Origin of the sequence: Pseudomonas sp. K2I15 (assembly GCF_002204795.1) — a bacterium.
In the GTDB taxonomy this organism is placed as follows: domain Bacteria; phylum Pseudomonadota; class Gammaproteobacteria; order Pseudomonadales; family Pseudomonadaceae; genus Aquipseudomonas.
The window spans coordinates 1-55,735 of sequence record NZ_NIXO01000019.1 but is presented as its reverse complement, the minus strand read 5'-3'; the positions used below and the strand labels follow the sequence as shown (position 1 = coordinate 55,735).

Here is a 55,735-nt window from a genome sequence, read left to right as displayed (position 1 = left end):
TGACCAGGGCCGTAAACACTCGGTATTCAAGAACTGAGGGAGAAAGTTCGGACCAACGGGTGCATGGATGCCCCTTCATCGCGCATCATGGGCACTTTCAAGCTCAAGGGAAACGTCCATGCGCGTTCTGTCATTGATGATGGGTCTTACGACGCTGGCCGCCAGTCTGGTGTTCAGCGCCCAGGCGCAGGCGGGTGAAGAAAGCCTGTTGGTCGACTCGATCAATCAATACCGCAGCCAGGTTCAGCGCTGCGGCAACCAGGGTTCCCAGGAATTGCCACCACTGGCCAGCGACACGCGCCTGGTGTTGCCGGTCAACAGTGTCGGCGATTTGCAGCAGGCGTTGGCGCGGGCCGCGTACCCAATGGTCAACGTCCAGGCCATCAGCCTGAGCGGGCCCAAGAACGCCGAAGCCGCCATGAAAGCCGTGCGCGAAAGTTTTTGCCGGGTGGTGCTCGACCCGCAGTTCATTGATATCGGCGTGAGCAACAACGGCCAGGACTGGCGCATTGTGCTGGCCCGCCCGCTGCTGACCAGCGGCCTGGGCGAGACCCAGACCGAAGGCAAGAAGGTGCTCGACATCATCAACGCCGCCCGCCAACAACCCCGCCAGTGCGGCGGCCAGGCGTTTGCCGCCACCACGCCGCTGAGCTGGAACGAAGAACTCGCCGCCGCCGCCGCCGGCCACGCCCGCAACATGGCCAACGGCAACTTCTTTGATCACTTGGACCACGATGGCCGCACCCCGGGCGACCGGGCTGAGCTGGCGGGCTACATCGGCCAGCAGATCGGCGAGAACATCGCCGCCGGCATGGACACTCCACGCAAAGTGGTCGACGGCTGGCTCGCCAGCCCCGGGCACTGCGCCAACCTGATGAACCCGCAGTTCCGTGAAATGGGCGCCGCCTATGCCATGGACCCGAAGAGTGATGCAGGCATCTACTGGACCGGGTTGTTTGGCGTGCAGCAATAACGGTCAACGTATCTTCGCTCCGACGCGGCACACCATGAGGCGCTGCGCCCCTGACGGTCGCGATCACCGTGGTTTGAAGGCGGTTTTGCCGGGTCATTATTGGGTGGCGACATTAAATTGCCATCTAGTGGATAATCCCGCTGAACTGGCTGGGTCCAGGGGTGTCTGTAGCTTGGCATCCCAACTTCAGCAAACCGTGGCAAAGAAGGCGTTCACCGAATGACAAACTGGCTGCAAGGCGGCGGCGAAATGGTCGAACGGGTCCGGCATCACGACTGGGCCAATACGCCGCTGGGGCCATTGGAACACTGGCCGGATGTGCTGAAGACCACGGCCGCCCTGTGCCTTGCCTCCAGATTCCCCCAGGCGATTGTCTGGGGGCCTTCGCTGATCACGCTGTACAACGACGGGTTTGTCCCGATTCTCGGCGACAAGCCAGACGCACTCGGGCGGCCTTTCAATGAGATCTGGCAGGAAGCCTGGCCCCAAATCAGCCCGATCGCCAACGCAGCCTTCGCCGGTGAAGCCACCTTTATCGAAAATTTCCCGTTGATTGTCGAACGCGGCTGCGCACCGGAGCAGGCGTACTTCACCTTCTGCTACAGCCCGATTCGCGACGTGCAGGGCAACGTGGTCGGCATGCTCGACACCGTGACCGAAACCACCGCCACCGTCGAACAGTCCCTGCGCCTGGCCGAGTTGAATGCGAGCCTGGAGCACCGCGTCAACGAAAGAACCACCCTGCTGACACAGACCGAAGCGGCGTTGCGCCAATCGCAAAAGCTCGAAGCCATCGGCCAACTGACCGGCGGCGTGGCTCATGACTTCAACAACCTGCTGACCATCATTCGTTCATCTGTGGACTTCCTGCGCCTGCCCACCCTGTCTGAAGAACGTCGCCAGCGCTACATGAGCGCCGTCACCGACACCGTGGAGCGTGCAGGCAAATTGACCAGCCAGTTGCTCGCATTCGCCCGCCGCCAGCCGTTGAACCCGGAAGTGTTCGATGCGGGCCAGCGGGTTAAAAACATCGGCGACATGCTGGAGACCGTCACGGGCGCGCGCATTCAGGTGCGGGTCGAGTTGCCCGGGCAACCGTGTTATGTGCGTGCCGACTCCAGCCAGTTTGAAACCGCCTTGATCAACATCGCCCTCAACGCCCGGGACGCGATGAACGGCCAGGGCACCCTGACCCTGAGCGTGGGCGCCGACCAGGCACTGCCGAGCATTCGTGGTGATGCAGGCTCGCGCCAGGCATTTATTGCGATCTCGCTGACTGACACCGGCAGCGGGATTCCCGGCGAGGCGTTCGAGCGCATCTTCGAGCCCTTCTTCACCACCAAGGAAGTCGGTAAGGGCACGGGCCTGGGGCTGTCCCAGGTGTTCGGCTTCGCCAAGCAGTCGGGCGGTAATGTCGATGTGGCCAGCAACGTCGGCCAAGGCACGGTGTTTACCCTCTACTTGCCCCAGGTTGTGCCTGAAGAGGGCTTCGAGTGCGGCGCCCAAGAGACTTGCGAGCTGATCGCGGACAGCGCCCAGCGCCATATTCTGGTGGTGGAAGACAATCTGGAAGTCGGCCGCTTTGCCAATCAGATCCTCCAGGACCTGGGCTACCAGACCACCTGGGCGACCAATGCCGAACAGGCGCTGGAACTGGCCGGCGCAGACGCAATGGGATTCGATGCGGTGTTTTCCGATGTGGTAATGCCCGGCATCACTGGCGTGGCGCTGGCCAGGGAATTGCGGCGGCGCAGGCCCGGCCTGCCGGTGGTGCTGACCTCGGGCTACAGCGAGGAACTGGCGGAAAGCGGCTACGAAGGCCTGGTTTTCCTGCCCAAGCCCTACTCTGCGGACCAGGTCTCAAAGGTGCTGGCCAGGGCGCTGCTCAAAGGCTGAGCCCTACTCCGCCACGGCCACCTGATTACGCCCCAGGGCTTTGGCGCGGTACAGGGCCTTGTCGGCGGTGTTCATCAAGCCGTGCAGGTCTTGATCCACCGCGCGGGCCCAGGCAACGCCGAGGCTCGCTGTGAGCCCATGGACCGGTTCGCTGGTCAGCCCGGCGATGGCCTTGACCAACTGCTCGGCGATGTCCCGCCCGGTCTCAAGCGAAGTATCGGGCAACAACACCGCAAACTCCTCGCCCCCTAGTCGCCCGTACACATCAGCCTGGCGAAACGACGCGCTGATCACCCCGCCGATCTGCCGCAGCACCTGGTCGCCGGCCTGGTGGCCGTAGGTGTCATTGATGTTTTTGAAGTGGTCCATGTCCATCATCAACGCGCACAACGGCTGCTGGTTATGGCGACACTGCTCGTAGAGCAACTGCGCATGTTCGAAGAACGCGCGGCGGTTCATCAGGCCGGTGAGTTCATCGGTTTGTGCGGCGCGGGTGGAGATATTGTGGGCACGTTCCATTTGCCGGGTCAGGCGAAAGGCCTTTTCCAGGGCGTCGGACAGCTTGCGCGTGGCGCTCACCACGAACGATGAAAACACCAGGACTGCCAGGCCTACGCCCACTTGCATCGGTGACGGCTGAAACAGCAACCACAGGGTGCATGGCATCAGAACCAGCGCCATGGACACCAGCGTCATATAGCGATAAGCCGAATAACACGAGACCGCGCTGACGGACATGCCCACGGTAAACAGCATGATGAGGGCCTGGGACAGCCGGTCGTCGGTGGGCATCAACGCCAGGGCGCCGGCGCCCCACACACCGGCGGACAACATCAGCGTCAGCCAGTAGCGACGCTCCCAGCGCGCGGGGGTACGGTCACTGTTGGGGCAGCGAAACCAGGCCATGAACATCGAGATACGCAGCAACGATGTGCCCGCCAATACCACCAGCCACACCAGCATCACCCGGTGATCGAAACGCTCCCAACACAGCCAGCACAGCATTGCTGCCGCCATATAACTGCCAAAAATGGCCGCAAACGACTGACGAAACAGTTGATGCAGTCGATCTGTTCGTACCTGCTCCTCGATGAAGCAATCCTGGTCCTGCCCACGCCCAAGGCCATTCATTTGGTCCGCCTGATCATACTGCCGCGACAAAGTGCCATTGTGGCATCCTGCCAGTACCCCTAACAACTGAATCAAGCGTGCTAGAGCGCCGAAAGCAGGATAAATATAGGCGAACACCTTCTCTCTCGCTCCAAGGATCAGAGCCTATCCATGAATACCCGCCCAATAAACACTTCACGATTGATCCTCAGGAACCCAACGGTCGACGATGTGGCCAGTGTATTCGCCATCTATGGCGACCCCGAGACCAACCGCTACAACCCGGCGGGGCCCTTGGCCGACCTGCACCAAGCCAAAACCGCCCTGGATCGCTGGCTCAAACACTGGGCAGAACATGGCTTTGGCCAATGGGCGATTGCAACCCGAGAGGCGCCAGAGTGCGTGATCGGCTTTGGTGGCATCACGTTGTACAACTACAACGAGGCTGAACGGATCAACCTGGGCTACCGCTTCGCGACCAGCGCCTGGGGCAAGGGCTTTGCGACAGAGCTTGCCAGGGCTGCGTTGCAATTTGGCTTTGTCGAGCTGGACCAGCCGCAGGTGTACGGCGTGGTCCGCCCGGCGCACCAGGCGTCAATCAACGTATTGGAGAAAATCGGCATGCAACGTGTCGACGAACTGGACGATGTGCCCGGTCAAGCGCCGAGCCTGGTGTATGTCGCCACCCGAGCCCCCTGACCTATGTATCGCAGTGTGTCCAAGCCACCCTGCGATACATAAGCTTTAACCCAACGGTTTTCTCGAAACAGGCCGGATACACAACTACGTTCAACTGTGAGCCAGGCACACAACCCGCCGCTGGAGGCTCACCATGCACACTCAATTGAACACCCCACACGGCTTCAAGCCCCGCCGCCTTATCGGCGCGTCGCTGCTGGCCTTTGCGCTGTTGCAGTTCGGTGCCCTCGGCGTTGCCGGTGCACAAACCGTTCAAGCGCCAGCGGTCGCCAGCGCGAGCACCCACAGCGCATTCGGTGCGCTGAAGCATGTGAAGGCCGGCTTGCTGGACGTGGCCTACGCCGAAGTCGGCCCGGCCGATGGCCCGGTGGTGGTCCTGCTGCACGGCTGGCCCTACGACATTGACAGCTATGCCGAGGTAGCGCCGCTGCTGGCCGCTCAAGGCTACCGGGTGCTGGTGCCTTACGCCCGCGGCTACGGCGACACACACTTCCTGTCGGCCAAGACCCTGCGCAACGGCCAACCGGCCGCACTCGCCGTCGACCTGATCGATTTCATGGACGCACTGAAGATCAAACACGCCGTGCTCGGCGGCTACGACTGGGGCGCACGCACCGCCGACATCGTCTCGGCGTTGTGGCCTGAGCGGGTTAAGGCACTGGTATCGGTCAGCGGCTATCTGATCGGCAACCAGGCTGCCGGTAAAAACCCACTGCCGCCCAAGGCCGAGTTGCAATGGTGGTACCAGTTCTACTTCGCCACCGAACGCGGCGCCGCCGGCTATGCAAAAAACACCCACGACTTTGCCAAATTGATCTGGCAAATCGCCTCGCCGAAATGGGCGTTTGACGACGCCACCTTCGACCGCAGCGCCAAGGGCCTGGACAACCCCGACCACGTCGCCGTGTCGGTCTTCAACTACCGCTGGCGCCTGGGCCTGATCCAGGGCGAGAAAAAATACGCTGCACTGGAACAGAAACTCGCCACTGCCCCGTCCATCAGCGTGCCCACCATCACGATGGAAGGCGACGCCAACGGCGCACCACACCCGGCGGCAGAAGACTACGCCAAGCGCTTTACCGGCAAGTATGAATACCGATTGATCACCGGCGGCGTTGGCCACAACCTGCCGCAGGAAGCTCCGCAAGCCTTTGCCAAGGCGGTGATTGATGCGGACCATTTGTAATGAAAAAGGCCGCCCGTAGGCGGCCTTCACTTGGAACGTTTCCAGGCGGCTTATTAAAAGATCGCGTAGGTGTAGTTCAAGATCAGGCGGGTTTGATCCTGATCAGCAGTGCCGGTGTTGTGGCCGTGGTAGCTACCGGTACGCAAGGTGGTACCGAAGCCTTTCAGCGGGCCTGCTTGCACGACGTAATCAAGACGGAAATCGGTTTCGCGCTCCGACTGATCGCTGCCACCGGCAACCTTGGACTTGATGTCGCTACCGTTGAGGTAGGCAATCGAGGCTTTCAGACCAGGCACCAGGGTTCTGAAGTCATACAGGTACTGGCCGAAATTGACTTGCTCGCCCGCACGGGAGAACTGGCCAACCACGGCGTCGGTGAACAGGTAGAAGTCGGAGCCGGCCGCGCCTTGCGCGGTTGGGTCGGCGATGCTGCCCTGGTTCACCCAGACGAAGCCGCCGTCGTCACTCACACCAATGTGGCCGAGCATCAACTGGCTGCCGCCCAACTGGTAGGTGAAGGCAGCACTGTAGGTTTTGTTGTCGACTTCACCGGCATGCTTGGCATAGCCGCCGTTGTTGTTGAACGCGTAGCCAGCCGAGCCGTTTTTACCGTCGCTGGTGCTGTCGAAATAGCGCAGGTCGGTTTTGAACGATTGGTCATTGCCCAACGGCAGTACGTGCACCAAGCCGAAATAGTTCTGTTTGTAGAAGTCTTCCAGGTCGGCGTAGTAGTACTGCAGCGTCAGGTTTTTAGCGATGACGTTGTCGGAAGAACCAAACGGCTGGTAGTCAACACCACCGAAACGGAAGCTGTCGCTGTCGCGAGTGGCACCGGCGACGCTCAAGCCAGTGGAGTTACTCGATGCACGACCTTCGGCCTTGTTCAACTCGCCGCCCGTGAAGGTGACGTTAGGAATGTCCTTGGAGGTCAGGATGCCGCCGTCAAAGGTTTGCGGGGCCACACGGCTGTCGTTGGACACCAGGATAGGCAGGATCGGGGCCAAGCCACCGCCCACGTGCAATTCGGTCTGGGAAATACGGAATTTAACGTTACCGGCTGCGCGACCGAAGCTGTCAGCAGGCTCGGTGCCATTGTTCTTGACCGGAAAGAAGCTGTTGCCGTTACCCGTCAGGCCATTACCCGCTGCGTGGCCATCGCCACCGTCCAGACGCAAGGCGCCAAAAGCCATCACGTCAAAACCCACGCCTAAGATGCCTTGGGTGTAACCGGATTTGTAGTCGAAGCGCAGCGCTGTAGCCGTTTCGCGCAGGTCGTTCGCGGTGCCGGAGTGAACGTCGGCATTGTAGTACATGGTGCGCGAACTGATCGAAGCGTGACTGTCTTCGAGGAAGCCACTATGACCGTTACCCGTGCCGAGTGAGCCAAGACCAAAGTCATCTGCACTGGCGTGTTGTGCGAGGACAGCCGCGGTGATAGCCAAAGCTAATGTAGAGAGTTTCATTTACTGCGCCCCTGTGAACATTATTTTTTTACTGTCCTTCGAGCGAATACCGTTGCAGCCCTGCAAACGCTGCGGATTGTGGCATGGGGCTTATGGCTGGGAATGTGAAATTTTTGTCATGTGACAATGAAAAAACCGTCATGAAAAGGCCGTACAAGACGGCCTTTTTTGACGGTTCAGGAACCTGAAGTTGTATGCAGGCTATTAGAGCGCTCTGCCCTGATTGGCCTGGAATCTGCCGCGAAAATGCGAAAACTGGTAGGCAACTGCCAGCCATACAAACCACGCAGGCATCGCACAGAGCGCCAAACGTGTGTCTGGGCGAAGTGCCAGTAGGCACAAAACAAACGCCATGAACGCCAGGGACACCCATGCCATTGGTACGCCACCCGGCATTTTGTACAGCGATTTTTCATGCAGGTCCGGTCGCTTTTTACGGTAGGCGATGTAGGACGCCAGGATGGTCGACCAGGTAAAGATCACCAGAATCGCCGAAACGGTCGAGACGATGGTAAAGGCCGTCATCACTTCCGGGACTATAAACAGCAGCAATAAGCCGAGCAGCATCAGGAAGGTGGTAAACGCCAGGCTGATAAACGGCACACTGCTTCTCGACAGACGCCGGAAAATTCCCGGTGCGTCGCCCAAGTCCGCCAGGCCAAACAACATGCGACTGGCCGAAAACACCCCGCTGTTGGCCGACGAAGCCGCCGACGTCAGCACCACGAAATTCACAATCCCTGCCGCCGCAGGAAAGCCCGCCACCAGGAACAGTTCAACAAACGGACTCTTGCTGGGCGACACCTGCTGCCACGACGTCACGGCGATGATGCACGCCAGGGCCAGCACGTAAAACAGAATGATCCGCAGCGGAATCGAGTTGATCGCCTTGGGCAGCGTCTTCTCTGGCGAACGGGTTTCAGCGGCCGCCGTGCCGATCAATTCAGTACCGGCGAACGAGAAGATCGCCATCTGAAACCCGGCAAAGAAGCCGAACAACCCGTTGGGGAAAGCTGCCTGCTTATCCAGCAAATGGCTCAGGGAAGCCGTGACGCCGGTGGGTGACACAAACGAGCTGGCAATCAACACCACGCTCACGCCGATCAACGTCACCACGGCGATGATCTTGATGATCGCAAACCAGAACTCCACCTCACCGAACAGCCGCACCGTCAGCACACTCAAGGCAAACAGGGTGAGCAACATCGCAATCGCCGGGATCCACGCGGGCACGTCCGGGAACCAATACTGGAAAAAGCCCCCCACCACCACCGCATCACCCACCACCGCCACGCTCCAGCTCAGCCAATACGACCAGCCGAGAAAAAACGCCGCACGCGGCCCCAGGTAAGCACCGGCAAAGTCGGCGAAGCTCTTGAAGTTCAGGTTGGATAACAGCAGCTCGCCCATGGCGCGCATCACGAAATACACGAACAGCCCGATGATCATGTAGATCAGGATGATCGAGGTACCCGACAGCGCAATGATCTTGCCCGAGCCCATAAACAGGCCGGTGCCAATCGCACCGCCCATGGCCATCAGTTGAATATGTCGGTTGCTGAGGGTGCGTTGCAAAGCGGGCTTTTCAATAAGCCCGGGCGCGGTTGTTTTCATCACAAAACCTCTTGTTATGTTTTTGAGTTTTGGCAGAAAAAAAGTCAGGCGTTTCTTGTTGTTGGTATGGCGTGGGAATCAGGCTTGTTTGTTCTCGAAACCATGCAGCACGTTGACGGCATTGATGCCGATTTCATCGACCATGTAGCCGCCTTCCATCACAAACAGGGTGGGCACGCCCACGCTGGCGATGATTTCGCCGATGCCCAGGAAGTCGCGGCTTTCCAGCAGGAAATGACTGATGGGATCGTCCTTGAAGGTGTCGACGCCGAGGGAAATCACCAGCACCTCTGGCGAGAACTTTCGCAGTTGATTACAGGCGTCGAGCAGCGCGTCTTTGTAGGTGCTCCAACCGGTGTTTTTCGCCAGCGGATAGTTCAGGTTGAAGCCCTCGCCCGCCCCTGCACCGCGCTCGGCACTGAAGCCCGAATAGTAGGGATACGACACTGCCGGCTCGCCATGCAGGGAGACGAACATCACGTCGCTACGGTCGTAGAAAATGTTCTGCGTGCCGTTGCCGTGGTGAAAGTCCACATCCAGCACCGCGACGCGCTTGGCCCCTTGGGTGATCGCTTGTTGCGCCGCGATGGCCGCATTATTCAGGTAACAATAACCGCCCATGTATTCCCGCGCGGCATGGTGCCCGGGTGGACGGCACAGGGCAAAGGCACTGGTGTGGCCTTCATCGATCAACGCCAGGCCGGTGAGCGCGATGTCGGCGCTGGTCTTCACCGCTTGCCAGGTGGTGCTGGTGATTGGCGAGCCGGCGTCCATCGCGAAAAACCCGAGCTTGCCGTCGATGAATTCCGGCACCTGGTCATTGGCCAAATCCCGCACCGGCCACACCAGCGGCAAGGCGTCATGGGCACGGCCGATAGCGGTCCATTCGGCCCAGGCGGTTTCCAGGAAGGACACATAGCGTTCGCTGTGGGCGTTGACGTAACAGGCCCGGTCAAACTTGCGCGGCACGATGATATCGCCAAGGCCCACATGCCTGACGCGGTCACGCACCGTGTCGGCCCGGCTGGGTTGTTCGAAGGACGGCTTGAGCACGCCGTCCTTGAGTTCGGTGCCATGGTGCAAACGATGAGAATCGCTAAAAACAGTCAGCATGAAAGACATCCACCCGTGAAAGACAGGTGATTATTTTGTTCTGGCCTCGGTGGGATTTCTTTGCTTTTACGTGCGCCGATGCTAGCGTAATCGGGCACTTTTACCCCAAAGAGCCGCCATGAAGAAAAATAAAACCAAACAGGTCGCACTTGACGACACCGATCTCGCCATCCTCGCGTTGTTGCAGGCAGACGCCAGTATTTCCAACGCCGAACTCAGCGAGCGCCTGTCCCTGAGCCTCACGCCGTGCTGGCGCCGGCGTAAGCGGTTGGAGGAAGAAGGCGTGATCAAGGACTACCAGGCCAACCTTGATCGCAAGATGCTGGGGCTGGAAATCATGGCGTTTGTGCATGTGCGGTTTGCGGTGCACTCCGACCATACGCCGGAGGATTTTGAGGCGGTGATCAAGGAACTGCCCCAGGTGCAGTCGTGCCACAAGATCACCGGGGATGCGGATTATTTGCTGCAGGTGCTGGCGGAGGATCTGGACGCGTACAGCGATTTTGTGGAGAGCGTGTTGCGGCGGCAGTTGGGGATTGCGTCGATTCAGTCGAGTTTGGCGTTGAGGGAGGTGAAGGCGACGAGTCGGGTGGCGATTCCGGGCAGGTTGAAGCCGTGAGCGACTCGGTAAGCTAGCAACGCAAAACTATTGTGGTGAGGGGGCTTGTCCCCCGTTGGGCTGCGTAGCAGTCCTGTTTTTTGGGGGCGCTTCGCACCCCAGCGGGAGCAAGCTCCCTCGCCACGGGGTTAGTGGTTTTCTGCCAGAGCAGTGGCGTCTGACGGATTGCTGGGGCCGCTGCGCAGCCCAACGGGGGACAAGCCCCCTCGCCACAGGTTGTTCGGCGATTTCAGAATGCGCAGGTCCAAGAACATCTGACGGCTAGCGCAGGGACTGCTGCAAAAACTCACTGATCAAGCTGAGTATCTGCTGCTGAATCTGCGGCTTGGGACGGGCACCCTTGGCATCAAGGCAGATGAAGCCTTCACCGGGGTCGCTCTGTTCAATACGCTCCACCGCGCCCGGCTTGCAGATGGGCAAAAAGCTGAAGTGCGTGGCGTCGCTGATTTCCACGTAGCGCGAAGTCTTCTGCGGCAGGCGTTTGGCTAAGTCGGCAGATTCCAGTGCTGCAGGCAATTCCGGGGACGGTGTACCCGCAGCAATCACCAGCGTGGGCCGGTGCAGCGCCGCCAGACTTTCATCGCTGAAGCCGCGGGCGAAGCCCAGGTCCAGGGAAACAATGGCGCCCACGCGCTTGTCGCTCAAGTCCTCGGCCAAGCGCTGCTTCGCTTGCTCGGTACGGCCAACCTCGAGTTGTTCGTAGGCCTTGCAAGGGGCAATTGCCGCATGCGCCTTGCAGTCGTCGGTAAAGCGCTGCGGGTCAAAGCGGGCGCCGCCGACTTCCAGTGCCGTCCAGCCACCGAGCGAGTGCCCCACTACGGCGATCTTGTGGCTGGCCACCGCGCCAAAGCGTTTGGGCTGGGCGATCATGGCATCAATCACCCGGTGGATATCGAGCGGACGGTTCCATAGCTCGGAGGCGGCAGGCTGGGTCCGGTCCTTGCTGGTGGTGCCGGGGTGGTTGGGTGAGGCGACGATATAACCCTGTTGGGCCAACGCACTGGCGAGCCAGGACTGATTGATCCAGTTGCCGAAGATACCGTGGGAGATCACCACCAGCGGATGCTCACCGGCAGCAGGCGCAGCGTCCTTCAAGGCTGGCGCGCCGACAAAAACCGGATTGTCTGCTATCAGTTCTGGCGTGCCGGCAGCGTTGGTCGGGTACCACACCGCCACCTGCAACGGCCTGCCGTGTTCCGCGTCGGGAATCACTATTTCCTGGAATCCAATCCGCACGTTGGCCTGGGCCAGGCCGCAAACAACCATCAACAACAGAGCAGCACACAGCGTTTTCATCCTTGAGTTCCCTAAGTGGCTAAGCGCCATATTCTTGCACAGCTGGCCACAGTATCGACAGCTCCGTACCCGTCACAGTAACCTGCCCCACACACGATGAACGCAACGTATCCAGGGAGGGCAACATGGGCATTTGGGATCGTCTGTTTGGCGGGCGCTTTACCATGCCGCCTCCCGAAGAAACCAACGCCAGCCACGCAGCAATCATGCGGGAGATGCGCTCTGACGAATCCCCGGAACAGAGGCACGCACTCAAATCGCTGACCCAAACGCTGCTGGCTCACGCGCCAGAGCATGAAAGTGCCAGGCTGGTCAGGCGAGTGCTGCGCAAGTTCGCCATGGAGCAACACGCCGCCACCGCGCTGTCAGAGGGTTTGCTTGACGACACCCGGGGACAGAAACTCGACTATCTGGCGCTGCTGGCCGTTGATTGGCGAGGGTATGACGGCTTTGAATACCTGGCGCCCTACCTGGCAAGCGCCAGCGGCGTGCAAGAACCTTACGTTTACGTGCATGACGGCACTTCAACAATGCCCGAGGTGCTGGGCCGTTTCGACCAATGGCTGGCTCGATTCGGTAAGCGTTACGTTCACCTGGACTCTGGAGATGACGATTTCCAGGGATTTATCATCGATGCTGAACAGGTCGAGGCAATCATCGAGCTGGCGCGTGTAGCCGGTATCAACGCCAGCCTCGATAGTTTCTGATTTAAGGTAAATACCCATGTCCATCGCCGATAACCTGCTGGCCTTCACCTTCGCCGCCACGCTGCTGACGCTCACCCCCGGGCTGGACACTGCTCTGGTGCTCAGAACCGCAACGGTCGAGGGCAAACAACAGGCGTTGCGCGCCACACTGGGCATCAACGCCGGCTGTCTCTTATGGGGCGCAGCGGTCGCCTTTGGGCTGGGCGCGCTGATCGCGGTTTCAGAGGTGGCCTTCAACGTTTTGAAGTACTGCGGCGCCGCTTACCTGGCATGGCTGGGCCTGAACATGTTGTTGCGCCCGCGCAGTTCACTTGCTCCCGTCAAAGCCAACGGAAAACCCGGCGCAAACTGGTTCTTGAAGGGCATGATGGGCAACGTCCTCAACCCCAAGATCGGGATTTTCTACGTGTCTTTTCTGCCGCAGTTCATTCCCCAGGGGCATTCCCTGGTGGGTTGGACATTCGGGCTGGTGAGTATCCATGTGGTGATCAGCCTGATCTGGTCACTGATACTGATCGGCGCCACGCAGCCACTGGCCGGTGTGCTGCGGCGTGAAAAGGTGATCAAGTGGATGGACCGCACCACCGGCATGATCTTCGTGCTGTTTGCCGCGCGGCTGGCCTTCAGCAAGCGCTGAGGTCAGCGCCGGTCCCGGTGCCGCACCAGCCCTTCGAGGGTAAACCGCGCCTGCATCAGCACCACATCCCGCACCAGTTCCATTTCCTTCTGGTTCACTTCGGTCCAGTTCAAGGCAGAGAGCAGCTTGGGTTTCTGCACCCGAAACGCCAGGCCCTGGGTGAACAGCGCCATCGAGTGGATCACCGTGCGTTCGTCGTCAACGGCAAGGCCGGAAACGCGCGCGATCAGCAGGCGGATCACGTTGGCGATGCGCGCCTTGAAGCGTTCCTCGAACGCCATGGTCGCGCTTTCAGGGCAGAGCCCGGCTTGATGACGGTCAAGAAACGCACGCCACGCCGTGGTTTGAGGGCTGTCCTGAATCGTCGAGACCACGGCGCCGAGAATGCCCAGCGAGACTTCGATCAGCGCCTGATCGCTCACGTCTGGATCGGCCAGCGCGCCTTCCGCCGCCTCAACAGGCTCGGACATTTTTCGCCATAGCAGCGTGATCAAGTGCTCGACGCACGCCAGGTATACGCCTTCCTTGCCATCGAAGTAGTACTGGATCGCCGGTGCATTGACCCCGGCAGCGTTGGCGATGTCGCGCGTGGACGCGCCGTCGTAGCCGCGCTCGCCAAATACCTCTACGGCAGCCTCGACAATACGTGCGCGGGTTTCTTCACCCCGCTGATAACCCCCTTCGGCGGCCGGTTTATGTCGTGCCATGTGCAACTCCATTTCTAGACGTCACCAAAATATACCAGTTGACAAATTTTCGCGAAAAAACGAATTTATTCCAACTGATATAAAACTGGAGTGACTTGATGTCCGCGGCACCTCCCTCTTCTCAGGTCATTCCTGAAACCACCGTCAACGGCCAACGCGGCAAAGCCCGGCGGATTCTGCTGACACTCGCCGGCGTTGCACTGTTGGCCGGGCTGGCGTGGGGCGCCTGGTGGTGGATCACCGGGCGCTTTATCGAGACCACCGATGACGCCTATCTGCAAGCCGACAGCATCAGCGTGGCGCCGAAAATCAGCGGCTACGTCGCCGAAGTTCTGGTGGCCGATAACCAGAACGTCAAGCGCGGCGACGTGCTGGTACGCCTGGACGCACGCAAATACCAGGCCGTGAGTGACGAAGCCTCGGCGACGATTGCGGCCCGCGAAGCCGATTTTGCCAAAGCCCAGGCCGACCTGGTGCAGCAGGACTCGACCATCGCCGAAGCGCGCGCCCAACTGCAAGGCGCGCAAGCCGACGCCCAACACGCACAAACCGAAGTCGCGCGTTATGCGCCACTGGCGCGTTCCGGTGCAGAGCCGGAAGAACGCCTGGCCCAGCTCAACAACCAACTGGCCCAAGCCCGCAGCACCGTAGCCGCCAAGCAGGCCGCACTGCGTTCCAGCCAAACCCGCTACGGCACCCTTGAAGCCCAGCTCAAGCAGGCACAGGCGCAACTCGGCGTGGCCAAGGCCAGCGATGCCCAGAGCCAGTTGGACGTAGACGACGCGGTGATTCGCAGCCCACTCGACGGCCGCGTGGCCGACCGAGGTGTGCGTGTCGGGCAATACGTGCAGCCGGGCACACGCCTGCTGACCGTGGTGCCGGTGAGCGCGATCTACCTGACCGCCAACTACAAGGAAACCCAGATCGGCGACATGCACGCCGGGCAAACCGTCACCGTGCACGTCGACGCGCTGCCGGGCCATGACCTCCAGGGCCATATCGACAGCCTGTCGCCCGGCACCGGCGCGCAGTTCGCGTTGCTGCCGCCGTCGAACGCCACCGGCAACTTCACCAAGATCGTGCAGCGGGTTCCCGTGCGGATTTCCCTGGACGTACCGGATGACGTTCGCCAGGCGCTGATGCCCGGTTTGTCCGCGACCGTGGAAGTCGACACCCGCACCCACAAGGCAGACGCCAACCATGGCTGAAGCGATATTGGCCGAGGTGCCCGCGGACAAACCGCGCAACGCCTCGCTGACGGACTGGATCGCGGTCGCCGCCGGCTCGCTGGGCGCGCTGCTGGCGACCCTGGATATCTCGATCACCAACTCGGCGCTCCCGCAAATCCAGGGTCAGATCGGCGCGACCGGTACTGAAGGCACATGGATTGCCACCGGTTACCTGATGTCGGAAATCGTCATGATTCCCCTCGCCGCCTGGCTGACCCGGGTGTTTGGCCTGCGCCGGTTCCTGATCGGCACCGCCTTGATGTTCACGTTTTTCTCGATGTTCTGCGGGCTGTCATCGAGCCTCGGCGCGATGATCGCCGGGCGCATCGGCCAGGGCTTTGCCGGCGGCGCGATGATCCCGACCGCCCAGACCATCGTGCGCACCCGGCTACCCGCCCATCAGTTGGCAATCGGCACCACGATGTTCGGCATGACGGTGATTCTCGGCCCGCTATTGGGCCCGGTGATAGGTGGCTGGCTCACGGAAAACATTAACTGGCGCTGGTGCTTCTTCATTAACCTGCCCGTCAGCATTACCTTGATCACCCTGTTGATCACCGGCCTGCCGAGCGAGCGCATGAACCTTCAACAGTTCATCAAGGCCGACTGGCTGGGCATCCTCGGCCTGGCCATGGGCTTGAGTTCGCTCACCGTGGTGCTGGAGGAAGGCCAGCGCGAACACTGGCTCGATTCGTTGCTGATCATCTGGCTGAGCATTGCGATGGTGGTCGGGTTCTTCCTGATTGCCGTCGGGCAGGTGCGGTCGAGTACGCCGATATTGCGCCTGCAACTGGTGCTCAACCGCAGCTTTGGCAGCGTGCTGCTGATCGCCACCGCCGTCGGCGCCGGGCTGTATGGCACGGCTTATCTGGTGCCACAGTTCCTTGGCATCTTGTCGGGCTACAACGCACAACAGTCGGGTTCGATCATGCTGCTGTCGGGCATTCCAGCGTTTCTGCTGATGCCGATCCTGCCGAGAATGTTGGGCCGCCTGGACCTCAGGATGATGGTCGGCGTAGGCCTGTTGATGTACTGGGCCAGCTGTTTTCTCGACACCCAACTCACGGCCCAGAGTGTCGGCCATGATTTTTATTGGTCGCAGATTCTGCGGGGCTTTGGGCAAATCCTGGTGATGATGCCCCTCAGCCAACTGTCCATGCGCTCGGTGGAAACCCGCGATGCCGGCGATGCGGCCGGGCTCTACAACATGTCGCGCAACCTCGGCGGCACGTTGGGGCTGGCGTTGCTGGGCGTGTTGATGGATCGGCGCAGCCACTTTCATGACGACATGCTGCGCGAAGGCATCCAGGCCAACAGTCAGTTGACCCAGGATCAAATGGCGAGCAACACCGCCAGCTACCTGGCGCAAACCGGTGACCCCTCTACGGCGTCGCTGCAGGCCCTCAGCCACTTGGCTAACGACATCGCCCAGCAAGCGGCAGTGATGGCCTACAACGACGCGTTCTACGTGCTGGGACTGGCCATGCTGGCGTGCCTTCCCCTGATCTTCATCCTGAAAAAGCGCGCGGCGCAGGCAGGCCAACGAACATGATTTATCGCTCACTTCCCCTGCTCTTCACCGTCGCCCTGCTGGCGGCGTGTACCGTGGGGCCGGACTACCAGGGCGCGCCGGATGCTGCGCCAAAAACATTGGCGGCCGGGCGCTTGCCCCACGCCGACACGGGTCTGCCACGCACGCCAGCTGTCGCTCAGTGGTGGCAAACCCTGGGCGACCCGCAGCTCAACCAACTGGTCGCCCAGGCGCTGCAAAACAGCCCGGACATGGCGACCGCCCTGGCGCGCCTCAAGCAGTCGCGCGCCAGCCTGAGTGGCGCCAACGCCGATGCCCTGCCAAAAATCACCGGCGATGCCGCGATGGTTAAATTGCGCTCCCCCGACACCTCGGCGTTGGGTGGCAGCAGTGGTGGCGGTCGCGGGCCGTTGAGCCTTTACCTCGCAGGCTTTGATGCCAGTTGGGAAGCCGACGTGTTTGGCGGCACCCGCCGTGCGATCGAGGCCGCACAGGCGCAAAACGATGCGTCACAAGCGCAGTTGGCCGATGCCCAGGTGCAACTGGCTGCCGAGGTGGTGCAGACCTATGCCGACCTGCGCGACCAGCAGGCGCGACTCGCGCTGGTGGATGCCAGTGTCGACATCGAGGAGCAGGCGCTGGACCTGACCCAGCAGCGGCGCAGCCGTGGCGTGGCCTCGCAGTTGCAACTCGAACAGGTGCTGACCCAGGCAGAAAACACCCGGGCCCAGCGTTTGCCCCTGCAAGCGTCAATCGTCGAAGCGGTGGATCAACTGAACTTACTGTGCGGCCTGGAGCCGGGCGAGCTGGATGCGAGCCTCACTACTCCGCGTGCCCTGCCCGCTATCCCGAGCCAGGTGCCGTTTGCCGACCCGGCGGCGATCTTGAAAGCGCGGCCGGATATCCGCGTCGCCGAGCGCCAACTGGCGTCGAGCAACGCGCAGATCGGCGAGAAAACCGCCGACTGGTTTCCCAAGTTGAGCCTTATGGGCGATTTGTCGTTCTCGGCGGCCGATCCCGGGCATCTGGCGCGCAAGGACAGCGGCACCTGGCTGCTGCTGCCACGGCTGACCTGGAATGCGCTGGATTTTGGCCGGGTGGCGGCCAGTGTCAAAGGTGCTCAAGCCGGGCGCGATGAGGCGCTCGCCCACTACAAAAGTGTGGTGTTGAGTGCGTTGCGTGACGCGGATGTGGCTTTGGCCCGGTATGGCAACCAGCGGCAGAACGTGGTGCTGCTGCGCAATGTGGAGTCGTCGGCGGTGCGTGCGGCGGACCTGACGCGCCAGCGTTATCGTGCGGGCACGGCGAGTACGCTGGACTGGCTGGATGCGGAGCGTACGCGGTACCAGGCACAGGAAAGCAGGATTTCGGGGGATGCGGCGTTGCTCAAGGACTTTGCGTCGCTGCACAAGGCGCTGGGGTTGGGTTGGACTTTGTAAGCTAAGAGATAGCGCAGACAACCATTAACCTGTGGCGAGGGGGCTTGTCCCCTCACCACAAAAGCCCCCTCACCACAGGAACAGCGGGGTTAGCGTGCAGTATTAGCCCGTGCCGCGTGCAGCTTCTTGTAGCTGTCAATCAACCGCAGATGCCGGTCCTGCCCTTCCAGCTTCATGCTCGTCGGCGTCAAGCCATAGAACCGCACGCTACCGCTCACCGAACCAATCGCCGCATCCATCCGCTCATTACCAAACATCCGGCGCAAATTCACGTCGTAATCCGCCAGCTCCAAATCTTCATCCAACTCCATCTCCAGCACCGCATTCACGGCCTGGTAGAACAACCCGCGCTCAACGGTGTTGTCGTTGTACTGCTGGAACATTTCCACCAGTTCCTTGGCTTCTTCAAACTGCTGCAAGGCCAGATAAATCAGCAGCTTCAATTCCAGAATCGTCAGCTGCCCCCACGCTGTATTGTCATCAAACTCGATGCCGATCAGCGTGGCGATATCGGTGTAATCGTCCAGCTCACTTTCCACCAGACGCTCAACCAGGCCCTTCAAGTCGGCCTCATCCAGGCGATGCAGGTTCAGGATGTCTTCGCGGAAAAACAGCGCCTTGTTGGTGTTGTCCCAGATCAGATCGTCGATCGGGTAGATCTCCGAATAGTCCGGCACCAGGATGCGGCAGGCCGTCGCGCCGATGTGCTCGTACACCGCCATGTAGGCTTCCTTGCCCATGCCTTCGAGGATGCCGAACAACGTCGCGGCTTCTTCAGCGTTGGAGTTTTCACCCTGGCCGGAGAAGTCCCATTCCACGAATTCGTAATCCGACTTGGAGCTGAAGAAGCGCCACGACACCACGCCGCTGGAGTCGATGAAGTGCTCGACAAAGTTGTTCGGCTCCGTCACCGCATGGCCTTCAAACGTCGGCTGCGGCAAGTCGTTCAGGCCTTCGAAGCTACGGCCTTGCAGCAGCTCCGTCAGGCTGCGTTCCAGCGCGACTTCCAGGCTTGGGTGTGCGCCGAACGAGGCAAATACACCGCCGGTGCGCGGGTTCATCAACGTGACACACATCACCGGGAATTCGCCGCCCAGGGACGCATCCTTCACCAGCACCGGGAAGCCCTGGGCTTCCAGGCCCTGGATACCGGCCAGGATGCCGGGGAATTTCGCCAGCACTTCCTGCGGCACATCCGGCAGCGCGAATTCACCCTCGATGATTTCGCGTTTTACCGCGCGTTCGAAGATCTCCGACAGGCACTGCACCTGCGCTTCAGCCAGGGTGTTGCCGGCACTCATGCCGTTGCTGAGGTACAGGTTCTCGATCAGGTTGGAGGGGAAATACACCACCTCGCCATCGGACTGGCGCACGAACGGCAGCGAAACAATGCCGCGTTCTTCGTTGCCGGAGTTGGTGTCGTACAGGTGCGAGCCACGCAGCTCGCCGTCACGGTTGTAGATATGCAGGCAATGCGCGTCGAGAATTTCCGGCGGCAGTTCGTCTTTACGGCCAGGCTTGAACCAGCGTTCGTCCGGGTAATGCACGAATGGCGCATTGGCGATGTCTTCGCCCCAGAACTGGTCGTTGTAGAAAAAATTGCAGTTCAACCGTTCGATAAACTCGCCCAGCGCCGACGCCAGTGCGCCCTCTTTGGTCGCACCTTTACCGTTGGTAAAGCACATCGGCGAGTGTGCATCGCGGATATGCAGCGACCATACGTTGGGCACGATATTGCGCCACGACGCGATCTCGATCTTCATGCCCAGGCCCGCCAGAATGGCCGACATGTTGGCGATGGTTTTCTCCAGCGGCAGGTCCTTGCCCGCGATGTAAGTGCCGGCATCCGACGCCGCGCTCGGCATCAGCAACGCCTGGGCATCGGCGTCGAGGTTTTCCACTTCTTCGATCACAAACTCCGGCCCGGCCTGCACCACTTTTTTCACGGTGCAACGGTCGATGGAACGCAAGATGCCTTGGCGGTCTTTATCGGAGATATCCGCCGGCAACTCGACCTGGATCTTGAAAATCTGGTTGTAGCGGTTTTCCGGGTCGACAATGTTGTTCTGCGACAGGCGAATATTGTCGGTGGGAATATTGCGGGTTTGGCAGTACAACTTCACAAAGTAAGCCGCACACAACGCCGACGAAGCCAGGAAGTAATCGAATGGACCGGGGGCCGAGCCGTCGCCCTTGTAGCGAATAGGCTGATCGGCCACCACGGTGAAGTCGTCGAACTTGGCTTCAAGTCGAAGGTTGTCGAGAAAATTGACCTTGATTTCCATGCGGGATTACCAGAATAGCGAGCAAAATATGGCCGCCATTATCCGGGTTTCGAGGCGTAAGTCTTGTGCTTTCGGGCCTGCCTGATCGCTGGCGCTTGATATCAGCCGCTACCGTGCCGAATCCGCCGCGAGTTCACTCAATCACCGCCACCGCCTCGGCAAACTGCGCATCGCTGACATGCCTGTTACCGCCAGCACTGCGAAAACTCAGCAGTGCCTGCTCGAAATACGCACCCCGGATCTTGCCCTCAGACCCTACAAACGCCAATGCGTCATTCTTGGCCGAAAGAAAGCTGCCGGGGCGCGTCGTCAGTTCCGACGTCAGCAAGGTGATGGTGGAGAACCTCAGGCATGACCAGCCCAGCGGATCGTCAGCAAAGGAGATTCCGTCTTTGGCTTGAACAGCGGTGATGAGTATGGCGAAGGTGAACGCGAAGATTTTCAACGGTCAGCCGTCCCGTTCACAGACAGCCCGTTTACTCCCTGAAAATCCATCACACGCTCTCCCGTCCTTGAAATGGGTGGTTACATCGGGGCGCAAGGCTACCCGCCTTGCCGGGCCTGCACAACTCAAAGGCAGTTATCTGCACACTACCCCGCACTCAACCCCCACAACACATCCAGCACGTGTTGGGTCGGCCGCTCGATGTCCCCGGCACGGTGCGCGATACCCAGTTGGCGCCACAGCAAGGGCTGTATTGGGCGCATCACGATCCGAGTGTCGGGCAATGGCGTGGACGCTTCATGGGGCAACAACGTCGCGCCATAACCGGCGGCCACCAGGCTTTTGATCGCGTCGTTGTAGTTCAGTTGAATGCGCGGTGTGGGCTGGTAGCCGTCATTGGCGAACCACTCAGAGGTCAGGCGGGACAGCCGGGTGGTGGTGTCATTCAAAATCAGGGGCTGGGCAGCCAGCCAAGCAGGCGTCACCACCTCCGGGCATTCCCGGCGCGCCGGCAAAAAAGCCATGACCGGGTCGCGCCGCCAGGGCTCGATGCTCAACCCTTTCACCGGCGCCTGCGGCAGCGCCACCAGGCCGATCTCCAAAGCACCATCGGCGAGCTTCTTCAAGGTGTCCTGGGAGGTAAGCACTGCGACCTGCACATCGATGGCGGGATGATGTTGGCTCAACGTCTCCAGGGCTTGCGGCAGCAACTGCGCGATGGCCCCGGTGGAAGCTCCCAGTCGCACACGCCCGGCCAGGCCCTGGACCTGACGTTCCACATCCTCCAGTGCCTGTTCCGCATCCGCCAGCAATCGGCGCGCGCGCTCTACCAGGGTTTCGCCAATCGCCGAAGGCTGCACGCGCCCACGGGTGCGTGACAGCAACTGCCCGCCCACTCGGGCTTCCAGGTCGGCAATGTGCAAGCTGACGGTGGGCGGCGCGAGATTCAGCATACGGGCCGCCTCGGCAAAGGAACCCAGGTCGGCAATCGCCACCAGGGTGCGCAAACGATCCAGGCTGATTTCACGCATGGGCGACTCCTTGTTCAGAAAACCTGAATTCCATCGTTTGGAAATTCAACTTTTCCTATCCTAGCCGCTCACCGAAGATGGGGACACCTGATTTCCTATTCGAGAACATCCCATGGCAAGTCCTCTTGTATTTATCGACGGCGACCAAGGCACCACCGGCTTGCAGATCCATCAACGCCTGCGCGGCCGCACCGACCTGCAACTGATCACCCTCAGCCCCGAACACCGCAAGGACCCGCTACAGCGCGCCGAGATGATCAACGCCTGCGACATCGCGATTCTGTGTTTGCCCGATGAGGCTGCGCGGGACGCCGTCGCCAGCATCAAGAATCCGGCCGTGCGGGTGATCGACGCCAGTTCGGCGCACCGCACCCATCCCGACTGGACCTATGGCTTCGCCGAAATGAACCCACAGCAGGCCCAACGTATCGCCACGGCGCAGCGGGTCAGCAATCCCGGCTGCTATCCCACCGGCGCGATCGGGCTGTTGCGCCCATTGCTTGAGGCCGGGCTGCTGCCCCGGGACTACCCGACGACCCTCCATGCCGTGTCGGGCTATTCCGGCAAGGGCCGCGCCGGGGTGCAAGAGCATGAGGGCGCGGACGCTTCGCAGGCGCCCGCCTTTTTGGTGTATGGCCTGGGCCTGGAACACAAGCATGTCCCGGAGATTCAGTTGCAAAGCGGGCTGACGCAGCGGCCAGTGTTTGTGCCGGCCTACGGTGCGTTTCGCCAGGGGATCGTACTGACCATCCCACTGCAACTGCGGCTGCTGGCACCGGGGGTGGATGGGTTGCGGCTACATGACTGTTTGACCCGGCACTACCGCGGCACCCATCACGTACAGGTGCTGTCGATGCAGGCCGCCAACGAGCTGACGTACCTTGATCCCCAAGCCCTGAACGACACGGATGACTTGCGCTTGATCGTGCGTGAGAACCACGAGACGGGCCAGGTCTTGCTGGCGGCGATATTCGACAACCTCGGCAAGGGCGCCGCCGGTGCCGCCGTGCAAAACCTGGACCTGATGCTCAAGCCGAGAGTCCATCACTGATCTGCGACAAGCTCGACGTAGCTGGACTCCCCGCCGCCCTGCGCGCCCGACAACCAGCCCCACACAAAGGCCAACGTCGTGCGCCCGGCGTCATCCACGCCTACCGTGCCCCGGGACCAGCCGGCAAGAATCTCGCCCTCGGTGGTCAGGCACTGATACAGCAACTCGATGGTATTGGGCCCCGTGGCGCGCCCGACTTGATTGCCCATGCGAATCCGCCCGCCCTGGTAAGTGCCCCAGATGGCGTTGGCGTCGACGTGGTAATGAAACACGGTGCCTGTCCCGGACAAGCCGTGGGTGTTGCCGGCAACGATAAACCGGCGATTGTTCAAGCGTTCGCTGATTTGGGAAAAGGGGGTTTGCATATAAAGCACTTCCTTGATCGACAGGGTCCGTTCCGGGGCGGTAAACCTACCTCATAACGCTTTAACCGGTCATTTAAAACCTGCACAATTGTTGGCTTTTCCGCGACAGGACGTCCTCATGCAACGCATCGTCATTCTCGGCAATGCCGGCAGCGGAAAATCCACCCTCGCCCGCGCAATTGGCGAACGCCTTGGCCTGCCCGTGGTGCACCTGGACAGCCTGTTCTGGTCCCCCGGCTGGGTCGAACCCGACGCCGAACAGTTCCGCACGCGGGTACGCGACGCAGTCGCCCCTGATGCCTGGGTGTGCGAAGGCAACTACGCCCGACGTACCTTCGACCTGCGCCTGCCCCGTGCCGACCTGATCATCTGGCTCGATACGCCACGGCTCACCTGCTTTACCCGGGTGCTAGTGCGCAGTGCACTGAACCGCCCTCGCCCGGACTTACCCGCAGGCTGCACCGAAAAACTCGACCGCGAATTCCTGACCTTTCTGAAGTACGTGTGGACGTTTGATCGCGGCTCCCGACCGCGTATCGAGGCGGTGCGCCTAGCGGTAGGGCCGCAGGTTCCAGTGGTGCACTTGCGGGATGGTCGGCAGATTGAGGAGTTTCTTGGCAGCTTGCCCATGAGGCCGGAATGCGAGGAACGGGCGCTGTGATTATTGGACGCTATGCGGCATTCGATAACGTTATCAAACGACAGAAATGTCGACTAATTCATCGCCAGGGGAAACTGAGCATGCACCGCTCAATAGCAAATGGACTGGTTTTTTTCAGTATTGCGATAGCATGTTCCAGCTGCGCATCCTATACGTCTCAGCCGACAATCAACGAACTCGTTGAACCCAAAGAAAAAGAAAATATCTCCAGCTTCAGCTACGAAATAAACTCCCCATGGAAAAACAGTCGTTTTGGCAAGGACGCATATGCAGCGACACTCAAAGCTATTCCAAATGCACAGGATAATAGCTCCGACCTTGCAGCTTCGACGCCCCCCACATTAAAAATACAACTCTCGGAGTTTTCATCTGGCGGCGCTTGCAGCCAAGATTACTTAACGGGTTTAAGCCTCGGCTTGATTCCTAGTTGGTGCACAAGGCCAAACCTTTTCAAGTTTAATTTCACACTAAATAAAGATCACCGCTTTTGCAGAAAAAAAACCTATTCAATAAGCTCTACATCGTACTCACATCTCACGATGATTCCCTTCGCCCTGTTCAATACTGACAATCAACCATTAGCACTCTACCAGGCCGCGCTAAAAGATTTTCTTCAAGGCGGTCAATGTACGACGCCCTGACAGCCGCCTCCGATGGCGGTTAGTAGACCGGGGAATTGCACAGGCGGATATCGGCCGACGCGTTTGAACGGGACCTCAACATGATTCATTTATATATAAACTCATAACCCAGAATATACGAGCCTATCTTGTTTGAATGAGCAGTCACCCAAACGGCGCTCATGCCCTTCTTTCTTCGATCGTAAAGCTCTGACTTAGTGGTGCACAGTTCAATCCAGCGCTCAGTGTTTAAATCCTTAAGCCGCACACCCGCCTCACAACGGCCAGACCTCCCATAAGAGCGCCCCGGAATATTCAGCTCATAAGCTGACTCATAATGAACAATTTCGCCAGGCAACAGGTAAGTACAGACATCGTAAATGTGTAAAGACAAAACAAGACCAAGGCAAAAGCCACCAAAAAAAGACTCTGCAACACGCTTCGAGCTTGTTCCGCCAGGACGATAATAGATCGCCCTTCCGGCAAAAACGAGTCCAACCAAACAGCCGACGACTGTATAGGTCGTCCACTCAGGAACCGACGGCATTAAAACGGTTCGCGTTCCAATACGAACGGCCCAGAGCATATAAAGAAGCCAGGCCCCAAAAACCAAACACGCCGCTACCAACATGGCTCTTTTCTTTGATTTGTTTTCAAATGAAGGATATTCCATTCCCTGCCTACTCTATTTTTTAGTTCCGGAGTGAATCAAAAGCAGCGCAGGCTCACAGCCAGAGAGTGGCCACGAGCCCCCTCGAAAGATTCACGACGCCCGCGAAGGTGTGCAATAGCACCGGGACCAGAATGCCGGCGCTGCGCACCCGGGCATACGCCAGGATGACTGAGAGCGTGCCGATCAGCAGGCACTCTGTCCAACCGCTAAACGGCATGTGGATGGCCATGTACAACGCGGTGGTGGCCAGTATCGCCACCCACCGCCAACGGCGATGGTCCAGGGGGAAGAGGCGAATCAGGAAGTGCCGGTACAGGAGCTCTTCAAAAATCGGAATAATCATGAGCCCCATTGAGAGAAGGAGCACCTTTTGAGGGGTGGGAAGACTGCCCCGGAAGGCCATTGTGTAGGCCTCATACCCGTATCCCAGCCCGATATCGAGACTGGTACAGACCAGGTAAACCCCCAGTATCCATGGCAAACACAGCTTGAACGTCCTGCTCAGGTCGCGGCCAATAACCGCGCGAACTCCGCCTGAGTGTCTGCGCTCGATCACCGCCAATATCAGCAGCACCACTGCAGAGAAACCGCCGTCAATTAGCTGCGTCAGCCTGGTCAAGTTTCCTGTGCCCATAATCAGCACCAGCACAAGTTGAATCGCGAGATACAAACCTACCGCCAGGCAGGCCATCAAGATACGACGGCGCCAAGAGTAAGTGTCCATGCAAGCCGCAGACGGCCCTGAAAGCGCTTCGTATTTCACGCCAAACTTCCTTTACCCGATTGGTATGCCGGGCATATTAACGAACGAGCGTCACGGGGATCGATCTATTTATCTGAGCGTCACAGGCGAGCCAGCTTCACCGTCGTCTGCAGTTGGCCAACGCACTCACCCGCCATGCTCCGCACAGGCAGATCAACCCAGGGCGTTAGAAGCTCATGGCCGTCAATCAAACCCAGCTGTAGCAATACGCTCACGGCAGTCGTGTAGAGAGGCCCCAGGCTTCTGTCTGCAATTTTAATAGCGACGCCCAAGCCGCGGCTACGAACCCCGATGGTATAGACACCATCCGCGCCAACCTTGGCAATGCAATCCCCCTTGGATGCCTGCGCAATGGCGTGATCACAGCGACCGGTGCCTGATACCATTTCCGGGTGCGCAGCCATCGCTGACGCAATCGATGACAATGCACTATCGTGATCGTTGTCGAGGCCGGAACCTCCAGTAGCAAGGCGCGCCCAGAGCATGGCAAGGCGTGACAATGGCATGCCATAGTTCGGAGCACTGCAACCGTCTATTCCAGACCACAGCTGGTTTAACGGCAGGTTCGCAAGTCGCGCAATTTCATTACGGATATCCAGCTGCAGAGGGTGATCCGAATCAAGATAATTTTGATTGTGGCCATGCAAAGAACAGAATCCCAGGAACCCGGCGTACTTGCCTGAGCAGTTGTTATGCCGCTGATCGAACTTGCTCCCGCGCTGTGGAAGATTGTGCTCACCGTATTGAATAGGTAGATGGCACCCACAACGCAGGTCAGCTTCTGATTGGCGGATTTTTTCAAGCAGCCGTGTGACAGCTGCCATATAAAAATCCTCGCCAGAGTGGCTCCCACAGGTAACGGCCAGCCGAGGCGTGGTTGTCGAAGCAAACCGTTCCGGTGTTAAGCGTTGATGGGTTGAGCAGTTCTGAAAAGATGGCGGCGGATGTCATGCAGACGTTGTCGCAAGTGTCCCAGTAGCTCGAAACCGGGAAGCTCCAGGCACAACTGTCGCCGTATTATCTGATGCTTTCTCAGAAGGAGGCCAAGCATGTTCGATCATCCTGTCCACCCGGAAATCGCTGAATGGTTCGTCACATTCGGTGTGGCCGAGGTGCCTTACAGTGTGTGTTCAATCGACCTGACCAATGAGCCGCCCAAGCACTGGTTCTATCAGCGGAATAAGCTGCGGCCTGAAAGCCTGAAACTCGATCTGTGCATCCCGTCCAACGGGAACTGGTGTGTCGACCTGTCGCGTCATGACAAGCTGTTCAACATCCAGTGGCGCCCAAACGATGACCTGCGCGTCGAGTCCAAGCAATTGCGTTACCGCAAGCTGATCAAGTGGCCTCGCCTGCACAGCCTCATGCACTTCCCACTCCTGGTCGAGCAGTTGGAGCAGTGTCTTGAAGTGGGTTTTCTGCGCCATGCCAATTTCGGGGCGCGCTTGCTGGAGCCGGAGGCGCTGGCGCGCAACATCAAAATCCGGGAATGGTTGGCACCCTGTGCCGACACCATGGGCTGGAACAGGCAGTTTCAGCAGGAGTAACGCGGCAGGCTGAGGCCCTTCTCTTTTTTTGAATCAAGTGCAGGACGACGCTGAAAGGGAGTCGTGTTCGTGTCGAGATGATCCGGTGGCGTAACTGTTGGTGACGGCTGGCCGCTTTCGGACAAGAGCGGTTATCTGATAGCGCTCCGAAGATCGTCGACAGTCTTTGAGGCTCAATTAATGTCGAAGGCGGAGTGTCAGTTATTGTCGCCAGCCGGCGCACATGAGAACGCGATTGCGCGCGACTGGCGCCGTTTAGACTCCATCTGTGCTCGACTGGAGCGTTGCGATTACAGATTTGCACGCAAGAAATCCGCCACCTGACTCTCGATCTGACGATGGATCGCCGGACGATCAACTCCCGGCGCGTCTTGACAAATAAGCGCTGCTTCGGCGGCAATCTGGGACGGGCAGGGATCGATGAATACAAAGTGAGTGCCCGGCACGACTTGCTGTTGCGGCGTCACCGGCAAACCAAACGCGACCGCCAGCGCGTTGCGCGGCGCGCTAAGTAAAGTGTCACTTTGTGGTCGATACAGCAGTACCGGGATACGTATGGCCGAAAAGCTTGGAGCATTAAACATTACCGCGAGCGGATCCATCAGCACCATTGCCTTCAGGCGCGGCTCGACTGGCGGACGCCAAGCGGCAAGATCTGCGGACACTGTGGGAGCCGGGCTTGCGAGGGTTGACGACACCGCTTCCATCTCAGTGGTCCGACGATGCCCGCATGAGCCGGCATCGTCATGGGTCGCGCAGAACTCGTTTGCGTAGGCGAAGTTGGGTTGAGCGCCGGCAAGAATCAGTGCTGTGTAACCACCCGCTGAGTACCCGATCATACCTATACGGTTCGCGTCCACGTGTGGCGCGAAGCGCGGATTCGACAGTACGGCATTGAGCGCTTCCTCCGCTTGCCTGGGACGATCCATCAGGATTTTCGCCTGCGAATTTGCCGCGGGAAAACCTGAAGCGTCACCCACATGCGTCGGCACGACCACTACGAACCCCTCTCGCGCCAACGCGATAGCCAATTCACGATGACTGAGCGGGCCGCCGCCTCGTCCGTGCGAGAGCAAGACGACTGGGAAGCTCTGATTGTCCACGAGTGGCGCGTCACGGCTGGCGTTGACGGTGAATGGACCGGCGCGCCAAGGCATCTCAGGAGCTTCAGTTGGATAGAACACCACGGTATCAAATGGCGATGTGGCATCCTGGACCGTGAGGCGCGACGCTCCGGCATGAAACGGTGGTAACCCAGCGAGCGCAGACAATGCGAAGCTAGCCAGGAGCAACGCTAGGATGGTGTGGCGCATAAGGTCACTGCTCCGGTCGCGGTACGGTCAGAGGAAAACGCAGCATATCAAACGGTGCAGCCCCGGTGGCTTCTTGATCACCTAGGCCGGTATTACCCTCACCAAACGGTCCCCGTGCTGAAGTAGAAACTCGTCGATGAGAGTTGCTCTTCGCCCCCGGACTAGCCTCGGTATCCGGCTTTCATCCCCTGTGAGCTAGAAGGACACGCGCCGTCCGCAAATGTCTGTTGTCGGAAACGTCGAATGTCACAAACGGGTCGAAGCCGGTCACTCACGAGGGGCTGCTTCTGGCCGAGACTGTGTAAAAACGCTTTCGAGCGCGACAGGTACTCAAACCGGACTGGAAACCGCGCATCTGCGCGAAATCCACATCTGCTGACGTGCCGATAAATTTCAGATTTAACGTAGACGTGCGCACTTCAATTTTGACGATTGCAGGACATGGGCGCGTCTCACACCTGGCACCCAACCTATATACGTTTTGGCGACGACACCGTCCGTACCCCGCGCCAAGGCGTCGACCTGCTGCGCGAGTTGCGGGCCACCGATATCGCCGTGGTCGACCTCGGCCCGGTGTGGGACGGCTATGAAGGCGATTATGGCGACACCTTCGTCTTCGGCGGGCACCCGCTGCATGAGGCCTGCGTGACAGCACTGCATCAGGTGTTCGATGAAACCGGCGGCGCCTGGCACCGCGGGCTGACCGGACGCCAGCTGTATGACTTCGCCGAGCAAAGTGCCCTCTCCAAAGGCTGGCGCCTTGAGCGCAACCTGGCAGGACACCGCATCGCCGACTTCCCGCATGCGCTGTTCGGGCAAGACAAGTTGGCGGAAGTGGAGATCGTACCGAGCGAGATGGTCTGGGTCCTGGAGATACAGTTGTGCCACCCCACACTGCCGATCGGGGGGGGTTCGAGGATATCCTGATGGGTGAGGCCAAGCGGGGATAGTCGCTCTTCGTCGAAGCGGGTCCCGCAGGCCTGAGTTGTTATAGGGCCCGCCCATATCCTATCCTCGTGAATTACTCAGCCCCAGTCGATACAGGAGTTCACATGGACCTCGCCACCCTCACCCTCTTCCTCCCGGCCTGCTTCGCCCTGAACATGGCGCCCGGCCCGAACAACCTGTTGTCCGTGAGCAACTCCACCCGCTACGGCTACCGCACCTCGTGCCTGGCGGGCGTCGGGCGCTTGCTGGCCTTTGCCGGGATGATCGCCCTCGCCTCCGCAGGTTTGGCGGTGGTGCTGCAAACTTCGGAGCTGCTGTTCTACGGGATCAAGATTTTGGGCGCGGCGTATCTGTTTTACCTGGCGTATCAACTGTGGCGGGCCAATCCGCAGGCGGAGGCTGAGTCGACAGCGGCCAAGGCAGGCTTGTGGGCGTTGGCGCGGCAGGAGTTCCTGGTGGCAGCCGGCAATCCCAAGGCAATCCTGATTTTCACCGCGTTCCTGCCGCAGTTCGTCGATCCGGGCCGGCCGATCACCCCGCAATTCGCCGTGCTGGGTGCGATGTTCCTGGCGCTGGAGTGGATCGCCATCAGCGCCTACGCCTACATGGGCTTGCATATGCGCCGCTGGTTTGCGCAGCCTCGCGGCAAGCGGATTTTCAACCGGTGCTGTGCAGGGTTATTGTCGGCGGCAGCGACGGTGTTGCTGATGGCGCGCAGGGCTTAAACAAGAGGATGGACGATGAGCTTCGCAGGCAATATAAGGGTCGCAGCCACCGCAGATGCCCCAGCCATCCAGGCCATTTATGCACCGATGGTGGAGCGCACCGCGATCTCTTTCGAACAGGAGGCTCCGAGCGTCGAGGAGATGGCCCAGCGGATCAATACCACGCTGGCCCTCTACCCTTACCTTGTGGCCGAGCGCGATGGACAGGTCGTGGGTTACGCCTATGCGAGCCCGCATCGCGCCCGGGAAGCCTATCGATGGTCGGTCGATGTCACGGTGTATATCGACCCTGCGGCGCACCGCAGCGGTATCGGCCGGGCGTTGTACGAGCGGCTATTACCCCTGCTTGTACGGCAGGGCTACCACGCCGCCTATGCCGGGATCGCCCAGCCAAACGTCGGAAGCGTGGGGTTGCATGAGGCCTTGGGCTTCACGCACATCGGCACGTACCCCGAGGTGGGGTTCAAGCATGGCCAGTGGCATGACGTAGGTTACTGGCGCAAGGCGCTGGATGGATCGACGCCGCCCAGGCCGATCATTCCATTCAGCGAGTTACAGGTTGATACAGGCCTTTAACGATTCGCGGGCGGTTGAGCGCCGATGTGCGGCATACCACGTGACTCAGCCGGTTAAGGTCACTGCGTCGCTTCAATCACCGCAATATCGATCCTGGTCATCCCCATCATCGCGTCAAACGCCCGCTTGGCCGCTGCCGGGTCGGGATTCGTGATCGCTGCCATCAGCACCCGTGGGGTGATCTGCCACGACACGCCCCATTTGTCCTGGCACCAGCCGCAGACGTTTTCGTGGCCGCCATGGCTGACAATCGCGTGCCACAAGCGGTCGGTTTCCGCCTGGTCGTCGGTGGCCACCTGGAACGAGAACGCCTGGTTGGGTTTCACCCCGGTGCCACCGTTCAGCCCCAGACACGGGATGCCCATGACCGTGAATTCCACAGTCAACACATCGCCCTGTTTACCCGCCGGATAATCCCCGGGGGCGTGATGCACAGCCGTCACTGCACTGTCCGGGAAGGTCTTGGCGTAAAAGTTTGCCGCGTCCAACGCGCTGCCGTCGTACCAAAGACAAATCGTGTTTTTGCTCATCATGAGTGTTCTCCAGCGTGGAGGTTTGGACTTGCAGTGTAGTACCGCTACCGACAAGAATGCCTTCGCGTCTCGGCGCGCCTCCCGCTTTACCCCCAACGGTGCAGATCATGAGTAACGGTGTAAAAATCGACCCACGCATCATCCCGGTTCCACAGTCCATCAGTCCCGAAGCCCAGGCGACATTACAGCGCCTGGTGAATGACGAGGGCGTGCCGTTGAACAGCCTGTACACCCTGCCTGCCGCCGACGACCACGATGGCTGGCGCCTTATGCAAGCTGCCGTCGCCCAAAACTACGCCGCGTCACAGGTGGGGCAAGCGGCGAGCCTGCGCGCCCTCGTCGAGACGATCACCGTGCAAAGCGCCACCGTGTACCGAGCAACGCCAGCCGACGGCGCCGAGTTCGCCTATATCGACCTGCACGGCGGTGCACTGGTGTTCGGCGGCGGCGAAAACGCCCTCCTCGCCGCCGGCAGGCACGCCGACCTGCACGGCATGACCTGCTACGGCGTGGACTACCGCATGCCACCCGACCACCCGTACCCGGCGGCACTCGATGACTGCATGGCCACCTACCGGCATGCGCTGTCGCACCACGCACCGGACAAGATCGTGATCGGCGGCCGCTCGGCCGGTGGCAATCTTGCCGCCGCCACCGTGCTGCGCGCCCGCGACGAAGGCTTGCCGCTGCCAGCCGCGCTGGTATTGCTGTCGCCTGAGGTTGACCTGACCGAGTCGGGCGACAGCTTCCACGTAAACCGCACCGTCGACGTGGTGCTGCCCAACCCGTTGATGAGCACCAACCTGCTGTACGCCGCTGGCGCCGATTTGTCTCACCCGTACCTGTCGCCCTTGTTTGGGGATTTCACGCAGGGATTCCCGCCGACATTCGTGCAAAGCGGCACGCGGGACCTGTTCCTGTCCAACGCCGTGCGCCTGCACCGCGCGCTGCGGCGGGCCGAGGTGCCGGTGGAACTGCATGTTTTTGAAGCGATGCCCCACGGCGGCTTCATGGGCGCGCCGGAAGATGCGGAATTGTCGGCGGAAGTGGTGCGTTTTGTGCGCCACTGGCTGAACCGCGACTGATCGCTGTGAGTTGACATACCCTGTAATAATCCATAAAGATAAGCGTCTTCTTCAGGGTGTGTCCTCAATGTCTGCAACGACCTTCAACTTTTCCGTCATTGGCTTGATTGCCAAGGCGCAAGGTTGCGTTGCGCACGCCCTCAAATCGAAGAAACAGTCGCTCATGTGACCGGGGCGCGCTGTCCCGTCAGATGAGCTGACAGGACATTGAGCGCGAAGGCCCCCTCCTCCTGCTTACCTCCCTCTGCCCTTCTGACGGTGACTCAATCGGTCAACCATCAGGAGAAAGCGCATGTCATCGTTTCAAGGTATCTGGGTTCCCGTCGTTACACCGTTTCATAACGGCGCCATCGACTTCATCGGCTTGCGCCGCCTGGTCTGCCATCTGCTGGAAAAAGGCGTGGCCGGGGTCATGGTCTGCACCACCACCGGTGAAGCCGCGTCGCTGAGCCGTCATGAGCAGTTGGCGGTGCTGGATGCCGTGCTGGAATTGGTGCCACCGCAGCAGGTGGTGATGGGCCTGGCGGGATACAACCAGATTGAGCTGTTGCAGTTCCAGGGCGAAATCCTGAAACGCCCGGTGGCCGGTTTGCTGGTGCCGCCGCCGAGCTACATCCGCCCTTCGCAGGCGGGCCTTGAAGGGTTTTTCTGCACTGTGGCGGATGCGTCCAGTGTGCCGATTATTCTGTATGACATTCCTTATCGCACCGGCATCGCCTTCGAACAGGCGACGCTGCTGAACATTGTTGCCCATGAGCGGATCGTCGCGATCAAGGACTGTGGCGGCAACCTGGCCAATACCCTGGCGCTGTTGGCCAGCGGGAATGTCGATGTGTTGTGTGGCAGGATGTGCAGATATTCAACGCGCTGTGCCTGGGGGCAACCGGGGCGATTGCCGCGTCGGCGCATGTGCGTACCGAGGAGTTTGTAAAACTGCATCGACAGGTTCGCGATAACCGGTTGGCGGAGGGGCGTGAGACGTTTTTCGGGTTACTGCCGTTGATTCACACGATGTTCGTGGAGCCCAACCCGGCGCCGGTGAAGGCAGCGTTGGCGATGGAGGGTTTGATCGGCCGTGAGTTGCGCGCGCCGATGCTAGAGGCGAGTGAGGCGGTGGTGAATCGGTTGCATCAAGTATTGGGCGCGCGGGAATAACCTGTGGCGAGGGAGCTTGCTCCCGTTGGGCTGCGCAGCAGCCCCAATTCAGACACCCCGTTTTCGGCAGGTAAAATGGGGCGCTCGGTTTTGGGGGCGCTTTGCACCCCAACGGGAGCAAGCTCGCTCGCCACAGGGATCGGGGCCAGCTAACGGGTCGGTGTGAGGGCTTATCCCCTTGCCACTGCCAACCGATGCAACGTGATCTTGCGCACCTCCTGCTTGCTGACCTCAATATGAGTCTTGAGCAGTTGCTGCGCCTGATCGCTTTGCCGCTGCATGATCGCCCTCAGAATCAACCCATGCTCCTCATACGTCGCCGCAATACGCAATTGCTGGGTGAAATCCAGCCGCCGGATAATGCGGATCTTCTCGGTAATCTCGTAATGCATCCGCGCCATTTCAGCGTTGCCCGTGGCCTGCACCAACCCACAGTGAAAGTCCTCATCCAGCGCCGAGACGACCTGGGCTTCATCCAGCCGGGCACTTTCGTCCACCAGCCAGATGGTCTCAAGCTGCTCAAGGCCTTGTTCCGCCATGCCGCACAAGCGGCTGACGGCAGCCAATTCCAGCACGATCCTCACGTCGTACAGCTCTTCAAAATAGTTGAAGTCGAACGGCCGAACCTGCCAGCCGCTCCTGAAGAAAACCTCCAGGTACCCTTCCCGCTCCAGCCGATACAGCGCCTGGCGCACCGGCGTGCGGCTGGCCTGCATGCGCTCGGCCACATCGCCCTCGCTGAAGCGATCACCCGGCAACAAGCGAAAGCCGAAGATGTCGTCCTTGAGCTGCTGGTAGACCCGTTCCGCCAGGCTGTCCGGCCGCTCGCCGGGCTTTCTCGTCGTTGAAAGCTGCATGCCTACTTCCTGCTCGCAATGTAGGCGCGCCAGCCGCCAAACCCGGTGATGTCGGTAGCGCCTGCCAGGGCCCAGGGTTCGCAGATAAAGCCCTTCACGCTGCGCCCGTCCGCCAGGGTCAGGTTGCCGATGCCCAGCGGAGACGGGATCTCGGCGACGAACTCGCCAAAGCGCGCGATGGGCATGTCCCACAGCTCAACGATGATCGAGCTGCCCGAGTCATCCTTGACCAGCCCGGGCTTGGGCGGAACCGTGCCCGGCAACGCATGCAGGCGATAGTTGCTCGCCGTCAGGGTTTGCTCCACCAGCACGGCATTGCGGCTGGTCAGCTGGAAATTCAACGGCATCCCGGTGAGGTGCGCGCCGACCACCGCCACACGCACGCTGCCTGGCGCCTGTCGTGCAGCCGCCGGTGGAGGCAGGTGGCGTTCGGTGGCACCCAATGGCAGATCAAGGCCGGCCTGCCAGCGTTTGCCCAGGTGCGCCAGGGCCGTGTCGTGCCAGGCGGGCGCTATAAGAGTGATGCCGCACGGCAGGCCATCGCTGCGCAAACCGGCTGGAACGGCCAACGCCGAGAGGTCCGCCAGGTTGGTGAAGTTGGTGTAGAAACCAAACTGCGAGTTGTAGAGCACCGGCTCCACGGCCATTTCCGCCAGGGTACGAATCGTCGGTGATGTCGGCACCAGCAAGGCGTCGAAACCGGCCAGGGTGTCGTTGATACGACGGCTCAGTTCGGCCCGCAGGTATTCGGCTTTATAGGCGTCGCAGGCGCTGTACTTGTGGCCGTTTTCGACAATACCGCGCACGACCGGGTTGATCGCTCCGGGGTTGTTGGCGAGCATGCCTTCCAGCGCGACCGTGCGCTCCGCAACCCAGGAGCCGAAATACAGTTGCTCGGCGAGTTGCTGAAACGGGCTGAAATCCACCGGAGTGATTTCGGCCCCGAGAGACTGAAACCTGAGCAGCGCCTGTTCAAACACGGCCTGGTTCTGCACGTCGCCAAAAAATTCCGGGGTGGCCGGAACCGCCAGCTTGATTGTGGCGCCGACTGCGACCGGTGCAGTGTTGGGATTGATACGTGAATACGCGTCGCTGGCGTCGTAGGCGGCGGCTACACCGGCCACCGCCTCAGCATCTTCGACAGTCAACGCGAACACCGAAATGCAGTCCACAGTACGGCACGCCGGCACCAATCCAGTGTTGGACAGCCGGCCCTTGGTCGGCTTCAACCCGACGATATTGTTGAAGCCCGCCGGCACCCGCCCGGAGCCGGCGGTGTCGGTGCCCAGGGAAAACGCCACCAGGCCACGGGCAACCACCGAGGCCGAACCCGAGCTGGAACCACCGCTGACATAGTCCGGGTTGAAGCTGTTGCCGACCGCGCCGTAGGGCGAGCGCGTGCCGACCAGACCAGTGGCGAACTGATCGAGGTTGGTCTTGCCCATCAGGATCGCCCCGGCCGCCCGCAGGCGGGCCACCACTGACGCATCCGCCTCAGCCGTATAGGCAAATTCAGGACACGCAGCCGTAGTCTCCCAGCCCGCCGCGTCGATATTGTCCTTGATAGCGAACGGCACGCCGTACAGCGGCAACTTGTCGATATCGCCATCGACCGCCGCAAGCCGCTCGGCCAGTTGCGCCAACTGGGCACTCAACTGCTGCGGTTGCACCGGGCTGATCCAGGCATTGTCCTGGGCGGGAAATGTGCCCGATAGGGTCAACAGGATGTCGGGCGTCAGCGCCTGGCTGCGGTAAGCGGCCTGCCATTCACCAAGGGTCCAGCCGAGTTGTTCGTTGTGCATTGAGGATTCCATCTTGTATCCAAGTTTGGATTTCTTGAAGCAAGCGCTGGGCCAATTACCCACAACCCAATGAATACGGGGCTTTGGCAAAAGCCCGGCTGATTGGCCACCTTCAGCGGTGCTCCGTCATGAAGCAGCAATGCGCCAAAAAAAGACACTCAGGCGGCCGCCCGGTTGCGACCTGCGCGATACCGGCCTATGTTCAAAACCATGCTTTAAAACTGCTGTCCATCCCATACGCCCTTCCCGTAGCCAGGTGACGACATGCCCACCGCTTCCCGCCCCGCCGTGCTCGAACTGATCGGCAACACCCCGCTGGTGCGGGTCAGCCGCTTCGATACCGGCCCGTGCACGCTGTTCCTCAAGCTTGAATCCCAGAACCCCGGCGGCTCGATCAAGGACCGCATCGGCCTGGCCATGATCGACGCCGCCGAACGCGACGGCCGCCTGCGCCCCGGCGGCACTATCATCGAAGCCACCGCCGGCAATACCGGCCTCGGCCTGGCCCTGGTGGGCCGCGCCAAAGGCTACCGGGTGGTGCTGGTGGTGCCGGACAAGATGTCCACCGAAAAGGTCTTGCACCTCAAAGCCATGGGCGCCGAGGTGCACATCACCCGCTCCGATGTCGGCAAGGGCCACCCCGAGTATTACCAGGACGTCGCCGCACGGCTGGCCAAGGACATTCCCGATTCGTTTTTCGCCGACCAGTTCAACAACCCGGCCAATCCCCTGGCCCACGAGACCAGCACCGCACCGGAAATCTGGGCGCAAACCCAGCATGACCTGGACGCCATTGTGGTGGGTGTCGGCTCGGCCGGCACCCTCACCGGCCTGACCCGCTTCTTCAAACGCGTGCAACCCGACCTCGCCATGGTGCTGGCCGACCCGGTGGGCTCGGTGATGGCTGAGTACAGCCGCAGCGGCAAAATGATCGAGCCAGGCTCGTGGGCGGTGGAAGGCATCGGCGAAGACTTCATCCCCTCGATCGCCGACCTTTCCAGCGTGCGCCACGCCTATTCCATCAGCGACGAAGAAAGCTTCGACCACGCCCGCCAACTGCTGCGGGCCGAAGGCATTCTCGGCGGCTCCTCCACCGGCACCTTGCTCGCCGCCGCCCTGCGTTACTGCCGCGAGCAGACCGAGCCCAAGCGTGTCGTCACCTTCGTTTGCGACACCGGCACGCGCTACCTGTCGAAGGTCTACAACGACCAATGGATGAACGACCAGGGCCTGCTCCAATACAAACACTACGGCGACCTGCGCGACCTGATCGCCCGGCGGTTCGAGGACGGCCGGGTGATCAGCGTTGGCCCCGACGACAGCCTGCTCACCGCCTTCCAGCGCATGCGCCTGGCGGACGTCTCGCAACTGCCAGTGCTGGTGGACGGCCAGCGACTGGTCGGGGTGCTCGACGAGTCGGATGTGTTGCTCGGCCTGCATCAGGATGCCGCGCACTTTTCCATGACCGTGGCCAGCGCCATGACCAACGCCCTGCAAACCCTTGCGCCCAGCGCCAGCCTTGCGCAATTGCAGGCCGAGCTGGATCGCGGGTTGGTGGCAATTATTGCCGACGCGTCGGGCTTTCATGGCCTGATCACCCGCGTCGACCTGCTCAATCACTTACGGAGATCCCTTGCATGACCCAGCACGATAAAAGCGCCTTCGCCACTCGCGTGATCCATGCCGGGCAATCCCCGGACCCGACCACCGGCGCGCTGATGCCACCGATCTACGCCAACTCCACCTACCTGCAAGAGAGCCCCGGCGTCCATAAAGGCTTCGACTACGGGCGCTCCCACAACCCGACGCGCTTTGCCCTGGAACGTTGCGTGGCGGACCTTGAAGGCGGCACCCAGGCCTTCGCGTTCGCCTCCGGGCTGGCGGCGATTTCCACCGTGCTGGAACTGCTCGACGCCGGTTCCCACGTGGTCTCCGGCAATGATTTGTACGGCGGTACTTTCCGCCTGTTCGACAAAGTGCGCCAACGCAGCGCCGGGCATCGCTTCAGCTTCGTCGACCTGACCGACCTGTCGGCCTTCGAAGCCGCGTTGCAGGACGACACGCGGATGGTCTGGGTCGAAACCCCGAGCAATCCGCTGTTGAGCCTGACCGACCTCAGCGCCATCTCTCGCATCTGCCGTGCCCGGGGCATCATTTGCGTGGCCGACAACACCTTCGCCAGCCCATGGATCCAGCGGCCTCTGGAGCTGGGTTTTGACGTGGTGGTGCACTCCACCACCAAGTACCTCAACGGCCATTCCGATGTGATCGGCGGCATCGCGGTGGTGGGCCAGAATCCTGAATTGGCCGAGCGCCTGGGCTTCCTGCAAAACTCCGTGGGAGCGATTGCCGGGCCGTTTGATGCGTTCCTGACCCTGCGCGGGGTGAAGACCCTGGCGCTGCGCATGGAGCGCCATTGCAGCAATGCGCTGGAGCTGGCGACGTGGTTGGAACAACAGCCGCAGGTGGCGCGGGTTTATTACCCGGGGTTGGCCTCGCATCCGCAGCATGAGCTGGCGCGGCGACAGATGCGCGGGTTTGGCGGGATGATTTCGGTGGACCTGAAAAGCGACCTGGCAGGCGCGACACGCTTCCTGGAAAACGTGAAGATCTTTGCGCTGGCTGAAAGCCTGGGAGGTGTGGAAAGTTTGATCGAGCACCCGGCGATCATGACCCATGCGAGCATTCCGGCGGCGACCCGGGCGCAGTTGGGGATTGGTGACGGGTTGGTGCGGTTGTCGGTAGGGGTTGAGGATGTAGAAGACCTGCGGGCGGATCTGGCGCAGGCCTTGGCGCGGATATAAACACAACCTGTTGACTCCCTGTAGGAGCGAGCTTGCTCGCGAAGGTCGTTAACGATGACGCTCGCATCCTGATTCAACGCGGCGCCCTCCGGCTCTTCGCGAGCAAGCTCGCTCCTACAGTGGGCTATCGAAGAAGCCGACGTCCTCGTAGTTGGTAAATGCGCGGTATCTGAGGCGAAAGAAACCCTGGTAGCAGGAGATCGCCAACATCTTCAAGAACAGCACCAGCACGCACAGGGCATAAGCCGTCATCACCGGCTCCCTGAAGGCTGGCGGAACCCGTTGACCACGATATACAGCAGCGGACCGATAGATACGAACACCACCGCTATCAACAAATATGGCAGCACCGACGCCAGGGAATTTCCTCTGGCCCGCGCATCCCGGTACATCCATACGCACGCCATCACCGCCATCAGATACAGGTCAATCACCACCTGGGCAGTGTCCGGCCTCGACATCAATTCAAGCCCGAACGCCATGAGCGATTGCTCGGCCATGAGCATCGTGATCACTGTGTACAAGGTAAAAGCCAACAACCCGGCCAGGGCAATCCAGGGTCTTTGCATGTTCTCCTCCTTGGAGACAAGGGTTCGGGAAGCCGCACATTAGTGATAACGTCCTCTGCCTCTCAATGACCTCACAGGTCATCGACACCACCGACCCGCACGGCCAGAGTCAGCCCATGAGCAGCCACCCTTTCCCCCGCGCCAACCCCGACACCACCGCCGGCGCGCAATTGCGCGTGCTGCGTCGGCAAGCCCAACTGAGCCAGCTGGAACTGGCGCTGATCATCGGGATTTCCCAGCGCCACTTGAGCTGTATCGAGACCGGCCGCGCCAAGCCCAGCCCGGGCACGTTGCACAACCTGCTGATGGCACTGGAGGCTCCGCTGGAGCAATGCAACAACGTGTTCCTGGCCGCAGGTTTTGCCCCGCGCTATGAGGCAACCCCGTTGTCTTCACCGTCGATGGAGGCCATTCGCGAGGCTATCAGCCATGTGCTGCACGCCAATAATCCTGCGCCGGCGATCGTGCTGGGCAGCCAGTGGGAAGTGCTCGCCGCCAATGCGAGCACGCAGGTGCTGTTTGATCTGGTGGGGATCAAGCCGGAGGCGGCTGATGGACTGAATTTGCTGGTCACCTTGCTGCAGCCTGGCGGCCTGGGTGATCACTTGCTCAACGCTGAAGAAATCCGAACCATCGCCTGGCAGCGAGCAACCCGCGAGGCGTTGGGCAACCCAGAACTCGCCAGGATTTTAGAACGCCTGCCGGCCCCGCACAGCACCGGAGCGTTGGCCAATGAACTGCCGCCGCTGGTGCTGACACGCGTCAATTCGCGGGAAGGTGAGCTGAACTTCATGTCGACTTTCACCACCTTCGGCATGCCGCAGGACATCACCGTGACGTCGTTGCGCATCGAGCATTTGATTCCGGCGGATACGCAGACGTGGCAGGTGATGACCGCGGCGTATGAACGGTCGAAATAGGCAATGCCTTGCCGGACTCGGCAACCCATGACCACTCCCTTGTCGCGGCGATGCCGCCAATGCCACGCTGCACAAAGCTTGCAGCACATGGCCCGGATTTTGCTCTGTTGCTGCTACCAACAAGGGAGCAGCACCATGATAGGAAGCACTACAAGTCTGTTTGCGCTGGGACAGAAGGCACTTACACAGTCCATGGAAAACGGCACTCTGCGGGCGGGGAGGATTGAGGTCATCAACGCCACGCCCGAGATCAAGGCCAAGCTGGAAGCCAGCTATCAGGAGCAAGTACGCTCCACAGCGCAAACCGTTGCCACCGCCAGGGCCAATCCTTCCTGGGCGACCTTCGACGATAAAAGCAACTCCGTCGAACTGCCCGATGTGCAGTCACTCAGCAAAAGCGACGCCACGCATGTGGCCAACGGTCTTCAGTATCTGCTCGACATCGGGCGCCTGGACGGCAAGACCATCACCGCCAAAAATGGCGACCAGTCGACGGATAACATCGCGGTCTACAAGGACTGGCTGCAGGCGCAAATCGGCGTTGATGTACAGGCCTGAGACGGCTTACACCATCGGCACGGCAATCAGCAAAATCGCCGTGCCATGGGTGGCCGTCGCCGCCACCACGCCATAGCGCATCCGCACCCACCCGCAGGCCAACCCTTCGATCAGGGTAAACGCCAACACTGGCCAGCCCAGTTGAGTCACGCTCAGGGCCAAAAATGAATGGCACGCGGCGAACGCCAGCGCGCTGATCAACGCAGCGCGCAGTGGCGTGACGTGTTGTTCGAGATAACCCTGCAGGAAGCCGCGAAACAACACCTCTTCCAGCGCATTGGCGCAGTAGGCAAGCACCAGCATGCCCACCAGCCAGGTCCAGTAAGCCGGGATCGCCGCCGGCTCGATACCTTGGTAAAGCCGCAATGGCAGGCCGATCAAACACCCCGCTACAAGCCCCACCACCAGGCCCGCGCTGCGGTTGCCCTTGAACAGCACCGTCAGTTGCCACAGCTCCGGCGCCAGGCGCGCGAGCAGTGCAATCAGCCCCAGGGATAAACCGCCCAAAGCGGCCAACACGAGGGGATTGGCCGTGAACCCGATCTGCACCTGGCTGCTCAACGACCACATGCCCAGCGGCGTCATCGCATCGCGCATCAGCACGAATGCCAGCAACAGGATAACGATGCGCACGCCCGGCAATGTTTTCGGCGTGAGGGCGAACCACAGGCCAAACAGGATCAGCCCTGGAAACAGATAAACCCCATAGTGGACCAGTACCGCAAACGCGTCGGCGATCACTCGGCGTCAGCCCCGAGCCACAGCGATCATGTCGATTTCCACGGCCGCGCCCTTGGGCAACTGCAGCACGCCCACCGAGGTGCGTGTGTGGGCGCCGGCCGCGCCCAGAATCTCGTTCAACAGGTCGGACGCGCCGTTGGCCACTTCGCTTTGCTGGTCAAAGTCATCCGCGCTGCGCACGTACACGTTGATCTTGAGGATCGCCTTGACCTGATCCAGCGAGCCCAGTGCCTGCTTGAGCAACCCCAGGCAACGCAACGCGCTGACCCCCGCCGCAATTTGTGCGTCGGCCAGGCTGAGGCTTTCGCCGACCTTGCCGGGCAGCACGATGGCGTCACCCACGCGAGGGATCTGGCCACTGATGTAAACGTGATTGCCATCCCTTAACAGCGGCGTGTAGTTGCCGCCGATCTTGAACTCGGTGAGTTGGTAACCCAGGCGCACCATGGCCGCCGCGTACTTTTGATCGGGTGTCATGTTTTGTTGTCCTTACTGGCCGTTGCGGCGCTGCCATTCATCCACCACATCGCCCATGGTCTTGGGGATGTCGTTGCGAATCCATGCCATGAAATCGCGGTCGAACTTGAACCCTGCACCGCAGTGCTCAAGCATGAAGCGGCGCACATTCTGAGTGTTCTTGTACTGCGGGGTAACGCGGGTATCGCGCTGGATCGAGTCACTGTGCCAATCAAAAAGCATTGCATTCCCTCGCCGGTGTTGGGGCTCCGACCACAGCATAGCCAGGTGCTATTTCTACGGGAAGCCCCGCCGGATTTATCGCTAGTGATACGACGTCCCACAATTACCAGTAGCCCTAATATTTCGGACAAATAGAAATTTAACTTTCCTTGATCGACCAAAATACGGCATGGTTGTACGACGACTACAAAACATATCCTGTGTCGTACCAGTACCCCACAACAACAAGGAAACACCCATGCAAAACGTCAAGGTTCTGATTGGTTTTCTGTGCCTGTTCAGCGGTTACGCGGCGGCTGCCCCTGCCGCGAGTGACAAGGATGTAGCCGTTGCGGTCGATCACTTGACCCAGGCCATGCTGCACAAGGACATCCCGCAACTGCAGGCCCTTACCTCGAACAACCTCACCTACGGCCACTCCAGCGGCAAGATCCAGAACAAGCAGGAATTTATCGCTGACATCGAAACCGGCAAAAGCGGTTTCAAGACCCTGGAGATGCAAAAACAGACCATCACCCTCAATGGCGACACCGCCCTGGTGCGCAACCACTTTTCCGCACAGGCGGTGAACAGTGGCGTTGAGGTGCCCACCGAAATTGAAAACTTCCAGGTCTGGCAGAAGCAGAAAGGCAAGTGGCTGCTGATTGGGCGTCAGGCGTACAAGTTCTGATAGCAGGCGATGCTTTCCTGTGAACAGGGAGCTTGCTGTGGCGAGGGAGCTTGCTCCCGCTGGGCTGCGTAGCGGCCCCAAAACCCTGGGAGCGCTGCGCACTCCAGCGGGAGCAAGCTCCCTCGCCACAGGGGCTCCCGGGCCACACTCAAAAAGGGGTAGGATCGCGCATCAACCAAACGCCGAGCCCGAACATGGACTTTCACTCGCTACTCGCCTACACCCTCGTGGCCGCCATTGCCATCGCCAGCCCGGGCCCGGCCATCCTGATGGCACTGAACAACAGCCTGGCCTATGGCGCACGCTCCACGCTCTGGTCTTCGCTGGGTAACGTCAGTGGCGTGTTTTGCGTATCCGCCGCGGCGATGCTGGGGCTGGGTGCGTTGATTGTCAGTTCCGAGTGGGTCTTCAACGGGGTAAAACTCCTCGGCGCCGGCTACCTGTTTTATCTGGGCGCCAAAAGCCTGTTCAAGAAAAACCCGCTGCTGGCCGCCAACGCCCGGTCACCGGTTCGCGTCAACAGCCCATCCCCCTGGAAGCTCTACAAACTGGCGTTCCTGACTGCCGTCACCAACCCCAAGGCGGTGTTGTTTTTCACCGCACTGTTCCCGCAGTTCATTAACCAGCACACCGCATTGCTCCCGCAGTTCATGGTGCTGACCCTGATTTTCATGGCACTGTCGGCCTTATCACTGACCCTGTACGCCCTGCTCGCCTCACAGGCCAAGGGTTTGCTTGCGCGGCCAACATTTTCCAAGTGGGTGGACCGGGTGGTGGGTTCTACCTTTATCGTGTTCGGCACGCTGCTGCTGACGATGCGTCGGCAAACGGCCTAGTACGCTTGCACCGCCCAGCGCACGTTCATCAGTGCGCTGCGCAACACCTCTCGCTCCACCGACCCCAGCGCCACGCGTATTGCATGGGGCACGTGGGCCGAGACGGCAAACGGCTCGGCGGTGGACACCGAGATATTTTCCCGCGCGAGCGCCATGGTGATCTGGTCGGCGCGGGCGTCTTCCGGCAAGGGCAGCCACAGAAAATACGAAGACAGATGGCGGATTACAGTGAGCCCCGCCAACACCTCATCGGCCACCGCCTGGCGCGCCCGGGCGTCCTCGCGCTTTTGCGCTTCCAGTTGCAGCACCGTGCCGTCGTCGATCCATGCGACAGCGACGGCAGTCATCACGCCCGGTGTGTTCCAGGTGGTGGCCATGACCGTACGCTCCAGCGCGGCCATCCACTGCCGGGGAGCGGCTACGAAACCGACCCGCAGGCCGGTGGCGACGCTCTTGGACAGCCCCGACACATACACCGTGCGTTCGGGCGCCAGCTCGGCCAACGGTGGCGGCGGGTCCTCTGCCAGAAATGCGTAGGCGGCATCCTCGATCAGGATCAGGTCATGCTGGCGGGCAATCGAAACCAAGTGCTCGCGCTGCTCCATGCCCATCACCCAGCCCAACGGGTTATGCAAGGTCGGCATGCTGTACACGGCGCGTACTAGGCGCCGGGCGCAGAGCTTTTCGAGGAACGCCAGGTACGGCCCCGTCGCGGTCACCGGGATCGCGACAATTTCAAGATGCAGCGTCTCGGCCAACACCTTGAACCCGGAATAGGTCAGCGCATCCACCGCCACCACATCGCCGGGCAAGAGCAGCGACATCATGGTCACCGCAAGCCCATGCTGGGCTCCGCTGACGATCAGCACCTGCTCGGCTTGCACCGTCAGCCCACGGCTCGCCAGATGCCGCGCCACCGCCGCCCGCTCATGCAGGCGGCCAGCGTGGGGTTGATAGCGCAGCAGTGAAGCCAGGTCGCCGGACAGCGCCAACTGACGCAAGGCCGTGCGCAACAAATCAGTCTGGCCCGGCAACGACGGGTAGTTGAAGTTGAGGTCGATCATGCCCGCCGCCACGGCGATCTGGCCGACGCCCTGCCCCGGCGACAATGCGATTTCCCGCACAAAGGTCCCGCGCCCGGTTTCACCGCTAACCAGGCCCATGGCCTCAAGCTCGGTGTACACCCGGCTGGCCGTGACCAGCGCCAGGCCGTGGCTCGCGGCCAACTGGCGGTGCGTCGGCAAGCGCGTACCTGCCGCCAGCGTGCCCGAGCGGATATCCCGGGCGAAGGTATCAACCAATGTCTTATAGCGAGCGCGCGGCATAGACGATGTATCCATGACAATTTTTTGATTGTCTCAATGGTGAATCATAGGATGCGCGAGACGCAACTTATCCTTATCGAGCCCCAAGCCCATGGAACGCACCACCCACCTCAACACCCAGGCACACAACGCCGGCGGCTGGATCAATGGTTTTATCGGCGTGGTGATCTTCAGCGGCTCGCTGCCCGCCACGCGCCTGGCGGTGCTGGAATTTGATCCGGTATTCCTGACGATGGCCCGCGCTACCATCGCGGCGCTGCTCGGCCTGTGCCTGCTGTGGCTGTTCAAGGAAAAGCGCCCGGCCCGCAGCCAGTTTCTGCCCTTGGCAATCGTCGCACTGGGCGTGGTGATCGGCTTCCCGCTGCTCACGGCATTGGCCTTGCAGTACGTCACCAGCGCCCACTCCATCGTGTTTGTCGGCCTGTTGCCGTTGGCCACCGCGGTATTCGGCGTGGTACGCGGCGGCGAGCGGCCCAAGCCGGTGTTCTGGCTGTTTTCGATTCTGGGCAGCCTGCTGGTAGTGGGCTACGCCGTTTCCCAAGGCCTGAGCGCCGCGCCGGCTGGGGATGTGCTGATGTTGCTGGCGATACTGGTGTGCGGCCTGGGTTATGCCGAAGGCGCCAAACTCTCGCGCACCCTGGGCGGCTGGCAGGTGATCTGCTGGGCGCTGGTGATCTCGCTGCCGATCGTCGCGCCACTGGTTGCGATCCTCGCCCCGCCGTCGCTCACAGGCATCAGCCTGCCGGCCTGGCTGAGCCTGGCCTATGTGTCGCTGTTCAGCATGCTGATCGGGTTTGTGTTCTGGTATCGCGGGCTGGCCCAAGGCGGCATCGCCGCCGTCGGGCAGTTGCAGTTGCTGCAACCGTTCTTCGGCCTGGCGCTGGCGGCGACGCTGCTGCATGAACAGGTGAGCCTGGGCATGCTGGTGGTGACTGTCGCAGTGATTGCGTGTGTGGCCGGGGCGAAGAAGTTTGCCCGCTAGCGCTCAGGCGCAACCATCTTGAACTTGATAGTGATTGCATTGGACACCACGCTGTCCGCCCACTCGCCCGCGCCGATCTTGAAGTCGTCGCGCTTGAGCACCAACTCGCCGTCGAACACGCCAATGCCGCTCTGCTCCTTGAGGGCCACCTTGACCTCCACCGGCTTGGTCTGGCCCTTGAGGGTCAGGTTGCCGCTGAACAGGTAACGGTTGCCGCCCAGGTCGGTGATGTGGGTGGAGGTAAAGGTGCCCACCGGGTAGGTCGTCATATCGAACCAGCCGGGCTTGGGCAGCTCGGTGTTGGCGTCGTCGCTGCCGGCATTGATGCTGGGTAGCTGGATGGTCAGCACGGTGCTGGCGGCGGCAGGGTTTTGTGTATCGAAACTCAGGGTCGCCGAATACGTACCAAACGTGCCGTACACCTGCTGGCCCATCTGGTCATAGGTGAAGCTGATGGTGCTGGCCGCCGGGTTGACGTCGGTGTACTCCACGGCAGACGCGCTGGACAGGGTGCCGAGGGTAAGGAAGGCCGCTAGCAATCGACGTTTCATGGGATTCTCAACTGGGAATAAAACACGCTGTGCAGTAGTAACAGCTTAGGTGCTGGATTTATTCACGCGCCTGGCATTAGGCTCGTGCCCCGACGGAACTCAAACAACAAGGAGCCACGATGCCCGCGCTTTCCCTGCAAGACACCACCGCCCCCGAAGGCGTCTGTTACGGCTGCGGCAGCAGCAACCCCCACGGGCTGCACATCAAGAGCCGCTGGGACGCAGACGGCATCCACGTGATCGCCGAGCACCAGCCCGACGCCCAATACTGCGGCTGGCCAGACCTGGTCTACGGCGGGTTGATCGCGATGCTGGTGGACTGCCACTCGAACTGGACCGCGATGGCCTACCACTACCGGGCCGAACAACGCGAACCCGGCAGCTTGCCACGCATCGACTGCGTGACCGGCAACCTGGGGATCAAATTTATCAAGCCCACACCGATGGGCGTGCCGCTGACCCTGCGTGCGAAAGTCGAGGGTGAGGTTGGGCGCAAAAACCGCGTGGTGTGCGAGGTGTACGCCGATGGCGTGCTGACGGCAATCGGCGATTCGGTGTTCGTGCGGGTCGACACCGGGCAATTGGCCGCCGCTGCCCATGGCCGGGAAGCCTGATACTGGTCTACATTCAGTCCCACCGCTAATCGAGGACGCCACCGATGACTCGCCTGACCGCCAAAGACTTCGCCCCTGAACTGCTGGAGCTTTACGACGGCTACGCCCACGGCAAGATCAACCGCCGGGAATTTCTCGACCGCGCGGCGCTGTTCACCTTTGGCGGGCTGACGGCGTCGGCCCTGCTCGCCGCCCTGAGCCCCAACTATGCCCTGGCCGAACAGGTGAAATTCACCGACCCGCAGATCGTCGCCGACTACATCACCTACCCGTCACCCAAGGGCAACGGCACAGTGCGTGGCTACCTGGTACGTCCGGCCAAGTCCACCGGCAAGGTGCCGGCGGTGGTGGTGGTGCACGAGAACCGTGGGCTTAACCCCTATATCGAAGACGTTGCGCGTCGGCTGGCCAAGGCCGGGTTTATTGCCCTGGCGCCGGATGGCTTGACCTCGGTGGGCGGCTACCCCGGCAACGATGAGAAAGGCGTGGAGCTGCAGCAGAAAGTCGACCCTGAGAAGCTGATGAATGACTTTTTTGCCGCCATCGAATGGCTGATGCACCACGACGCCAGCACCGGCAAGGTGGGGATTACCGGCTTCTGTTATGGCGGCGGCGTGACCAATGCGGCGGCGGTGGCGTATCCGGAGTTGGGTGCGGCGGTGTCGTTTTATGGCCGCCAGCCTGAGGCCAAGGATGTGCCGCGGATCAAGGCGCCGATCATGCTGCATTACGGTGAGCTGGACACGCGGATCAATGAAGGCTGGCCAGCGTATGAGAAGGCATTGAAGGCAGCCGGTACGACGTATGAGGCGTTTATTTACAAGGGCGCCAACCATGGTTTCCACAATGATTCGACGCCGAGGTATGACGAGGCGGCGGCGAATCTGGCGTGGGAGCGGACCTTGGGGTGGTTCCGCAAATACCTGGTCTAACGACAGGTTCACTGTAGGAGCGAGCTTGCTCGCTCCTACAGTGGGATTTTCATCAGTGTTCCAGCGCATACCGCCGGCAGTGGTTCAAATACCCCTGCTCATGACTCCCCACCAACTGCACCACACTGGTCCACAACCACGAAGGCGCATCCAGCTGCTTCGACCGGTTCTCCTGCAACACCGCCATCCAGTGCCTGCGCGTGTCCCGATCCATCTGCCGCGCATGGGCCACCCCGACCACCCGCGCCAGATACCCGGCCGCGTGCATCGCATCAATCTCACTCAGCTCATCGAGTTCCAGCTTCATGTCTTGGGGCAACAACTCGCGGATGAAAAACCCGTGATCCAAAAACCGCGTCGCCAGCATCCGCTCCCCCAACGCCGGTGACAGGTGCCGCGCACCCTCCACCACCCGCCGGCCATTGTCCCGAGGCATCTTCGCCCGGGCAGCACGCGGCGCCGCTGCGCCCACCGCTTCCTTGATATCGATCAGGCAGTATTCCTGATCAGACTTGTCCCCTACCCCCAACAGCACCGCATAACGCAACAACCCAAGGGAGCTGCAACCCTTGACCCAGTACGCCGAGTCCAGCAGCTCAACCTCGGCATCGTTGGGCCGGCCCTTAAGCGAAGTGACCAACCGGTGGATTTCATCCGAAGCGCACAACGTCTCAAGCGCTGACTTTTCCGCCCGCGACAACGACCAGAAATGCTTGCCCAACGGAATCGTCGGCCGGGTGCTTTCAATACGTTCACGGGCCAGATTCTTCCAGGTGCGCTCCACGGAGCTGCGCATCCCGGCCTTGACCTGGGACGGGCGCGGCGGCGCCTCGTCGGGCTTGTCCTTAAACGCCTGCGCGTAGCCCACCATCATCTCCTCAAGCATGCGGGCGGTGGTCACCCCCGGCAAATCCGAGCCCCGGGCAGCGGTGGCCAGGGACAGCGCCAGGCGCACCAGGTCGTGGGTCGGGTTGCCGATCACCGCCTGGTCGAGGTCACGGATATGCATGTCGATCCGGCCCTTGGTGTCGCCGGTGGGCCCAAGGTTGCCGGCATGGCAGTCGCCGCAGATCCAGATCGCCGGCCCATGGGGCAAGCGCCGGCCGCGCTGGCTGTGCAGCCACTCATAAAACTGAACCGTACTGCCCCGCACATAAGCGTGGGCGGAGCGCGCCATCTTCAGGTTACGCAGTTGCGTGAGGTGGGGCATTCGCGAAGAGGGACGCGGAGTTTTCATAGAGGCACTCGCCATCGGGGTACGGTAGAGGTTAGCCCGCCGCAAATGTTTCATTTTGTTTCATAGATCTTTATTAACCTTGTGAAAGAGCGTGGGAACGCTCATCGCACTTTCTCAAACAACCACGCCTTGAACGCCGCCATCGCCGGCGTCTCGGCCCGTGACTGTAACCGCGTCAACCAGTAACTGCCGGTGGTAATGCCCACCTCGAACGGCTGGCGAATCACATCCGTCGCCAATTGCCGGCTAAACATCATCGCCGGCGCCAATGCCACACCCGCCCCTTGCAGCGCGGCCTCCATCATCGCCAGGGATGAGTCAAACACAATACTGCGCGGCACCAACGTATCGGCAGGCAGCCCGGCGGCCTGGAACCACTGCATCCATTCATCGGCGCGGTAAGAGCGCAGCAAGGTGTGTTTCAACAGGTCCGCCGGGGCCTGCAATTGGCGCGCAATCTGCGGCACGCACAGCACCGTCAGCGGCGCTTCCAGCAACTGGCACGCCTCGGTGCCGTGCCACGCACCCGCGCCAAAACGGATCGCGTAATCCAGGCCTTCGGCGGCAACGTCGACGCGGTTGTTGTTGGTGGACAGCCGCAAGTCGATAAACGGGTAGCGCGCCTGGAAGTCCGCAAGCCGCGGCAGCAGCCACCCCACCGCAAAGGTACCCACCGCACCCACCGTCAACACTTCACGGTAATGCCCGCCTTCAAACTGGCCTAAGGTTTGAGCAATCCGGTCAAAGGATTCGCGCAGCACCGGCAGCAAGGTCTCGCCTTCGCTGGTAAGCATCAGGCCCCGGGGCAAGCGTTTGAACAGCGTGACATTGAGCTGCGCCTCCAGGCTTTTCACCTGATGACTGACCGCCGCCTGGGTGACGCACAATTCAATCGCCGCCCGGGTAAAACTCAAATGCCGCGCAGAAGCTTCAAAGGCCCGTAGCGCGTTGAGTGGCAGGTGGGAACGGAGCATGGCTTGACCCTAATTTTTCTAATGGCTGTTGCGAGATATCATCGTTTGTCGAAGCGGCACAAACTGCCTAAATTTGCGGCGCCCGCGCAGGTATTGGTCATCAACACACCACCTTATGGAAGCCACATCATCATGTACGAACTTTCTTATTCAACAGTACGAAAAGTCACAGTATTCGCCTTGTTGCTCGGTGCCGGCAACTGCATGGCGGCCACTGATATTCGCCAGGTGGTCGACAGTACCGTCCAACCCCTGATGCAGCAACAGGACATCGCAGGCCTGTCGGTCGCGGTGGTCCAGAACGGCAAGGCGCAATACTTTAACTACGGCGTTGCGTCAAAGGAAGGCAAGCAACCGGTCACCGAAAACACCCTGTTTGAAATCGGCTCGGTGAGCAAGACCTTCACCGCCACCCTCGCAGGCTATGCCCTGGCCAACGGCAAGCTGAAGCTCTCGGACCCGGCCAGCCAGTACTTGCCGGCGTTACGCGGCGACAAGTTTGACCACATCAGCCTGCTCAACCTCGGCACCTACACTGCGGGTGGCTTGCCGCTGCAATTCCCCGATGAGTCCGATAACGCCAGCAAGATGATCAGCTACTACCAGCACTGGAAACCGGATTTTGCCCCCGGCACCCAACGCCTGTACTCCAACCCGAGCATCGGCCTGTTCGGCCACCTGGCCGCGCAAAGCATGGGCCAGCCGTTTGACCGGCTGATGGAGCAAACCCTGCTGCCGAAGCTCGGCCTCAAACACACCTTTATCACCGTGCCCAAGGCACAAATGAGCCTGTACGCCCAGGGTTACAACAAGACAGGCAAACCGGTGCGTGTCGGCCCAGGCGCCCTGGACGCCGAGGCCTACGGCATCAAGACCAGCACCTCGGACCTGATTCACTACGTTGAAGTGAACATGAACCCGGCGAAGCTGGAGAAGCCGCTGCAACAGGCGATTGCCGCGACCCACACCGGCTACTACACGGTGGATGGCATGACTCAAGGCCTCGGCTGGGAGATGTACCCCTACCCGATCAAGCTGGACGCCCTGACGGCAGGCAACTCGGCGCAAATGGCCTTCCAGCCGCACAAGGTCAACTGGCTGACGCCACCGCAGGCACCCCATGCCGACACGCTGGTGAACAAGACCGGTGCAACCGATGGCTTTGGCGCTTATGTGGCATACGTGCCGAGCAAAGGCCTGGGCGTTGTGATCCTGGCGAACAAGAACTACCCGAACGCCGAACGGGTGAAAGCGGCCCACGCCATCTTGAGTGCGATGGACCAATAGCGTCTCCCCTGTAGGAGCAAGCTTGCTCGCGAAAAATCGTCAGGCAACGCGTTCATCCAGAATGCACGCGTCATCGTTGACGACCATCGCGAGCAAGCTCGCTCCTACAGAACGCCATAGGTGCTTACATCCCCAGCCAGTGCGGCAAGGCCAGCGAGATAAACGGCAGGTAGGTGACCATGATCAGGAACACCAGCAAGATCATCAGCCACGGCAGCGCCGCGCGGATGGTTTGCCCCAGTGTCAGCCCGGTCACCGCCGATGTCACAAACAGGTTCAACCCCACCGGTGGATGCACCAGGCCAATCTCCATGTTGACCACCATCACGATCCCCAGGTGAATCGGGTCGATCCCCAGCTTCATCGCGATCGGGAAGAAGATCGGCGCCAAAATCAGCACGATCGCCGACGGCTCCATAAAGCTGCCCGCCACCAGCAACACCACGTTGACCATAATCAAGAAGCCAATCGGCGTCAGGCCTTCGGAGATCACCCAGGCCGTGATTTCCTGCGGGATCTGCTCAGTCGTCAGCACGTGGGCGAAGAGCATGGCGTTGGCGATGATAAACATCAGCATGATCGCCAGGCGCCCCGACTCCAGCAGGACCTTGGGGCAGTCCTTGATCTTCATGTCCTTGTAGACGAACAGCGCGACAAACGCCGAATACACCGCCGCCACCGCCGCCGCTTCCGTCGGGGTGAACATACCGCTGTAAATGCCACCCAGGATGATCACCAACAGCAGCAAGCCCCAGAACGCCCGGCGGGCGCAGGTCAGCCACTCGCGGAAGGTCGCCCGTGGCTGGGCCGGCAGCTTCTTGATGCGCGCGACGATGTAGATCGCGACCATCAGCATCAGGCCCAGCAGCAGGCCCGGAATCACCCCGGCCATAAACAGCTTGCCCACCGAAGTTTCGGTGGCCGCCGAGTACACCACCATCACGATCGACGGCGGAATCAGGATGCCCAGGGTACCGGCGTTGCAGATGATCCCGGCACCGAATTCCTTCGGATAGCCCGAACGCACCATGCCCGCTACCGCAATCGAACCCACCGCGGCCACCGTCGCAGGCGATGAGCCCGACAGCGCGGCAAACAGCATGCACGCCAGCACCGCCGCAATCGCAAGGCCGCCACGGATGTGGCCGACGCAGGCGTTGGCGAAGTCGATCAGCCGTTGCGCCACGCCGCCGGTGGTCATGAACGCACCCGACAACAGGAAGAACGGAATCGCCAGGAAGGTGTAGGCGTCCGAGGTTTCAAACAGCTTGATCGCCAGCGAACTCACCGAGTCCGGGCTGAACATCAGGATCGATACGGCGCCCGACAAGCCCAGCGCGATCGCGATGGGCACACCCAGGAACATAAACACGAACAGCAGCAAAAACAGACACAGAACGGCCATCAGTGACGCTCCTCATGGCTGCCGGCCAACTTGCTGGCTTCACCGGCTTCGTCGGCCAGGCCCAGCCCGGTTTGGCGGTGGGTGAAGATGCGGTAGAAAATTTCCAGATAGCGGATGAACACCAGGCCAAAACCGATGGGCACGATCATCACGATGTCGCCCACGTCGATGCCGAACTTGTCGAGGTCTTCAGCGCCGATGTGGGCGGTCATCACCGCACTCACCCACTTGTAGCTGGCGACCACAAACAACCCGGCGTAGGCCAGGCAGCACAGGCAAGCAAGCATCCCCAGCAGGCGCTGGACGGGTCGCGGTGTCAGCTTGACCAGGGCATCCACGCCGAGGTGGCCGGCGGTGCGCACGCCGTAGGAGATACCGAAGAAAATCAGCCAGCCGAACATGGCCTTGGTCAGCGCCACGCTCCAGGTCATGTCCTGGGCCCAGCCCATGGTGTGGTCACCCAGGGCGTTGAAAAAACCGCTGCTCCACGCCCATTTATCGGCGAGGGAAAAGAACAGGGTGTAAATGTTGTTGAGCATGACGTAGACAAAAGTCACCAGGGTCATGGCGGCCAGCAGGATGGCGATAAAGCCTTCCTCCAGGTGCTCCCAGACGCGCCTTAGCGTTTGCATGGCAAAACCTCGCGAAGCGGGAATGATGTCGGGGTGGAAACCGGATCAAACTGTGGGAGCGGCGGTGCGACGATTCGACTGGCTCGCGAATGCGGTGTGTCAGTCACCGAATGCATCAACTGAAAGACCGCATTCGCGAGCAAGCCCGCTCCCACATTAGATCTGCGCTACTGGTTCGACGCGTCGGCGGCCTTGATCAGGTCGGCACCGATTTCACCTTCAAACTTCTGCCACACCGGGCGCATGGCTTCGCGCCACAGCTGGCGTTGCTCGGGCGTCAGTTCGATGATTTCGCTGGTCTTGGCGTCGATGATCTTCTGCTTGGCCGACTGGTTCAGCGCTTCGGCCTGTTTGTTCACCTCGACGGTGACTTCGACCATGATCTGGTCCAGGGTGGTGCGCACATCCGGCGGCAGGCCGTTCCAGAACTTGGCGTTGGTGATCACCATGTAGTCGATCAGGCCATGGTTGGATTCGGTGAAGTACTTCTGCACTTCGTTGACCTTCTGGCTTTCATAGTTCGACCAGGTGTTCTCGGTGCCGTTGACGGTGCCGGTCTGCAAGCCCTGGTACACCTCGGCAAAGCTCATTTTGCGAGGGTTGGCGCGGATCGCCTTGAACTGTTCTTCGAGCACGCTGGAGGCCTGCACGCGGAACTTCAGGCCACGGGCATCCTTGGGTTCACGCAAGGCCTTGTTCGACGACAGCTGCTTGAGGCCGTTGTGCCAATAGGCCAGGCCAAGGATGTTTTTATCCTGCATCGAGGTCAGCAGCGCCTTGCCCTGGGCCGCCTGGAAGCGGTCGACCGCCGCCAGGTCGTTGAACAGGAACGGCAGGTCGTAGATCTGTACTTGCTTGGTGTATTGCTCAAACTTGGCCAGGGACGGCGCCAGCATCTGCACGTCACCCAGCAGCAGCGCTTCCATTTCCTTGCCGTCGCCGAACAGCGAGGAGTTGGGGTACACCTCGACTTTCACCCGGCCCGGCAGGCGTTCTTCAGCGAGCTTTTTGAAGAGTAAGGCGCCTTGGCCTTTCGGGGTGTTTTCAGCGACGACGTGGGCGAACTTGATCACGATGGGGTCGGCCGCCTGGGCCAGGCCCGCGGTAAACAAGGTGGCGGCGCAGAACAGCGCCCGAGAAAGCTTGAGCATGAAATTCACCTTCTTATTGTTGTGTGATGAGGGCAAGGTGCCTGATGTCACGCGTATAGAGAATTTCGAATTTTAGATACCTGCGTTCGGCGTGGACGAACGCCGTTCTGGCAAACGACATAGATCAACTGTGGGAGCGGGCTTGCTCGCGAAGGCGGTGTGTCAGCCAGTGCATCCGGTGACTGGCACACCGC

General features: G+C 60.7%; 56 protein-coding genes and 3 pseudogenes (1 of these 59 cut by a window edge). 30 read left to right on the top strand and 29 right to left on the bottom strand.

From position 1 onward, the window contains the following. The 3 genes from CEC48_RS13815 to CEC48_RS13805 all read left to right on the top strand — a co-directional run. Positions 1–37, top strand: partial view of an MFS transporter gene (locus tag CEC48_RS13815; RefSeq protein ID WP_088424267.1) — the 3' end only. 1,199 nt of this gene lie to the left of the window's left edge; the window shows 37 of its 1,236 coding nt (coding positions 1,200–1,236); the start codon falls outside the window, past its left edge; the stop codon is at positions 35–37. An 81-nt stretch (positions 38–118) separates the two neighbouring features. After that, positions 119–973 (top strand): CAP domain-containing protein, encoded by an 855-nt coding sequence (locus CEC48_RS13810; RefSeq protein WP_088424266.1) that lies wholly within the window; start codon positions 119–121, stop codon positions 971–973. A 219-nt stretch (positions 974–1,192) separates the two neighbouring features. After that, on the top strand, positions 1,193–2,869 hold the full coding sequence (locus CEC48_RS13805; protein ID WP_088424265.1) for an ATP-binding protein: 1,677 nt from the start codon (positions 1,193–1,195) through the stop codon (positions 2,867–2,869). Positions 2,870–2,872: 3 nt separating this feature from the next. Here the strand turns inward: CEC48_RS13805 and CEC48_RS13800 are convergent, their stop codons facing one another. Next, a complete protein-coding gene (locus tag CEC48_RS13800) occupies positions 2,873–4,000 on the bottom strand; it encodes a diguanylate cyclase (RefSeq protein ID WP_088424264.1) in 1,128 nt (375 codons plus the stop codon). Positions 4,001–4,150: 150 nt separating this feature from the next. Here CEC48_RS13800 and CEC48_RS13795 point away from each other — a divergent pair, with 150 nt between their 5' ends. Both CEC48_RS13795 and CEC48_RS13790 read left to right on the top strand, forming a co-directional pair. Further along, positions 4,151–4,678 (top strand): GNAT family N-acetyltransferase, encoded by a 528-nt coding sequence (locus CEC48_RS13795; protein ID WP_088424263.1) that lies wholly within the window; start codon positions 4,151–4,153, stop codon positions 4,676–4,678. A 133-nt stretch (positions 4,679–4,811) separates the two neighbouring features. Next, on the top strand, positions 4,812–5,864 hold the full coding sequence (locus CEC48_RS13790) for an alpha/beta fold hydrolase (protein WP_088424262.1): 1,053 nt from the start codon (positions 4,812–4,814) through the stop codon (positions 5,862–5,864). A 53-nt stretch (positions 5,865–5,917) separates the two neighbouring features. Here CEC48_RS13790 and CEC48_RS13785 read toward each other — a convergent pair whose 3' ends face one another. The 3 genes from CEC48_RS13785 to CEC48_RS13775 form a co-directional block, all read right to left on the bottom strand. After that, positions 5,918–7,327, bottom strand: a complete 1,410-nt coding sequence (locus CEC48_RS13785; RefSeq protein WP_088424261.1) for an OprD family outer membrane porin — start codon at positions 7,325–7,327, stop codon at positions 5,918–5,920. Positions 7,328–7,531: 204 nt separating this feature from the next. Further along, the gene (locus CEC48_RS13780; protein ID WP_088424260.1) at positions 7,532–8,941 is read right to left on the bottom strand and encodes an amino acid permease; all 1,410 of its coding nucleotides are present in this window, start codon (positions 8,939–8,941) and stop codon (positions 7,532–7,534) included. Between the two features lie 78 nt (positions 8,942–9,019). Further along, the gene (locus tag CEC48_RS13775) at positions 9,020–10,054 is read right to left on the bottom strand and encodes a histone deacetylase family protein (RefSeq protein ID WP_088424259.1); all 1,035 of its coding nucleotides are present in this window, start codon (positions 10,052–10,054) and stop codon (positions 9,020–9,022) included. Between the two features lie 118 nt (positions 10,055–10,172). Here CEC48_RS13775 and CEC48_RS13770 point away from each other — a divergent pair, with 118 nt between their 5' ends. After that, positions 10,173–10,673 carry an Lrp/AsnC family transcriptional regulator gene (locus CEC48_RS13770; RefSeq protein ID WP_088424258.1) on the top strand — a complete coding sequence of 167 codons (501 nt, stop codon included), beginning with the start codon at positions 10,173–10,175 and terminating at the stop codon, positions 10,671–10,673. Positions 10,674–10,934: 261 nt separating this feature from the next. Here CEC48_RS13770 and CEC48_RS13765 read toward each other — a convergent pair whose 3' ends face one another. Continuing rightward, positions 10,935–11,969 carry an alpha/beta fold hydrolase gene (locus CEC48_RS13765; RefSeq protein ID WP_088424257.1) on the bottom strand — a complete coding sequence of 345 codons (1,035 nt, stop codon included), beginning with the start codon at positions 11,967–11,969 and terminating at the stop codon, positions 10,935–10,937. A gap of 125 nt (positions 11,970–12,094) precedes the next feature. On the opposite strand from CEC48_RS13765, the gene CEC48_RS13760 reads away from it, so the two are divergent. Then, on the top strand, positions 12,095–12,676 hold the full coding sequence (locus CEC48_RS13760) for a hypothetical protein (protein ID WP_088424256.1): 582 nt from the start codon (positions 12,095–12,097) through the stop codon (positions 12,674–12,676). 16 nt (positions 12,677–12,692) lie between these two features. Continuing rightward, positions 12,693–13,313 (top strand): LysE family translocator, encoded by a 621-nt coding sequence (locus CEC48_RS13755; protein WP_088424255.1) that lies wholly within the window; start codon positions 12,693–12,695, stop codon positions 13,311–13,313. Between the two features lie 2 nt (positions 13,314–13,315). Here CEC48_RS13755 and CEC48_RS13750 read toward each other — a convergent pair whose 3' ends face one another. After that, positions 13,316–14,020 (bottom strand): CerR family C-terminal domain-containing protein, encoded by a 705-nt coding sequence (locus tag CEC48_RS13750; protein WP_088424254.1) that lies wholly within the window; start codon positions 14,018–14,020, stop codon positions 13,316–13,318. 98 nt (positions 14,021–14,118) lie between these two features. Between CEC48_RS13750 and CEC48_RS13745 the strand changes: the two genes are divergently transcribed. Genes CEC48_RS13745 through CEC48_RS13735 form a run of 3 tightly spaced genes read left to right on the top strand, consistent with a single transcriptional unit; the run spans position 14,119 to position 18,219 of the window. Next, the gene (locus CEC48_RS13745; RefSeq protein WP_088424253.1) at positions 14,119–15,228 is read left to right on the top strand and encodes an HlyD family secretion protein; all 1,110 of its coding nucleotides are present in this window, start codon (positions 14,119–14,121) and stop codon (positions 15,226–15,228) included. Then, on the top strand, positions 15,221–16,801 hold the full coding sequence (locus CEC48_RS13740) for a DHA2 family efflux MFS transporter permease subunit (protein ID WP_088424252.1): 1,581 nt from the start codon (positions 15,221–15,223) through the stop codon (positions 16,799–16,801). Before CEC48_RS13745 ends, CEC48_RS13740 begins: the two co-directional genes overlap by 8 nt. Continuing rightward, entirely contained in the window at positions 16,798–18,219 is a 1,422-nt protein-coding gene (locus CEC48_RS13735; protein ID WP_088424251.1) for an efflux transporter outer membrane subunit, read from the top strand. The genes CEC48_RS13740 and CEC48_RS13735 overlap by 4 nt, the downstream gene beginning before the upstream one ends. Before the next feature lie 89 nt (positions 18,220–18,308). Here the strand turns inward: CEC48_RS13735 and CEC48_RS13730 are convergent, their stop codons facing one another. From CEC48_RS13730 to CEC48_RS13720, 3 genes are all read right to left on the bottom strand, one after another. Then, a complete protein-coding gene (locus CEC48_RS13730; RefSeq protein ID WP_088424250.1) occupies positions 18,309–20,504 on the bottom strand; it encodes an OsmC domain/YcaO domain-containing protein in 2,196 nt (731 codons plus the stop codon). A 133-nt stretch (positions 20,505–20,637) separates the two neighbouring features. Continuing rightward, positions 20,638–20,949, bottom strand: coding sequence for a DUF2388 domain-containing protein (locus tag CEC48_RS13725; RefSeq protein ID WP_088424249.1), 312 nt, complete (start codon positions 20,947–20,949; stop codon positions 20,638–20,640). Between the two features lie 146 nt (positions 20,950–21,095). Next, on the bottom strand, positions 21,096–21,980 hold the full coding sequence (locus tag CEC48_RS13720; protein WP_088424248.1) for a LysR family transcriptional regulator: 885 nt from the start codon (positions 21,978–21,980) through the stop codon (positions 21,096–21,098). Between the two features lie 112 nt (positions 21,981–22,092). Between CEC48_RS13720 and argC the strand changes: the two genes are divergently transcribed. After that, positions 22,093–23,031 carry an N-acetyl-gamma-glutamyl-phosphate reductase gene (argC, locus tag CEC48_RS13715; RefSeq protein WP_088424247.1) on the top strand — a complete coding sequence of 313 codons (939 nt, stop codon included), beginning with the start codon at positions 22,093–22,095 and terminating at the stop codon, positions 23,029–23,031. Here argC and CEC48_RS13710 read toward each other — a convergent pair. Next, positions 23,025–23,396 (bottom strand): hypothetical protein, encoded by a 372-nt coding sequence (locus CEC48_RS13710; protein ID WP_088424246.1) that lies wholly within the window; start codon positions 23,394–23,396, stop codon positions 23,025–23,027. The two genes, argC and CEC48_RS13710, sit on opposite strands and share 7 nt — an antisense overlap. A gap of 118 nt (positions 23,397–23,514) precedes the next feature. Between CEC48_RS13710 and CEC48_RS13705 the strand changes: the two genes are divergently transcribed. Together CEC48_RS13705 and CEC48_RS13700 are read left to right on the top strand one after the other, a co-directional pair. Next, on the top strand, positions 23,515–24,057 hold the full coding sequence (locus CEC48_RS13705) for an AAA family ATPase (protein ID WP_088424245.1): 543 nt from the start codon (positions 23,515–23,517) through the stop codon (positions 24,055–24,057). Next, entirely contained in the window at positions 24,054–24,698 is a 645-nt protein-coding gene (locus tag CEC48_RS13700; RefSeq protein WP_256579715.1) for a hypothetical protein, read from the top strand. The genes CEC48_RS13705 and CEC48_RS13700 overlap by 4 nt, the downstream gene beginning before the upstream one ends. An 85-nt stretch (positions 24,699–24,783) precedes the next feature. On the opposite strand, the gene CEC48_RS13695 is transcribed toward CEC48_RS13700, so the two are convergent. The 3 genes from CEC48_RS13695 to CEC48_RS13685 form a co-directional block, all read right to left on the bottom strand. After that, the gene (locus CEC48_RS13695) at positions 24,784–25,350 is read right to left on the bottom strand and encodes a hypothetical protein (RefSeq protein WP_088424244.1); all 567 of its coding nucleotides are present in this window, start codon (positions 25,348–25,350) and stop codon (positions 24,784–24,786) included. Positions 25,351–25,402: 52 nt separating this feature from the next. After that, positions 25,403–26,113: a CPBP family intramembrane glutamic endopeptidase gene (locus CEC48_RS13690; protein WP_088424243.1), complete on the bottom strand. Its 711-nt coding sequence runs from the start codon at positions 26,111–26,113 to the stop codon at positions 25,403–25,405. 80 nt (positions 26,114–26,193) lie between these two features. Then, entirely contained in the window at positions 26,194–26,979 is a 786-nt protein-coding gene (locus tag CEC48_RS13685) for an asparaginase (RefSeq protein WP_088424242.1), read from the bottom strand. 183 nt (positions 26,980–27,162) lie between these two features. Between CEC48_RS13685 and CEC48_RS13675 the strand changes: the two genes are divergently transcribed. Continuing rightward, positions 27,163–27,660, top strand: coding sequence for a hypothetical protein (locus tag CEC48_RS13675; protein ID WP_088424241.1), 498 nt, complete (start codon positions 27,163–27,165; stop codon positions 27,658–27,660). Positions 27,661–27,950: 290 nt separating this feature from the next. Here the strand turns inward: CEC48_RS13675 and CEC48_RS13670 are convergent, their stop codons facing one another. Continuing rightward, on the bottom strand, positions 27,951–28,973 hold the full coding sequence (locus tag CEC48_RS13670) for a dienelactone hydrolase family protein (protein WP_088424240.1): 1,023 nt from the start codon (positions 28,971–28,973) through the stop codon (positions 27,951–27,953). A 432-nt stretch (positions 28,974–29,405) separates the two neighbouring features. On the opposite strand from CEC48_RS13670, the pseudogene CEC48_RS13665 reads away from it, so the two are divergent. The 3 genes and pseudogenes from CEC48_RS13665 to CEC48_RS13655 all read left to right on the top strand — a co-directional run. Continuing rightward, positions 29,406–29,923 (top strand): annotated as a pseudogene (locus tag CEC48_RS13665) (M24 family metallopeptidase); the annotation flags it as partial. A gap of 102 nt (positions 29,924–30,025) precedes the next feature. Beyond that, complete coding sequence (locus CEC48_RS13660) at positions 30,026–30,646, top strand: LysE family translocator (protein WP_088424239.1); 621 nt, start codon at positions 30,026–30,028, stop codon at positions 30,644–30,646. Between the two features lie 15 nt (positions 30,647–30,661). Next, a complete protein-coding gene (locus tag CEC48_RS13655; protein ID WP_088424238.1) occupies positions 30,662–31,222 on the top strand; it encodes an arsinothricin resistance N-acetyltransferase ArsN1 family B in 561 nt (186 codons plus the stop codon). A 59-nt stretch (positions 31,223–31,281) separates the two neighbouring features. Here the strand turns inward: CEC48_RS13655 and CEC48_RS13650 are convergent, their stop codons facing one another. Then, entirely contained in the window at positions 31,282–31,755 is a 474-nt protein-coding gene (locus CEC48_RS13650) for a VOC family protein (protein ID WP_088424237.1), read from the bottom strand. Positions 31,756–31,862: 107 nt separating this feature from the next. Between CEC48_RS13650 and CEC48_RS13645 the strand changes: the two genes are divergently transcribed. Both CEC48_RS13645 and dapA read left to right on the top strand, forming a co-directional pair. Continuing rightward, positions 31,863–32,840 carry an alpha/beta hydrolase gene (locus CEC48_RS13645; protein WP_088424236.1) on the top strand — a complete coding sequence of 326 codons (978 nt, stop codon included), beginning with the start codon at positions 31,863–31,865 and terminating at the stop codon, positions 32,838–32,840. 292 nt (positions 32,841–33,132) lie between these two features. Then, positions 33,133–33,995: pseudogene (dapA, locus tag CEC48_RS13640) on the top strand (4-hydroxy-tetrahydrodipicolinate synthase). Positions 33,996–34,165: 170 nt separating this feature from the next. Here dapA and CEC48_RS13635 read toward each other — a convergent pair. Beyond that, positions 34,166–34,852, bottom strand: a complete 687-nt coding sequence (locus CEC48_RS13635; RefSeq protein ID WP_088424235.1) for a GntR family transcriptional regulator — start codon at positions 34,850–34,852, stop codon at positions 34,166–34,168. Positions 34,853–34,854: 2 nt separating this feature from the next. After that, positions 34,855–36,654, bottom strand: a complete 1,800-nt coding sequence (gene atzF / locus CEC48_RS13630) for an allophanate hydrolase (RefSeq protein WP_088424234.1) — start codon at positions 36,652–36,654, stop codon at positions 34,855–34,857. Positions 36,655–36,918: 264 nt separating this feature from the next. Here atzF and CEC48_RS13625 point away from each other — a divergent pair, with 264 nt between their 5' ends. Next, the gene (locus CEC48_RS13625) at positions 36,919–38,295 is read left to right on the top strand and encodes a cystathionine beta-synthase (protein ID WP_088424233.1); all 1,377 of its coding nucleotides are present in this window, start codon (positions 36,919–36,921) and stop codon (positions 38,293–38,295) included. Further along, positions 38,292–39,458 (top strand): cystathionine gamma-synthase, encoded by a 1,167-nt coding sequence (locus tag CEC48_RS13620; protein ID WP_088424232.1) that lies wholly within the window; start codon positions 38,292–38,294, stop codon positions 39,456–39,458. Before CEC48_RS13625 ends, CEC48_RS13620 begins: the two co-directional genes overlap by 4 nt. Positions 39,459–39,587: 129 nt before the next feature. Here the strand turns inward: CEC48_RS13620 and CEC48_RS13615 are convergent. Then, positions 39,588–39,710 (bottom strand): annotated as a pseudogene (locus CEC48_RS13615) (MAPEG family protein); the annotation flags it as partial. Then, the gene (locus CEC48_RS13610) at positions 39,710–40,027 is read right to left on the bottom strand and encodes a DUF2834 domain-containing protein (protein ID WP_088424231.1); all 318 of its coding nucleotides are present in this window, start codon (positions 40,025–40,027) and stop codon (positions 39,710–39,712) included. The pseudogene CEC48_RS13615 and the gene CEC48_RS13610, both read right to left, overlap by 1 nt. Before the next feature lie 116 nt (positions 40,028–40,143). Between CEC48_RS13610 and CEC48_RS13605 the strand changes: the two genes are divergently transcribed. Both CEC48_RS13605 and CEC48_RS13600 read left to right on the top strand, forming a co-directional pair. After that, on the top strand, positions 40,144–40,947 hold the full coding sequence (locus CEC48_RS13605; RefSeq protein ID WP_088424310.1) for a helix-turn-helix domain-containing protein: 804 nt from the start codon (positions 40,144–40,146) through the stop codon (positions 40,945–40,947). 192 nt (positions 40,948–41,139) lie between these two features. Continuing rightward, positions 41,140–41,505: a hypothetical protein gene (locus tag CEC48_RS13600; protein ID WP_088424230.1), complete on the top strand. Its 366-nt coding sequence runs from the start codon at positions 41,140–41,142 to the stop codon at positions 41,503–41,505. Positions 41,506–41,511: 6 nt separating this feature from the next. On the opposite strand, the gene CEC48_RS13595 is transcribed toward CEC48_RS13600, so the two are convergent. The 3 genes from CEC48_RS13595 to CEC48_RS13585 are packed head-to-tail and all read right to left on the bottom strand — an operon-like array spanning position 41,512 to position 42,945. Then, positions 41,512–42,246, bottom strand: a complete 735-nt coding sequence (locus tag CEC48_RS13595; RefSeq protein WP_088424229.1) for a CPBP family intramembrane glutamic endopeptidase — start codon at positions 42,244–42,246, stop codon at positions 41,512–41,514. Positions 42,247–42,252: 6 nt separating this feature from the next. Then, positions 42,253–42,723, bottom strand: coding sequence for a RidA family protein (locus CEC48_RS13590; protein ID WP_088424228.1), 471 nt, complete (start codon positions 42,721–42,723; stop codon positions 42,253–42,255). 12 nt (positions 42,724–42,735) lie between these two features. After that, positions 42,736–42,945, bottom strand: a complete 210-nt coding sequence (locus tag CEC48_RS13585; RefSeq protein ID WP_088424227.1) for a DUF6434 domain-containing protein — start codon at positions 42,943–42,945, stop codon at positions 42,736–42,738. A gap of 238 nt (positions 42,946–43,183) precedes the next feature. Between CEC48_RS13585 and CEC48_RS13580 the strand changes: the two genes are divergently transcribed. Then, positions 43,184–43,615: a nuclear transport factor 2 family protein gene (locus CEC48_RS13580; protein WP_088424226.1), complete on the top strand. Its 432-nt coding sequence runs from the start codon at positions 43,184–43,186 to the stop codon at positions 43,613–43,615. A 194-nt stretch (positions 43,616–43,809) separates the two neighbouring features. Next, positions 43,810–44,451 carry a LysE family translocator gene (locus tag CEC48_RS13575; protein ID WP_088424225.1) on the top strand — a complete coding sequence of 214 codons (642 nt, stop codon included), beginning with the start codon at positions 43,810–43,812 and terminating at the stop codon, positions 44,449–44,451. Here CEC48_RS13575 and CEC48_RS13570 read toward each other — a convergent pair. Beyond that, complete coding sequence (locus CEC48_RS13570) at positions 44,448–45,776, bottom strand: PLP-dependent aminotransferase family protein (RefSeq protein ID WP_088424224.1); 1,329 nt, start codon at positions 45,774–45,776, stop codon at positions 44,448–44,450. The two genes, CEC48_RS13575 and CEC48_RS13570, sit on opposite strands and share 4 nt — an antisense overlap. Before the next feature lie 91 nt (positions 45,777–45,867). Between CEC48_RS13570 and CEC48_RS13565 the strand changes: the two genes are divergently transcribed. Beyond that, positions 45,868–46,758, top strand: a complete 891-nt coding sequence (locus tag CEC48_RS13565) for a DMT family transporter (protein WP_088424223.1) — start codon at positions 45,868–45,870, stop codon at positions 46,756–46,758. On the opposite strand, the gene CEC48_RS13560 is transcribed toward CEC48_RS13565, so the two are convergent. Next, complete coding sequence (locus CEC48_RS13560; protein WP_088424222.1) at positions 46,755–47,309, bottom strand: YceI family protein; 555 nt, start codon at positions 47,307–47,309, stop codon at positions 46,755–46,757. The two genes, CEC48_RS13565 and CEC48_RS13560, sit on opposite strands and share 4 nt — an antisense overlap. Before the next feature lie 119 nt (positions 47,310–47,428). Between CEC48_RS13560 and CEC48_RS13555 the strand changes: the two genes are divergently transcribed. Continuing rightward, the gene (locus tag CEC48_RS13555) at positions 47,429–47,923 is read left to right on the top strand and encodes a PaaI family thioesterase (RefSeq protein ID WP_088424221.1); all 495 of its coding nucleotides are present in this window, start codon (positions 47,429–47,431) and stop codon (positions 47,921–47,923) included. A gap of 44 nt (positions 47,924–47,967) precedes the next feature. Next, a complete protein-coding gene (gene yghX, locus CEC48_RS13550; RefSeq protein ID WP_088424220.1) occupies positions 47,968–48,855 on the top strand; it encodes a YghX family hydrolase in 888 nt (295 codons plus the stop codon). A 52-nt stretch (positions 48,856–48,907) separates the two neighbouring features. Here the strand turns inward: yghX and CEC48_RS13545 are convergent, their stop codons facing one another. Together CEC48_RS13545 and CEC48_RS13540 are read right to left on the bottom strand one after the other, a co-directional pair. After that, on the bottom strand, positions 48,908–50,092 hold the full coding sequence (locus tag CEC48_RS13545; protein ID WP_088424219.1) for a DUF2252 family protein: 1,185 nt from the start codon (positions 50,090–50,092) through the stop codon (positions 48,908–48,910). A 101-nt stretch (positions 50,093–50,193) separates the two neighbouring features. Next, complete coding sequence (locus CEC48_RS13540) at positions 50,194–51,066, bottom strand: LysR family transcriptional regulator (RefSeq protein ID WP_088424218.1); 873 nt, start codon at positions 51,064–51,066, stop codon at positions 50,194–50,196. A 132-nt stretch (positions 51,067–51,198) separates the two neighbouring features. Here CEC48_RS13540 and ampC point away from each other — a divergent pair, with 132 nt between their 5' ends. After that, positions 51,199–52,353 carry a class C beta-lactamase gene (ampC, locus tag CEC48_RS13535; protein ID WP_088424217.1) on the top strand — a complete coding sequence of 385 codons (1,155 nt, stop codon included), beginning with the start codon at positions 51,199–51,201 and terminating at the stop codon, positions 52,351–52,353. A 124-nt stretch (positions 52,354–52,477) separates the two neighbouring features. On the opposite strand, the gene dctM is transcribed toward ampC, so the two are convergent. The 3 genes from dctM to CEC48_RS13520 all read right to left on the bottom strand — a co-directional run bounded on the left by dctM (position 52,478) and on the right by CEC48_RS13520 (position 55,541). After that, positions 52,478–53,758, bottom strand: a complete 1,281-nt coding sequence (dctM, locus tag CEC48_RS13530; protein WP_088424216.1) for a C4-dicarboxylate TRAP transporter large permease protein DctM — start codon at positions 53,756–53,758, stop codon at positions 52,478–52,480. Further along, positions 53,758–54,390, bottom strand: coding sequence for a TRAP transporter small permease (locus CEC48_RS13525; protein ID WP_088424215.1), 633 nt, complete (start codon positions 54,388–54,390; stop codon positions 53,758–53,760). Before CEC48_RS13525 ends, dctM begins: the two co-directional genes overlap by 1 nt. 167 nt (positions 54,391–54,557) lie before the next feature. Beyond that, positions 54,558–55,541 carry a TRAP transporter substrate-binding protein gene (locus CEC48_RS13520; protein ID WP_088424214.1) on the bottom strand — a complete coding sequence of 328 codons (984 nt, stop codon included), beginning with the start codon at positions 55,539–55,541 and terminating at the stop codon, positions 54,558–54,560. Between the last annotated feature and the right edge of the window lie 194 nt (positions 55,542–55,735).

Coding starts and splice junctions, on each gene's coding strand:
- CEC48_RS13810 (WP_088424266.1), top strand. CDS start 119: ATGCGCGTTCTGTCATTGATGATGGGTCTTACGACGCTGGCCGCCAGT.
- CEC48_RS13805 (WP_088424265.1), top strand. CDS start 1,193: ATGACAAACTGGCTGCAAGGCGGCGGCGAAATGGTCGAACGGGTCCGG.
- CEC48_RS13800 (WP_088424264.1), bottom strand. CDS start 4,000: ATGAATGGCCTTGGGCGTGGGCAGGACCAGGATTGCTTCATCGAGGAG.
- CEC48_RS13795 (WP_088424263.1), top strand. CDS start 4,151: ATGAATACCCGCCCAATAAACACTTCACGATTGATCCTCAGGAACCCA.
- CEC48_RS13790 (WP_088424262.1), top strand. CDS start 4,812: ATGCACACTCAATTGAACACCCCACACGGCTTCAAGCCCCGCCGCCTT.
- CEC48_RS13785 (WP_088424261.1), bottom strand. CDS start 7,327: ATGAAACTCTCTACATTAGCTTTGGCTATCACCGCGGCTGTCCTCGCA.
- CEC48_RS13780 (WP_088424260.1), bottom strand. CDS start 8,941: ATGAAAACAACCGCGCCCGGGCTTATTGAAAAGCCCGCTTTGCAACGC.
- CEC48_RS13775 (WP_088424259.1), bottom strand. CDS start 10,054: ATGCTGACTGTTTTTAGCGATTCTCATCGTTTGCACCATGGCACCGAA.
- CEC48_RS13770 (WP_088424258.1), top strand. CDS start 10,173: ATGAAGAAAAATAAAACCAAACAGGTCGCACTTGACGACACCGATCTC.
- CEC48_RS13765 (WP_088424257.1), bottom strand. CDS start 11,969: ATGAAAACGCTGTGTGCTGCTCTGTTGTTGATGGTTGTTTGCGGCCTG.
- CEC48_RS13760 (WP_088424256.1), top strand. CDS start 12,095: ATGGGCATTTGGGATCGTCTGTTTGGCGGGCGCTTTACCATGCCGCCT.
- CEC48_RS13755 (WP_088424255.1), top strand. CDS start 12,693: ATGTCCATCGCCGATAACCTGCTGGCCTTCACCTTCGCCGCCACGCTG.
- CEC48_RS13750 (WP_088424254.1), bottom strand. CDS start 14,020: ATGGCACGACATAAACCGGCCGCCGAAGGGGGTTATCAGCGGGGTGAA.
- CEC48_RS13745 (WP_088424253.1), top strand. CDS start 14,119: ATGTCCGCGGCACCTCCCTCTTCTCAGGTCATTCCTGAAACCACCGTC.
- CEC48_RS13740 (WP_088424252.1), top strand. CDS start 15,221: ATGGCTGAAGCGATATTGGCCGAGGTGCCCGCGGACAAACCGCGCAAC.
- CEC48_RS13735 (WP_088424251.1), top strand. CDS start 16,798: ATGATTTATCGCTCACTTCCCCTGCTCTTCACCGTCGCCCTGCTGGCG.
- CEC48_RS13730 (WP_088424250.1), bottom strand. CDS start 20,504: ATGGAAATCAAGGTCAATTTTCTCGACAACCTTCGACTTGAAGCCAAG.
- CEC48_RS13720 (WP_088424248.1), bottom strand. CDS start 21,980: ATGCGTGAAATCAGCCTGGATCGTTTGCGCACCCTGGTGGCGATTGCC.
- argC (WP_088424247.1), top strand. CDS start 22,093: ATGGCAAGTCCTCTTGTATTTATCGACGGCGACCAAGGCACCACCGGC.
- CEC48_RS13710 (WP_088424246.1), bottom strand. CDS start 23,396: ATGCAAACCCCCTTTTCCCAAATCAGCGAACGCTTGAACAATCGCCGG.
- CEC48_RS13705 (WP_088424245.1), top strand. CDS start 23,515: ATGCAACGCATCGTCATTCTCGGCAATGCCGGCAGCGGAAAATCCACC.
- CEC48_RS13695 (WP_088424244.1), bottom strand. CDS start 25,350: ATGGAATATCCTTCATTTGAAAACAAATCAAAGAAAAGAGCCATGTTG.
- CEC48_RS13675 (WP_088424241.1), top strand. CDS start 27,163: ATGTTCGATCATCCTGTCCACCCGGAAATCGCTGAATGGTTCGTCACA.
- CEC48_RS13670 (WP_088424240.1), bottom strand. CDS start 28,973: ATGCGCCACACCATCCTAGCGTTGCTCCTGGCTAGCTTCGCATTGTCT.
- CEC48_RS13660 (WP_088424239.1), top strand. CDS start 30,026: ATGGACCTCGCCACCCTCACCCTCTTCCTCCCGGCCTGCTTCGCCCTG.
- CEC48_RS13655 (WP_088424238.1), top strand. CDS start 30,662: ATGAGCTTCGCAGGCAATATAAGGGTCGCAGCCACCGCAGATGCCCCA.
- CEC48_RS13650 (WP_088424237.1), bottom strand. CDS start 31,755: ATGATGAGCAAAAACACGATTTGTCTTTGGTACGACGGCAGCGCGTTG.
- CEC48_RS13645 (WP_088424236.1), top strand. CDS start 31,863: ATGAGTAACGGTGTAAAAATCGACCCACGCATCATCCCGGTTCCACAG.
- CEC48_RS13635 (WP_088424235.1), bottom strand. CDS start 34,852: ATGCAGCTTTCAACGACGAGAAAGCCCGGCGAGCGGCCGGACAGCCTG.
- atzF (WP_088424234.1), bottom strand. CDS start 36,654: ATGCACAACGAACAACTCGGCTGGACCCTTGGTGAATGGCAGGCCGCT.
- CEC48_RS13625 (WP_088424233.1), top strand. CDS start 36,919: ATGCCCACCGCTTCCCGCCCCGCCGTGCTCGAACTGATCGGCAACACC.
- CEC48_RS13620 (WP_088424232.1), top strand. CDS start 38,292: ATGACCCAGCACGATAAAAGCGCCTTCGCCACTCGCGTGATCCATGCC.
- CEC48_RS13610 (WP_088424231.1), bottom strand. CDS start 40,027: ATGCAAAGACCCTGGATTGCCCTGGCCGGGTTGTTGGCTTTTACCTTG.
- CEC48_RS13605 (WP_088424310.1), top strand. CDS start 40,144: ATGAGCAGCCACCCTTTCCCCCGCGCCAACCCCGACACCACCGCCGGC.
- CEC48_RS13600 (WP_088424230.1), top strand. CDS start 41,140: ATGGAAAACGGCACTCTGCGGGCGGGGAGGATTGAGGTCATCAACGCC.
- CEC48_RS13590 (WP_088424228.1), bottom strand. CDS start 42,723: ATGACACCCGATCAAAAGTACGCGGCGGCCATGGTGCGCCTGGGTTAC.
- CEC48_RS13585 (WP_088424227.1), bottom strand. CDS start 42,945: ATGCTTTTTGATTGGCACAGTGACTCGATCCAGCGCGATACCCGCGTT.
- CEC48_RS13580 (WP_088424226.1), top strand. CDS start 43,184: ATGCAAAACGTCAAGGTTCTGATTGGTTTTCTGTGCCTGTTCAGCGGT.
- CEC48_RS13575 (WP_088424225.1), top strand. CDS start 43,810: ATGGACTTTCACTCGCTACTCGCCTACACCCTCGTGGCCGCCATTGCC.
- CEC48_RS13570 (WP_088424224.1), bottom strand. CDS start 45,776: ATGCCGCGCGCTCGCTATAAGACATTGGTTGATACCTTCGCCCGGGAT.
- CEC48_RS13565 (WP_088424223.1), top strand. CDS start 45,868: ATGGAACGCACCACCCACCTCAACACCCAGGCACACAACGCCGGCGGC.
- CEC48_RS13560 (WP_088424222.1), bottom strand. CDS start 47,309: ATGAAACGTCGATTGCTAGCGGCCTTCCTTACCCTCGGCACCCTGTCC.
- CEC48_RS13555 (WP_088424221.1), top strand. CDS start 47,429: ATGCCCGCGCTTTCCCTGCAAGACACCACCGCCCCCGAAGGCGTCTGT.
- yghX (WP_088424220.1), top strand. CDS start 47,968: ATGACTCGCCTGACCGCCAAAGACTTCGCCCCTGAACTGCTGGAGCTT.
- CEC48_RS13545 (WP_088424219.1), bottom strand. CDS start 50,092: ATGAAAACTCCGCGTCCCTCTTCGCGAATGCCCCACCTCACGCAACTG.
- CEC48_RS13540 (WP_088424218.1), bottom strand. CDS start 51,066: ATGCTCCGTTCCCACCTGCCACTCAACGCGCTACGGGCCTTTGAAGCT.
- ampC (WP_088424217.1), top strand. CDS start 51,199: ATGTACGAACTTTCTTATTCAACAGTACGAAAAGTCACAGTATTCGCC.
- dctM (WP_088424216.1), bottom strand. CDS start 53,758: ATGGCCGTTCTGTGTCTGTTTTTGCTGCTGTTCGTGTTTATGTTCCTG.
- CEC48_RS13525 (WP_088424215.1), bottom strand. CDS start 54,390: ATGCAAACGCTAAGGCGCGTCTGGGAGCACCTGGAGGAAGGCTTTATC.
- CEC48_RS13520 (WP_088424214.1), bottom strand. CDS start 55,541: ATGCTCAAGCTTTCTCGGGCGCTGTTCTGCGCCGCCACCTTGTTTACC.